The 55,920-nt window shown below is 68.7% G+C and carries 57 protein-coding genes and 2 tRNA genes (2 of these 59 cut by a window edge); 29 read left to right on the forward strand and 30 right to left on the reverse strand.

Translation table 11 applies throughout. The annotated features are described in order from the left end of the window. On the reverse strand, nt 1-449 hold the 5' portion of the coding sequence (locus tag AB0J16_RS04755) for a helix-turn-helix domain-containing protein (protein ID WP_358534637.1). The gene continues 265 nt to the left of window position 1, outside the view; the window shows 449 of its 714 coding nt (coding positions 1-449); its start codon is at nt 447-449; its stop codon lies off the left edge, out of view. A gap of 114 nt (nt 450-563) precedes the next feature. Between AB0J16_RS04755 and AB0J16_RS04760 the strand changes: the two genes are divergently transcribed. Together AB0J16_RS04760 and mptB are read left to right on the forward strand one after the other, a co-directional pair. Further along, on the forward strand, nt 564-1,445 hold the full coding sequence (locus AB0J16_RS04760; RefSeq protein ID WP_358534639.1) for an NmrA/HSCARG family protein: 882 nt from the start codon (nt 564-566) through the stop codon (nt 1,443-1,445). Between the two features lie 75 nt (nt 1,446-1,520). Continuing rightward, on the forward strand, nt 1,521-3,158 hold the full coding sequence (gene mptB / locus AB0J16_RS04765) for a polyprenol phosphomannose-dependent alpha 1,6 mannosyltransferase MptB (protein ID WP_358534641.1): 1,638 nt from the start codon (nt 1,521-1,523) through the stop codon (nt 3,156-3,158). Here the strand turns inward: mptB and AB0J16_RS04770 are convergent. Continuing rightward, nucleotides 3,076-5,688: a hypothetical protein gene (locus AB0J16_RS04770; protein WP_358534643.1), complete on the reverse strand. Its 2,613-nt coding sequence runs from the start codon at nt 5,686-5,688 to the stop codon at nt 3,076-3,078. The two genes, mptB and AB0J16_RS04770, sit on opposite strands and share 83 nt — an antisense overlap. Nucleotides 5,689-5,748: 60 nt before the next feature. On the opposite strand from AB0J16_RS04770, the gene AB0J16_RS04775 reads away from it, so the two are divergent. From AB0J16_RS04775 to serS, 4 genes are all read left to right on the forward strand, one after another. Next, nucleotides 5,749-6,969, forward strand: a complete 1,221-nt coding sequence (locus AB0J16_RS04775; protein ID WP_358534645.1) for a glycosyltransferase 87 family protein — start codon at nt 5,749-5,751, stop codon at nt 6,967-6,969. A 21-nt stretch (nt 6,970-6,990) separates the two neighbouring features. After that, on the forward strand, nt 6,991-7,407 hold the full coding sequence (locus AB0J16_RS04780) for a DUF4446 family protein (RefSeq protein ID WP_358534647.1): 417 nt from the start codon (nt 6,991-6,993) through the stop codon (nt 7,405-7,407). Nucleotides 7,408-7,484: 77 nt separating this feature from the next. Further along, nucleotides 7,485-8,405 carry a prephenate dehydratase gene (gene pheA, locus AB0J16_RS04785; RefSeq protein WP_358437242.1) on the forward strand — a complete coding sequence of 307 codons (921 nt, stop codon included), beginning with the start codon at nt 7,485-7,487 and terminating at the stop codon, nt 8,403-8,405. A gap of 41 nt (nt 8,406-8,446) precedes the next feature. Continuing rightward, entirely contained in the window at nt 8,447-9,709 is a 1,263-nt protein-coding gene (gene serS, locus AB0J16_RS04790) for a serine--tRNA ligase (RefSeq protein WP_358534649.1), read from the forward strand. A 79-nt stretch (nt 9,710-9,788) separates the two neighbouring features. Here the strand turns inward: serS and AB0J16_RS04795 are convergent, their stop codons facing one another. Together AB0J16_RS04795 and AB0J16_RS04800 are read right to left on the reverse strand one after the other, a co-directional pair. Then, on the reverse strand, nt 9,789-10,820 hold the full coding sequence (locus tag AB0J16_RS04795) for a hypothetical protein (protein WP_358534651.1): 1,032 nt from the start codon (nt 10,818-10,820) through the stop codon (nt 9,789-9,791). 345 nt (nt 10,821-11,165) lie between these two features. Beyond that, a complete protein-coding gene (locus AB0J16_RS04800) occupies nt 11,166-11,369 on the reverse strand; it encodes a cold-shock protein (protein ID WP_043619750.1) in 204 nt (67 codons plus the stop codon). 223 nt (nt 11,370-11,592) lie between these two features. On the opposite strand from AB0J16_RS04800, the gene AB0J16_RS04805 reads away from it, so the two are divergent. Then, on the forward strand, nt 11,593-12,399 hold the full coding sequence (locus AB0J16_RS04805) for an HAD family hydrolase (protein ID WP_358534653.1): 807 nt from the start codon (nt 11,593-11,595) through the stop codon (nt 12,397-12,399). Nucleotides 12,400-12,402: 3 nt separating this feature from the next. On the opposite strand, the gene AB0J16_RS04810 is transcribed toward AB0J16_RS04805, so the two are convergent. Further along, nucleotides 12,403-12,918 (reverse strand): bacterial proteasome activator family protein, encoded by a 516-nt coding sequence (locus AB0J16_RS04810; protein ID WP_225301362.1) that lies wholly within the window; start codon nt 12,916-12,918, stop codon nt 12,403-12,405. 5 nt (nt 12,919-12,923) lie between these two features. Then, on the reverse strand, nt 12,924-13,880 hold the full coding sequence (locus tag AB0J16_RS04815; protein ID WP_358534655.1) for an NAD(P)H-quinone oxidoreductase: 957 nt from the start codon (nt 13,878-13,880) through the stop codon (nt 12,924-12,926). 114 nt (nt 13,881-13,994) lie between these two features. Between AB0J16_RS04815 and AB0J16_RS04820 the strand changes: the two genes are divergently transcribed. Then, on the forward strand, nt 13,995-16,265 hold the full coding sequence (locus tag AB0J16_RS04820; protein WP_358534657.1) for an AAA family ATPase: 2,271 nt from the start codon (nt 13,995-13,997) through the stop codon (nt 16,263-16,265). Between the two features lie 215 nt (nt 16,266-16,480). Here AB0J16_RS04820 and AB0J16_RS04825 read toward each other — a convergent pair whose 3' ends face one another. Continuing rightward, nucleotides 16,481-16,681, reverse strand: coding sequence for a hypothetical protein (locus AB0J16_RS04825; protein ID WP_358534659.1), 201 nt, complete (start codon nt 16,679-16,681; stop codon nt 16,481-16,483). A gap of 262 nt (nt 16,682-16,943) precedes the next feature. Here AB0J16_RS04825 and AB0J16_RS04830 point away from each other — a divergent pair, with 262 nt between their 5' ends. After that, the gene (locus AB0J16_RS04830) at nt 16,944-17,762 is read left to right on the forward strand and encodes a hypothetical protein (RefSeq protein WP_358534661.1); all 819 of its coding nucleotides are present in this window, start codon (nt 16,944-16,946) and stop codon (nt 17,760-17,762) included. Between the two features lie 111 nt (nt 17,763-17,873). Here AB0J16_RS04830 and AB0J16_RS04835 read toward each other — a convergent pair whose 3' ends face one another. After that, nucleotides 17,874-18,065: a hypothetical protein gene (locus AB0J16_RS04835; protein WP_358534663.1), complete on the reverse strand. Its 192-nt coding sequence runs from the start codon at nt 18,063-18,065 to the stop codon at nt 17,874-17,876. A 42-nt stretch (nt 18,066-18,107) separates the two neighbouring features. Between AB0J16_RS04835 and AB0J16_RS04840 the strand changes: the two genes are divergently transcribed. After that, nucleotides 18,108-18,311, forward strand: coding sequence for a hypothetical protein (locus tag AB0J16_RS04840; protein WP_358534665.1), 204 nt, complete (start codon nt 18,108-18,110; stop codon nt 18,309-18,311). A gap of 99 nt (nt 18,312-18,410) precedes the next feature. Here AB0J16_RS04840 and AB0J16_RS04845 read toward each other — a convergent pair. After that, nucleotides 18,411-18,500: transfer RNA gene (locus AB0J16_RS04845), tRNA-Ser, on the reverse strand. 51 nt (nt 18,501-18,551) lie between these two features. Here AB0J16_RS04845 and AB0J16_RS04850 point away from each other — a divergent pair. Continuing rightward, nucleotides 18,552-18,881, forward strand: a complete 330-nt coding sequence (locus tag AB0J16_RS04850) for an STAS domain-containing protein (protein ID WP_358534667.1) — start codon at nt 18,552-18,554, stop codon at nt 18,879-18,881. On the opposite strand, the gene AB0J16_RS04855 is transcribed toward AB0J16_RS04850, so the two are convergent. From AB0J16_RS04855 to AB0J16_RS04880, 6 genes are read right to left on the reverse strand one after another with little or no spacing between them, the layout of a single operon-like run. After that, nucleotides 18,878-19,723, reverse strand: a complete 846-nt coding sequence (locus tag AB0J16_RS04855) for an NUDIX domain-containing protein (protein WP_358534669.1) — start codon at nt 19,721-19,723, stop codon at nt 18,878-18,880. The genes AB0J16_RS04850 and AB0J16_RS04855 overlap by 4 nt on opposite strands. A 26-nt stretch (nt 19,724-19,749) precedes the next feature. Next, on the reverse strand, nt 19,750-20,508 hold the full coding sequence (locus AB0J16_RS04860) for a M15 family metallopeptidase (RefSeq protein WP_358534671.1): 759 nt from the start codon (nt 20,506-20,508) through the stop codon (nt 19,750-19,752). Nucleotides 20,509-20,552: 44 nt separating this feature from the next. Further along, a complete protein-coding gene (locus tag AB0J16_RS04865) occupies nt 20,553-21,038 on the reverse strand; it encodes a universal stress protein (RefSeq protein ID WP_358534673.1) in 486 nt (161 codons plus the stop codon). Between the two features lie 15 nt (nt 21,039-21,053). Continuing rightward, a complete protein-coding gene (locus tag AB0J16_RS04870; protein ID WP_358534675.1) occupies nt 21,054-21,293 on the reverse strand; it encodes a hypothetical protein in 240 nt (79 codons plus the stop codon). Then, nucleotides 21,290-21,715, reverse strand: coding sequence for a hypothetical protein (locus tag AB0J16_RS04875; RefSeq protein ID WP_358534677.1), 426 nt, complete (start codon nt 21,713-21,715; stop codon nt 21,290-21,292). Before AB0J16_RS04875 ends, AB0J16_RS04870 begins: the two co-directional genes overlap by 4 nt. After that, nucleotides 21,712-23,517, reverse strand: coding sequence for an MDR family MFS transporter (locus tag AB0J16_RS04880; RefSeq protein WP_358534679.1), 1,806 nt, complete (start codon nt 23,515-23,517; stop codon nt 21,712-21,714). Before AB0J16_RS04880 ends, AB0J16_RS04875 begins: the two co-directional genes overlap by 4 nt. Before the next feature lie 95 nt (nt 23,518-23,612). On the opposite strand from AB0J16_RS04880, the gene AB0J16_RS04885 reads away from it, so the two are divergent. From AB0J16_RS04885 to AB0J16_RS04905, 5 genes are all read left to right on the forward strand, one after another. Beyond that, complete coding sequence (locus tag AB0J16_RS04885) at nt 23,613-24,185, forward strand: TetR family transcriptional regulator (RefSeq protein WP_358534681.1); 573 nt, start codon at nt 23,613-23,615, stop codon at nt 24,183-24,185. A gap of 44 nt (nt 24,186-24,229) precedes the next feature. Next, entirely contained in the window at nt 24,230-25,015 is a 786-nt protein-coding gene (locus AB0J16_RS04890) for an SDR family oxidoreductase (protein WP_358534683.1), read from the forward strand. A gap of 53 nt (nt 25,016-25,068) precedes the next feature. Then, complete coding sequence (locus tag AB0J16_RS04895) at nt 25,069-26,022, forward strand: DUF3800 domain-containing protein (RefSeq protein WP_358534685.1); 954 nt, start codon at nt 25,069-25,071, stop codon at nt 26,020-26,022. A 186-nt stretch (nt 26,023-26,208) separates the two neighbouring features. Further along, nucleotides 26,209-27,852, forward strand: coding sequence for a hypothetical protein (locus AB0J16_RS04900; RefSeq protein WP_358534687.1), 1,644 nt, complete (start codon nt 26,209-26,211; stop codon nt 27,850-27,852). Continuing rightward, nucleotides 27,849-28,889: a hypothetical protein gene (locus AB0J16_RS04905; protein WP_358534689.1), complete on the forward strand. Its 1,041-nt coding sequence runs from the start codon at nt 27,849-27,851 to the stop codon at nt 28,887-28,889. Before AB0J16_RS04900 ends, AB0J16_RS04905 begins: the two co-directional genes overlap by 4 nt. Here the strand turns inward: AB0J16_RS04905 and AB0J16_RS04910 are convergent. From AB0J16_RS04910 to AB0J16_RS04925, 4 genes are read right to left on the reverse strand one after another with little or no spacing between them, the layout of a single operon-like run. Next, nucleotides 28,874-29,473, reverse strand: a complete 600-nt coding sequence (locus tag AB0J16_RS04910) for an ATP/GTP-binding protein (protein WP_358534691.1) — start codon at nt 29,471-29,473, stop codon at nt 28,874-28,876. The two genes, AB0J16_RS04905 and AB0J16_RS04910, sit on opposite strands and share 16 nt — an antisense overlap. After that, the gene (locus AB0J16_RS04915; RefSeq protein ID WP_358534693.1) at nt 29,454-29,855 is read right to left on the reverse strand and encodes a DUF742 domain-containing protein; all 402 of its coding nucleotides are present in this window, start codon (nt 29,853-29,855) and stop codon (nt 29,454-29,456) included. The genes AB0J16_RS04910 and AB0J16_RS04915 overlap by 20 nt, the downstream gene beginning before the upstream one ends. Next, entirely contained in the window at nt 29,852-30,283 is a 432-nt protein-coding gene (locus AB0J16_RS04920) for a roadblock/LC7 domain-containing protein (protein WP_357962292.1), read from the reverse strand. The genes AB0J16_RS04915 and AB0J16_RS04920 overlap by 4 nt, the downstream gene beginning before the upstream one ends. Then, nucleotides 30,280-32,670 (reverse strand): nitrate- and nitrite sensing domain-containing protein, encoded by a 2,391-nt coding sequence (locus AB0J16_RS04925; RefSeq protein ID WP_358534695.1) that lies wholly within the window; start codon nt 32,668-32,670, stop codon nt 30,280-30,282. The genes AB0J16_RS04920 and AB0J16_RS04925 overlap by 4 nt, the downstream gene beginning before the upstream one ends. Nucleotides 32,671-33,056: 386 nt before the next feature. Here AB0J16_RS04925 and AB0J16_RS04930 point away from each other — a divergent pair, with 386 nt between their 5' ends. Further along, entirely contained in the window at nt 33,057-33,641 is a 585-nt protein-coding gene (locus tag AB0J16_RS04930; RefSeq protein ID WP_358534697.1) for a hypothetical protein, read from the forward strand. A 110-nt stretch (nt 33,642-33,751) separates the two neighbouring features. After that, nucleotides 33,752-34,234: a Pycsar system effector family protein gene (locus AB0J16_RS04935; protein WP_358534699.1), complete on the forward strand. Its 483-nt coding sequence runs from the start codon at nt 33,752-33,754 to the stop codon at nt 34,232-34,234. Between the two features lie 91 nt (nt 34,235-34,325). On the opposite strand, the gene AB0J16_RS04940 is transcribed toward AB0J16_RS04935, so the two are convergent. Beyond that, a complete protein-coding gene (locus tag AB0J16_RS04940) occupies nt 34,326-34,670 on the reverse strand; it encodes a hypothetical protein (RefSeq protein WP_358534701.1) in 345 nt (114 codons plus the stop codon). A 170-nt stretch (nt 34,671-34,840) separates the two neighbouring features. Between AB0J16_RS04940 and AB0J16_RS04945 the strand changes: the two genes are divergently transcribed. Further along, the gene (locus tag AB0J16_RS04945; protein ID WP_358534703.1) at nt 34,841-35,095 is read left to right on the forward strand and encodes a hypothetical protein; all 255 of its coding nucleotides are present in this window, start codon (nt 34,841-34,843) and stop codon (nt 35,093-35,095) included. Between the two features lie 262 nt (nt 35,096-35,357). Here the strand turns inward: AB0J16_RS04945 and AB0J16_RS04950 are convergent, their stop codons facing one another. Beyond that, complete coding sequence (locus AB0J16_RS04950; RefSeq protein WP_358534705.1) at nt 35,358-35,831, reverse strand: hypothetical protein; 474 nt, start codon at nt 35,829-35,831, stop codon at nt 35,358-35,360. A 289-nt stretch (nt 35,832-36,120) separates the two neighbouring features. Between AB0J16_RS04950 and AB0J16_RS04955 the strand changes: the two genes are divergently transcribed. From AB0J16_RS04955 to AB0J16_RS04970, 4 genes are all read left to right on the forward strand, one after another. Further along, nucleotides 36,121-37,488 carry a hypothetical protein gene (locus AB0J16_RS04955; RefSeq protein ID WP_358534707.1) on the forward strand — a complete coding sequence of 456 codons (1,368 nt, stop codon included), beginning with the start codon at nt 36,121-36,123 and terminating at the stop codon, nt 37,486-37,488. Next, on the forward strand, nt 37,485-38,078 hold the full coding sequence (locus AB0J16_RS04960; protein WP_358534709.1) for a TetR family transcriptional regulator: 594 nt from the start codon (nt 37,485-37,487) through the stop codon (nt 38,076-38,078). Before AB0J16_RS04955 ends, AB0J16_RS04960 begins: the two co-directional genes overlap by 4 nt. Before the next feature lie 143 nt (nt 38,079-38,221). Next, a complete protein-coding gene (locus tag AB0J16_RS04965; RefSeq protein ID WP_358534711.1) occupies nt 38,222-38,524 on the forward strand; it encodes an antibiotic biosynthesis monooxygenase in 303 nt (100 codons plus the stop codon). Nucleotides 38,525-38,560: 36 nt separating this feature from the next. After that, the gene (locus tag AB0J16_RS04970; RefSeq protein ID WP_358534713.1) at nt 38,561-39,313 is read left to right on the forward strand and encodes an AraC family transcriptional regulator; all 753 of its coding nucleotides are present in this window, start codon (nt 38,561-38,563) and stop codon (nt 39,311-39,313) included. 334 nt (nt 39,314-39,647) lie between these two features. Here AB0J16_RS04970 and AB0J16_RS04975 read toward each other — a convergent pair whose 3' ends face one another. Both AB0J16_RS04975 and AB0J16_RS04980 read right to left on the reverse strand, forming a co-directional pair. Beyond that, a complete protein-coding gene (locus AB0J16_RS04975) occupies nt 39,648-41,147 on the reverse strand; it encodes a fatty acid--CoA ligase family protein (protein ID WP_358534715.1) in 1,500 nt (499 codons plus the stop codon). Continuing rightward, the gene (locus AB0J16_RS04980) at nt 41,131-42,684 is read right to left on the reverse strand and encodes an NAD(P)-binding domain-containing protein (protein ID WP_358534717.1); all 1,554 of its coding nucleotides are present in this window, start codon (nt 42,682-42,684) and stop codon (nt 41,131-41,133) included. The genes AB0J16_RS04975 and AB0J16_RS04980 overlap by 17 nt, the downstream gene beginning before the upstream one ends. A gap of 62 nt (nt 42,685-42,746) precedes the next feature. Here AB0J16_RS04980 and AB0J16_RS04985 point away from each other — a divergent pair, with 62 nt between their 5' ends. Continuing rightward, on the forward strand, nt 42,747-44,237 hold the full coding sequence (locus AB0J16_RS04985) for an aromatic amino acid ammonia-lyase (RefSeq protein WP_358534719.1): 1,491 nt from the start codon (nt 42,747-42,749) through the stop codon (nt 44,235-44,237). Between the two features lie 334 nt (nt 44,238-44,571). Here AB0J16_RS04985 and AB0J16_RS04990 read toward each other — a convergent pair whose 3' ends face one another. The 5 genes from AB0J16_RS04990 to AB0J16_RS05010 all read right to left on the reverse strand — a co-directional run bounded on the left by AB0J16_RS04990 (nt 44,572) and on the right by AB0J16_RS05010 (nt 49,746). Beyond that, entirely contained in the window at nt 44,572-46,392 is a 1,821-nt protein-coding gene (locus AB0J16_RS04990) for a glycoside hydrolase family 15 protein (RefSeq protein WP_358534721.1), read from the reverse strand. A 7-nt stretch (nt 46,393-46,399) separates the two neighbouring features. Further along, nucleotides 46,400-46,948, reverse strand: coding sequence for a hypothetical protein (locus AB0J16_RS04995; protein WP_358534723.1), 549 nt, complete (start codon nt 46,946-46,948; stop codon nt 46,400-46,402). Between the two features lie 8 nt (nt 46,949-46,956). Then, nucleotides 46,957-48,261, reverse strand: coding sequence for a molybdopterin-dependent oxidoreductase (locus AB0J16_RS05000; protein ID WP_358534725.1), 1,305 nt, complete (start codon nt 48,259-48,261; stop codon nt 46,957-46,959). Between the two features lie 524 nt (nt 48,262-48,785). Continuing rightward, nucleotides 48,786-48,874: transfer RNA gene (locus AB0J16_RS05005), tRNA-Ser, on the reverse strand. Between the two features lie 308 nt (nt 48,875-49,182). Continuing rightward, on the reverse strand, nt 49,183-49,746 hold the full coding sequence (locus AB0J16_RS05010; protein ID WP_358534727.1) for a YceI family protein: 564 nt from the start codon (nt 49,744-49,746) through the stop codon (nt 49,183-49,185). A gap of 96 nt (nt 49,747-49,842) precedes the next feature. On the opposite strand from AB0J16_RS05010, the gene AB0J16_RS05015 reads away from it, so the two are divergent. Next, nucleotides 49,843-50,337, forward strand: a complete 495-nt coding sequence (locus tag AB0J16_RS05015) for a MarR family transcriptional regulator (RefSeq protein ID WP_357957670.1) — start codon at nt 49,843-49,845, stop codon at nt 50,335-50,337. On the opposite strand, the gene AB0J16_RS05020 is transcribed toward AB0J16_RS05015, so the two are convergent. Then, on the reverse strand, nt 50,294-50,800 hold the full coding sequence (locus tag AB0J16_RS05020) for a SigE family RNA polymerase sigma factor (RefSeq protein WP_358534729.1): 507 nt from the start codon (nt 50,798-50,800) through the stop codon (nt 50,294-50,296). The genes AB0J16_RS05015 and AB0J16_RS05020 overlap by 44 nt on opposite strands. A gap of 217 nt (nt 50,801-51,017) precedes the next feature. Between AB0J16_RS05020 and AB0J16_RS05025 the strand changes: the two genes are divergently transcribed. Both AB0J16_RS05025 and AB0J16_RS05030 read left to right on the forward strand, forming a co-directional pair. Then, the gene (locus AB0J16_RS05025; protein WP_358534731.1) at nt 51,018-51,959 is read left to right on the forward strand and encodes a hypothetical protein; all 942 of its coding nucleotides are present in this window, start codon (nt 51,018-51,020) and stop codon (nt 51,957-51,959) included. Between the two features lie 5 nt (nt 51,960-51,964). Continuing rightward, nucleotides 51,965-52,756 carry a MauE/DoxX family redox-associated membrane protein gene (locus AB0J16_RS05030; RefSeq protein ID WP_358534733.1) on the forward strand — a complete coding sequence of 264 codons (792 nt, stop codon included), beginning with the start codon at nt 51,965-51,967 and terminating at the stop codon, nt 52,754-52,756. A gap of 99 nt (nt 52,757-52,855) precedes the next feature. Here AB0J16_RS05030 and AB0J16_RS05035 read toward each other — a convergent pair whose 3' ends face one another. Then, entirely contained in the window at nt 52,856-54,037 is a 1,182-nt protein-coding gene (locus tag AB0J16_RS05035) for an ATP-binding protein (RefSeq protein ID WP_358534735.1), read from the reverse strand. Between the two features lie 218 nt (nt 54,038-54,255). Here AB0J16_RS05035 and AB0J16_RS05040 point away from each other — a divergent pair, with 218 nt between their 5' ends. Both AB0J16_RS05040 and AB0J16_RS05045 read left to right on the forward strand, forming a co-directional pair. After that, the gene (locus AB0J16_RS05040) at nt 54,256-54,741 is read left to right on the forward strand and encodes a SigE family RNA polymerase sigma factor (RefSeq protein ID WP_358534737.1); all 486 of its coding nucleotides are present in this window, start codon (nt 54,256-54,258) and stop codon (nt 54,739-54,741) included. Next, nucleotides 54,738-55,920: the 5' portion of a hypothetical protein gene (locus tag AB0J16_RS05045; RefSeq protein WP_358534739.1), read on the forward strand. It continues 56 nt past the right edge of the window; 1,183 of the gene's 1,239 nt are visible here — the first part of the coding sequence; its start codon is at nt 54,738-54,740; the stop codon falls past the right edge of the window. Before AB0J16_RS05040 ends, AB0J16_RS05045 begins: the two co-directional genes overlap by 4 nt.

Consider the following 55,920-nt stretch of genomic DNA (forward strand, 5'->3'; position numbering starts at 1 on the left):
CCGTACTCGGTGAGCAGATTGAGGTAGTCACTCGCCATGGTGCCGTGCCGCTCGTCGCGGGCGGTATCGGGCGAGCTGGTCAGCTTGCCGAGCAGGTGCGGATCGGCCAGGAGGAACCCGCGCAGCAGCGGGCGGCTGGTGATGGCCAGGAAGTAGGCGCGCGCGAAGTTGTGCAGCAGGCATGCCTTCGCGTCCTGCCGCAGCGCCTGCCGTAGCTCGTCCATGGCGTAGAGCACCTCGCGGGCGAAGACCACGCTGAACAGCTGCTCGCGGGTCTTCCAGTGCAGATAGACCGTGCCCTTGCCGATGCCGGCTCCCTCGGCCACGTCGTCGATGGTCACCCGCCGGTAGCCGTGGCGCAGCAGCAGGTCGGCTGCCACGTCGAGGATGCGGGTGGCCCGTTCGGCGCGCTGCTGCGGGTCTCGGAGTCGTTCGGCGTTGGCGCTCACGTAGGAACCGTATGACCCCATACGAGATCTGGTCAACTCATATTTGTCGATTGACTAACTTTCAAATCTCGTCATACAGTCACCTCGACACAGCGGCAACACCTGGAGCGAGCCATGCACAGCACCCTCGACAAGACCGTCCTCGTCACCGGCGCCACCGGGAACCAGGGCGGCGCCACCGCCCGCCACCTGCTCGCCGACGGCTGGCGGGTCCGCGCCCTCGTCCGGGACGAGAGCGCCCCCGCGGCCGTCGCGCTCGCCGCCGCCGGCGCCGAGCTCGTCCGCGGCGACCTGGACGACCGCGCCTCCATCGACGCGGCGGCCCACGGCGTGTACGGCATTTACAGCGTCCAGTCCGCCAACGACAACGAGATCGCCCAGGGCAAGAACGTCGCGGACGCCGCCAAGGCCGCGGACGTGCGGCATCTCGTGTACTCCTCGGTCGGCGGCGTCGAGAGCCAGAACAGCTTCTACGTGGAGCACGGCTGGGGCGCCATCGACAAGTGGCAGATCGAGGAGCGCATCCGCGAGCTGGGCGTGCCCGCGACGATCCTGCGGCCCGCCGGGTTCATGGAGGACTTCACCAGCCCGGCGCGGTTCTTCCAGAACGGCTCGCTCAACGTGCCCTGGCACGACGACCTGGTCATGCAGCTCATCGCCATCTACGACACCGGCGCCTTCGCCGCGCTGGCCTTCGCGGACCCGGACGCCTACCTGGGGCAGGCGATGGAGATCACCGGCGACCGGCTGACCGCCCCGCAGATCGCCGCCGCGCTCGGCAAGGCGGCCGGGCGCCAGATTCCGCACACCCGGATTCCGCTGGACGTCCTCTGGGAGCACGACCCCGAGGTCGCGAAGGTCTTCACCTGGGCGAACGAGACCTACTACGACACCGACCTCGAGCCGCTGCACAAGGCCAACCCCGCCCTCACGGACTTCAGCACCTGGCTGGACCGCTCGGGCAAGGCTCGGCTCCTGGCGCAACTCGCCAGGTGAACCGAGGATCCGTCGACGAAGGCGGCCTGGCGGGCTCGGGCCTGAGCGTTCCGGTGAGTGTGCTGGAATTTGCGGGTGACTTCGGAGACGCGGCGCGGAAAGGCGCCAGGCCGGCTCGCCCAGTCGGCCACGGCGGCGATCGGCGCCTCGGTCCTGCTGACGATCGCCATCAGCCTCCTCGGCCCGTCCGTCATGGTCCCTGCCCTGAGCGGCCCCGCCTGGCAGCCGCCATACTCCCTGAACGTGCGTCCCGACCCCCACCTCGTGGTGGGGCTCGGCGCGGCGGCGATCGTGCTCGGCGCGCTCGGCTCGCTGGGCCTGCTGCTCGCCCTCTCCCGCGCGTCCGCGCTGCCCGCCGACTCCTCGCCCGCCACCCCCTCGCCCGCCACCCCCTCGCCCGCCGCCCCGCTATCCGCCAGCGGCAGATTCGCGTCGTTCGGCGGTAGTCAGTGGTCGTTCGACGGCGGTCAGTGGTTGCCGGATCCTCGGCTGCTGGTGCGCCTCGGCTGTCTGGCCGCCGCGCTGCTGGCGTTCCTGCCTCCGTCCGGCTCCGGCGATCACCTCAACTACGCCGCCTACGGACGCATGGTGACGTTGGGCGTCAATCCGTACACCCACGGAGCCGTCGACCTGCCCACCGACCCCATCGCCCGCGCGGTGGAAGCCCCCTGGCGTGAGGAACCGAGCGTCTACGGCCCGGTGGCGACGGCCGTGCAAACCCTGGCGAGCTGGATCGGCGGTGACTCGCTCCGGTTGACCATCTTCGTCCTGGCGCTGGCCAACGCGGCGGCGTTCATCGCGACGGGCCTGCTGATCGACCGTTTCACCCGGGACGATCCCGCCCGACGGTTGCGGGCGGCCCTGCTCTGGACCGCCAACCCGCTGCTGCTCTACCAGTTGGTCGCCGGTATGCACGTCGACACCCTGGCCATCGCCTGCATGGTCGCCGCCCTCCTGGCGCGGAGCCGCCCGGTCGGCTCAGGGTTCCTGCTCGGCCTCGGCGTGGCGGTGAAGATCAACTCGGGCCTCGTGGCGCTCGGCCCCGCCTGGGAGCTGCGCCGCCGCCCCGCCCGCCTGGCCCTGATGGCGGGCACCGCGCTGGCCGTGGTGGTCGTCGGCTACGTGATCGTCGGTTCCGAGGCGATCGGCCCGATGACCCGCACCAGCAAGTCGATCTCGCTGGCCTCGTTCTGGAAACTCGTCCAGGGCTGGCTGCAGTCGATCGTCGGCGCGGGCAGCGCCTACCGGGGCGAGATCCAGATCGGTTCGCTGCTGGTGCTCGCTCTGGTGGCATGGTCACTGTTCCGCCTGGTGTCCAGGTCCGACGGCTACCAGGGCTATGCGAACGCCCACGGGTCGGAGGGGCTGAGCGCCCCCGTCGTCTCCGCCGTGATCGTCATCGCCTATCTGTTCGCGACTCCGTACATCCTGCCCTGGTACGACGGCCTGGCGTTCGGGATGCTCGCCCTGATCGGAGCGTCGGCGCTCGACGGGTTGCTGTTCACGCACCTGCTCGTGCTGTCCCTGGCCTACCTGCCCGCCCGCGTCCTCGACAAGGTCATGCCGCAGGACCTCGACTGGCTCCTTACGGTGGTCAGGTCGCGGATCGCTCCGTGGGCCCTGTTCGCGCTTACGGCGGCTCTGGTGTGGTGGTCGTGGCGAGCCGCAGCGCGCGTACGGACGCCGCGAGCGTCAACGGCACCGCCACCGTGAGCGCCATGGCCGGGATGGCGATGCCCGAGTCGTTGATCAGAAATCCGATGAACGCGCACGTCAGCGCCCCGAACAGGCCCGCCCGGAGGGTCGGCGCGAGCGCGTACGCCTGACCGAGCGCCGGAGCACCCCAGCGGGACGGCCGGTTGAGCACCCGGAAGAGGAACACGAGCGCGACCAGCGTGAGCAGCGTGAGGGACCAGTTCCCGACGGTGACGCCGATCATCGCGCTGAACTTGCGCCCGATCACCGTCCACGCCTGACCGTCGATGATCTGCTGGACGAAATTCCCCAAATGGGTGCGCTGCGCCGCCGGCCGCAGCCAGTCGAACAGCGAGATGCCCCCGATGAGCACCCCTCCGGCCACCCCGACGAGCAGCAGCTTCACGATCGAGACCCGCCGCCCGGCGAGCAGGATCAGGAAGACGGCCAGCCCGATCACGAAGGCCGGGACCCCGCCGAAGTCCGCCCCCCACGACGGCCACCCATCGGCGAACACCGCCAACGCCCCATACGCCCCGCACACCACCACCGTCACGAACCTCGACACCCCCCTCCTGAGCAGCCACTGAGCGACACCGGCCAGCGCGAGCACGGTCCCCGTCGCGTACACGGCGAAGGCGATGTTGGAGAACCCGTAGAACCGCCCCCCGGTGACAGGCTCATAGCCGGTCACCGCGTTGACCTGCAGCTTCGAACCGGTCATCACGTCGATGAGCAGGGCGACGGAGGTGATGCCCGCGACCACGGTCAGGGGCCCGAGCACGTGCGCCCGCCACGGCCCGGCGAAGGCCAGTCCGGTGATCAGCGCGGCGAAGGCGAGGATGGTCACGATGACGCCGAGCATCGGCAGGGGCAGGGCCCACCACGGCACCAGCTGCGCGAGGAACGTCGAGACGGCGATAGACCCGCTCACCACGGCCACTACCTGGACGACGGCCAGCAGCCGAGAAGCACTCGCCGCCTCGTACCCCGGCAGAGCCCCCGCCGACCCCGCCGACGGCCCTCCGGTGTCACCGTGAGTCCCCACGGAGGTGGGGTCCGCGCCCCCGGCCTCAGCGGACGCGGCTACACCGGACCCGGCATCAGCGGATGCGGCGACACCGGACCCGCTCTCAGCGGGCCGGGCCTCAGCGGACTTGGCCACATCGGACTCGCTCTCAGCGGGCGTCGCCTCACCGGACGCGACTCCCGCAGGCGTGGCATCGGTGGTCGTTTCCCCGGCGGAGCGGCGACGGCGGCGCAGGGCCAAGGCGGCGAAGGCGTAGAAGAGCAGCTGTAGCGTCACGAACACCGCGAAGAACGGCCCCCGGACCTCCCGAAGCACCTGGCTGGCCAGGTCACTGTCCGACAGCTCGTTGACCGTGTCGACGGGTGTGGCCGCGCTCGCCGTACCGTCGGTCTGCCAGGCGCGCCCGACCACCTCGCGAGGCGCCTCCAGACCCAGCAGTTGGATCGCGGTGGCCGTCAGGTCGGTGATCGTGACCAGGGCGTCCTGGCGGGTGGAGGTCGCCGTCAGATAGCCGTGCTGGTACGGCCGCCCGCTCGGGGAGGGGCCGATGGCGATGGCGACGTGGAGGTGGGGGTTCGTGGTGATGTCGGAGAGGCCCGCCACCAGGACGGCCGTGTCGCCCGGCAGTATGCCGAGCAGGTCGCCGACGCGAAGGTCCGCCTGCGCGGCGGCGGCCTGCCGCGTAGCGGTGGGGAGAGGGGTCGGTACGCCGTACTCGTCGAGCGGCTGGCGGGCCCAGGCGTCGGCCAGGTCGGCGACTTCCATGACGATCAGGTTGTAGGGAGTCGGGTCGCCGAGAGCTTCCGGTGTGTCGACATATGTGGCGACTTTTCCGGTCGCGTCGGCGGCGGCCACCGCGGCGCCTGGCCCGATGGCGGCGACATGGCCGCCCGAGGACGTCACGAGCTGGCCCAGGGTGCCGAGCCGCGCGTCGTACCCGGTCTCGGCCTGGTACGCGGCCAACTCCGACCAGCCCGGGACCGTGGCGCCCCCGCCGCTGACCTGGGGCGTCGGGACAGCGGGGCACCCACGCCCGGGCGTCCCGGCCCGCTGGCCCGCCGACACGGTCAGCCATCCGGCTATCGGGCAGGTGATGCCGCGGTCGGGCGGTGGCACGGCACGCGTGGACAGCGACGCGGAGCCGCCGTGGGCCACCAGCTTCCACAGGTTGGGGGTACGGGTCTCGTCCAGGTCGCTCCACTGCAGCCCCGGCACCCCGATGAGCGCCACACGGCCGCGCGCGGACGATGCCGAGACGGGACCCGTACCGGAAGTGGAGACGGGACCCGTACCGGATGCGGAGGCTGCGGCGGCCGGGCCGGCGCCGAAGAGGGGTGCCAGAACGGTGGCGAGGAGCAGCGCGACAAGGACCAGGACGGCCAGACGATGGCCGCGACGTCCGAGGGCTTCTTGAGGCAGCCGGGCGGGGGCTTCTTGAGGCAGTCGTCCGGGCGAGTCTTGCGGCATGGGAGGGCGGTCCGAGGTGGGGGAGGCCGCGCTGAAGGTGGCGTGCGGCATGTGCGGGACCCCCAGTATCGAAGCGCTCGATCAACAACAGCCACGGTAACGTGCCACACCGTGACAGGTGGCAGGGCGACGACGATCCGGCGGCAGTGGTGGGCGTGGGCGATTGCCGCCCTGGTCATCGCGGTGGCCGTCGCACCGCTGGTACAGCAGTGGCTGACCAATCCCGACGACCAGCGGCTGGTCGATCTGGACGTGTACCGGACCGGCGGGCAGATGATCCTCGACGGCCGGGCCGTCTACGAGTTCGCCACGCCCGCGCCTCAGCTGCTCCCGTTCACCTACCCGCCGGTCGCGGCGATGCTGGCCGTCCTGCTGGCCAAGATGCCCTGGGAGACCGCCCAGTGGGTGTGGACCGCCGGGGTCTTCGTGTCGCTGGCCGTCGTGGTGGCGTACTCCTTCAGAGGGGTGCTGGCGGCGCGCCAGGAGGGGCAGGCGGCACACCGGGACGGGTTGGCGCGGTACGCGCCGTGGCTCTTCGCCTTCCTCATGGTGGCCTGCACGTACTTGATGCCGATCCGCGACCAGGTCCGGTTCGGGCAGGTGGACATTCTGCTGGTCGCGTTGTGCCTGGCCGACTGTGTGGCCAGGAGGCCGTGGTGGCCTCGGGGGTTCCTGATCGGGCTGGCCACGGCGGTGAAGCTCACGCCGGGCGTCTTCCTGATCTATCTGCTGGTGACGCGGCAGTGGCGGACGTTCTTCATGGCGGCGTTCGCCGCAGCGCTGCTCACGTTGCTGCCGTTCGTGGTGATTCCGCAGGACGCGGCCGATTTCTGGTTCTCCGCGCTGTTCGACCCCAACCGGCTCGGCGCGAACGCCGCCACCACCAACCAGTCGATCCGCGGCATGCTGATCCGCCTGTACCTGCCCGACGCGGTGACGTCCGTGATCTGGATCGCCCTGGTGGCGGTCGTGGGCTGGTACGGCTTCCGCGGGGCGCGGGCCGCCTACCAGGCGAAGGACCCGATCACCGCCGTCGCGCTGGTCGGGCTCATGGCCGTGCTGCTGTCCCCGGTCGCCTGGATCCACCATCTCGCCTGGGTGGTCGTGGTGCTCGGGGCGATCGTGGGTGACGGGCGCGATCCGGTCAGGGTGCGGGTGGCCGTGGGGGTGTGGCTGTACTACGTGCTGCCCATCCCTTGGTGGGGCGTGGCGTTGAAGGTGGCGGGGGTGCCGGTGCTCGACAAGATCGTGCAGGACGGCTACGGACTGGGCGCGCTGGGTCTGGTCTGGTTGTTGGCCTCCTGGTTGCCGAAACGGCGCGACGTGGGGTGACAAGCGATTACCCTCTGTTACGTGCTGATTACCGTATGGGTCATGGTGGGGCTCGTTGCCGGGGTGAGCGGCGTGGCCATTGGCTACAGAGCGCTCAAGCAGGCCAGGGCCGCTCTCGACGAATGCCGGGAGACGCTGGTCTCGCAGACGAGCGAGGGCAAGGGCGATCTCAAGGCCATCCGGGACGTCGCCGTGTGCCGTTACGACGCGCTGCAGGAGATGACCGGGCGGTTGTCGTTCTCGATCGCGATGATCAACGGGCTGGGTGACGGCATCGTACTGACCTCGATCAACGGACGAACCGAGACCCGCACCTATGTACGCCCGGTGGTGAGCGGCAAGGGAGAGGAGCCGCTGTCTCCGGAGGAGGAGCAGGCGGTGCGAGCCGCCCGGCTGGGTCACGGGCCGCTGATCGACGCGCAGGCGGGCCGATGGTAAACGGCGGACGTTAAGGAGAGGACGTTAAGGAGAGGAAAGGTCCGCACTACCCCGCTACCTGCGGATACTCTGTAAGCGTGCCCAGACTCGCCTATCTCGGACCGGAAGGCACCTTCACCGAAGAGGCCCTGCGGCTCCTCGCGCCCGAAGCCGAGCGTCTGCCCCGCGCCAACGTCAGCGCCGCCCTGGCCGCCGCCCGTAACGGGGAGGCCGACGGCGCGGTCGTCCCGCTGGAGAACTCGATCGAGGGCGCGATCACCACGACGCTCGACGAGTTCGCCTGGGGCGAGCCGCTGCTGATCACGGCGGAGCTGCTGCTGCCGGTGCGCTTCTCGCTGCTGGCCCGGCCCGACACCGAGATCGTGCACATCAAGCGGGTCTACACGCATCCCGCGGCCATCACGCAGTGCCGCGCGTTCTGCGCCCGGGAGTTGCCCGACGCGGTCGTGGTGGCGGCGCCTTCGACGGCCGCCGCGGCTCAGGAGGTCGCGCTGCCCGGCTCGCCGTACGACGCGGCCATCGCCGCGCGCATCGCGGGCGAGCACTACGGGCTGGTGGAGCTCGCCGACGACATCGGCGACCGCAACGACACCGTGACGAGGTTCGTACGGGTGAGCCGTGGGGGAGAGCTGCCCGCGCCGACCGGTTACGACCGCACCACGCTTGTGGTGTTCCTGGCCGACGACCACCCGGGCGCGCTGCTGGAGATGCTGACGGAGTTCTCCGTACGCGGGGTCAACCTGACCCGCATCGAGTCGCGGCCCACCGGCGGCGGCATCGGCCGTTACTTCTTCCACTTCGACTTCGAGGGACACGTCGCCGACGCGCGCGTGGGCGAGGCGATCTCGGGCCTGCACCGCATCTGCGGCGACGTGCGCTTCCTGGGCAGCTACCCGCGTGCCGACGGCGTCGCGCCGCAGATCAAGAAGGGCACGGCCGACCCGGAGTTCGCCGAGGCGGGCGAGTGGCTGGCGCGAATCCGCGCCGGACGCGTCTAATCCTGAGGCGGATGGTAGCCGGGCGCCGGTAGCCTTTATCCGTGATTGACCTGCGTACCCTTCGTGAGCATCCCGACCGGCTACGGGCATCGCAGCGTGCCCGCGGCGAGGACGACTCGATCGTCGACACGCTGCTCGACCTCGATGAGCGCCGCCGCGCCGCGCTGACCTCGTTCGAGTCTCTGCGCGCCGAGCAGAAGAGTCTGGGCAAGTCGGTCTCCAAGGCGCAGGGCGATGACAAGGCCGCGCTGCTTCAGCGGGCCAAGGAGCTGGCCGGCCAGGTCAAGGCCGCCGAGGCGGAGGCCGAGACGCTGGGCGCCGAGCTCGACGAGCTCGTGCAGTCGGTGCCCAACATCGTCGACGAGGACGCGCCCCACGGCGGCGAGGACGACTATGTCGTGCTCGAGACCCATGGCGAGCCCCGCGTGTTCGACTTCGAGCCGAAGGACCACCTGGAGCTGGGCGAGCTGCTCGGCGCCATCGACATGGAGCGCGGCGCCAAGGTGTCCGGCTCGCGGTTCTTCTTCCTCAAGGGCGTCGGCGCGCGCCTGCAGCTCGGCCTGCTCAACATGGCCATGCAGCAGGCGATCGCCAACGGGTTCACCCCGATGATCACTCCGGTGCTGGTCAAGCCGGAGACCATGCAGGGCACCGGCTTCCACGTGGCCCACGACAAGGAGATCTACCGCCTCCCCGAGGACGACCTCTACCTGGTCGGCACCTCGGAGGTGGCGCTGGCGGGCTACCACGCCCAGGAGATCCTGGGCGGCGACGAGCTGCCGCTCCGCTACGCGGGCTGGTCGTCGTGCTTCCGCCGGGAGGCCGGCTCCTATGGCAAGGACACCCGCGGGATCATCCGCGTCCACCAGTTCGACAAGGTGGAGATGTTCTCCTACGTACGTCCTGAGGACGCGCGCGAGGAGCACCAGCGGCTGCTCGCCTGGGAGCGGGACATGCTCGCCAAGATCGAGGTGCCTTACCGCGTCATCGACACGGCGGCCGGAGACCTGGGGATGTCGGCGGCGCGCAAGTTCGACTGCGAGGCGTGGATCCCCACTCAGGGGCGCTACCGGGAGCTGACCTCCACGTCCAACTGCACCGAGTTCCAGGCCCGTCGGCTGGGCGTGCGTTACCGCGACAAGGACGGCAAGCCGCAGCACCTGGCCACGCTCAACGGCACGCTGGCGACCACCCGCTGGATGGTCGCGATCCTGGAGAACCACCAGCAGGCGGACGGCTCGGTCGTGGTGCCCGAGGCACTGCGTCCGTATGTCGGCCTCGACGTCCTGGAGCCACCCAAGTAGACGCCTGTACCGGCTCAGGCGGTCCGCGTCTGAGCCGGTCCACCCCTGAGTTCAAGGGGCCTGAGTCGGCTTGAGCCGCTCAGTAGGTGGCCGTGCGGCGATGGAGGTCGCGCCTGATGAGCGCGCCGCTCGCCGCCACCACTCCCGCCGTCATGACGGCAGCGGCCCCCACCGCCAGGGCGTACGAGCCCGGCATCCCGTGGGCCCAGCCGTAAAAGGGCATGTACACGGCCGCGTACACCAGCGGCGCCGCGCCGAACCCGACGGCCACCGCCACACCCCTGGCCTGCCCGGCGATGGCGACGAGGAAGCAGACCATGGCCCCGAGCACCGTCACGCCGGCCGCCGGATCGCGGTCCGCGCCGAGCATGGCGTACAGCCCCACGCACACCACCAACGCGGACCCGGCGTAGACGCCGCCGAGCCGCCGCATCCCCGTCCCGACGGCGCCGAGCAGCATCAGGGCGGCGAGGACCAGCGCCACGCGCTGTTCGGGGTCCAGGTTCGCCGTCTCGTCCCCGGGGGACGAGAGCGGCTCCGGCCATCCCACCGGCCGCCACGTTCCTTCTACGTCCCGTACGAGCACGCCGTCGAGCCCGTTGGCGACGACCACGACATGACCTCCGGGCCGAGCCTGTACGGCCAATGCCAGGGATCTGGGCCCGCCCGTGGAGTACCGCCTGGCCAACCGGTCGTACTGATCGTCCGACAGGCTCCAGGAGGGCCGCCACGTCTTGCCCCCGTCGTCGGACTCGGCGACCGCCGGCCGTCCGGGAAGCACCCGGTAGCACCGCTGCGCCTGTCCGGGCACGCAGGCGGCGGTCTGCGGCGGCCGCACCCGTACCTGCCTGCCGTAGTACTCGGACCAGGTGACCCCGCCGTCCACGGAGGAGATCCCGGTGGCAGCGCCTTGATCGCGGTCGGCGATCAGCACGATGATCTGATCGCCGTCCACCTGTACGGAGTCGACCACGGAAGGCGGCTCAGCGGCCGCCGCCATGGCGAACAGGGCCACCGGCACGATCGCCGCCGCCCGCCACCGCTCCGGGGGCCTCTTCAGCCGTGCGGGGAACCCCCTCAGACGCTCCGGAAGTCCAGCCAGACGCTCCAAGAGCCCCAGAAGCCACCAGTGATCCGCCCGACGCTCCAGCGGCGCTGTCAGGCCCTCTGAGGGCCCTGCTGGTCGATGTGGGAGGAGAGGCCACCAGGCCGGCGGCGGCCAGAGGCGTTTTAACAGATGGTCGTTGAGTAGCAGCACGAACACGGCGACCAAGGTCGCTGGGTGACATAGCCACGCGTACCTCATATATGGGCCGATGGCGGTGAAGCATCAGTGGTTCGACCGCTGTGTGAGTTGAGTCACACCTGTGACCGGGCTGTCACCACAGCAGGGCCCAGGAATGCGAAAGACCGAGGCCCGCTGGAAGCGAACCCCGGTCTGTCTCGCTGCTACAGGTCAGATGGCACGGACCTGCGAGGCCTGGGGCCCCTTCTGTCCCTGCGTGATCTCGAACTCGACCCGCTGGCCGTCTTCAAGGCTGCGGTAGCCGTTGCCGACGATCTCGGAGAAGTGCACGAACACGTCCGGCGCACCGCCGTCCGGGGCGATGAAGCCGAAGCCCTTCTCGGCGTTGAACCACTTGACGGTTCCCTGAGCCATAAAAGCTCTCCCTCAGGATGTGAATCTATGGGACCCGCACCTCGCGAGTCCCGGTGTGTCGTACAGCAAGCACCCGGGGTGGCTCAGACAAAGTCATGCTGGTTTTCACAACGGGATCAGCTAATACAACGCCATCACATCTAACACCATTCTGGCGCGTTGGTGTTCCCGTCCCTAGGAAGATTTCTGGCCGGCGGCATGACCGGGCAAACTGGAACCTGTTATGCGAAGCCTTGCAACGCCGCGTCTTGTGGCCACCGACCTCGACGGAACCGCTCTGCGGACCGACGGAACCGTCTCTCCCCGTACGGCAGCGGCGTTCGCGAGAGTCGAAGAAACTGGTGCCGTCCTCGTGTTCGTCACGGGTCGCCCGCCTAGATGGATGAGCAGCGTGGCGGGTGCGGTGCGTCACCGAGGGTTGGCAATCTGTGCAAACGGTGCGTTGATCTACGATCTGCATACCGAACAGATAGTGGAATCTCACCTCATCACGGTCGAGGTACTGGAGCAAGTCGTCGCTCAGCTAAGAGCGAACGTGCCCGAACTCGCATTTTCGGTCGAGTATGAAGGTGGTTTTGCGCATGAGTCCGATTTCCCACTCGGTGGTTGGGACAGCAAGGCCATCGGCGGCCTGCGCGTCGGCGCGGCGACGCTGACCGCACGACCCTGCGCCAAACTGCTGGCCCTGCACCCGGACATGGCTCCCGACCCGCTGCACGAGGCCGTGTGCGAGCTCGTGGGACACCTGGTGACCCCCACGCACTCCAGCGGCCGAGGGCTGATCGAGATGAGCGCCCACGGTGTGACAAAGGCCACCGCCCTGGCCGCGCTCGCCGAAAGCCACGCGATCAAACCATCACAGGTGGTGGCGTTCGGTGACATGCCGAACGACCTGCCCATGCTGGGCTGGGCCGGTACGTCCTACGCGGTCGCCAACGCGCACCCTGACGTACTGGCCGCCGTGGACCATGTGACGGCGGCCAACAACGACGACGGTGTCGCGCTCGTACTCGAAGAGCTTTACAGATGAGCCTTACAGGTAGGGGCCCGAGCCGCCGTGCGGTCGCTGCGAGTCGTCACCGTGGGGCACGCCGGGCAGCGCCCTGCGCATCTGCTCCAACTGGGCGCGCGCCGCCATCTGCTGCGCGAACAGCGTCGTCTGGATGCCGTGGAACAAGCCTTCGAGCCAGCCCACGAGCTGGGCGTGCGCGATGCGCAGCTCGGCCTCGCTGGGCGGCGTGCCGTTCTCGTCGGTGAAAGGCAGCGACAGCCGTTCGAGCTCGTCGACCAGCTCGGGGGCCAGGCCGTCCTCGAGCTCCTTGATGGACGACTCGTGGATCTCCTTCAACCGCTTACGGCTGGCCTCGTCGAGAGGAGCCGCCCGGACCTCTTCGAGAAGCTGGCGGATCATGCTGCCGATGCGCATCACCTTGGCGGGCTGCTCGACGAGGTTCGTCACCGAGCGCTCATCCTCGCCGTTATCACCCTGACCCTGGAAGTCCGGGCCCACCACCACGATGTGGGGGGTGTTGTTGTCCTCAGCATTCATAACACTCACCGTACTAGCAGGATTTTGCCGATGTGCTCTCCCGATTCCATCATTCGGTGCGCCTCCGCCGCCTCCGCCATGGGCACCTCCGCGTACACCACAGGGCGTACCGCTCCCGCGCTGATCAGCGGCCATACGTTGTCGACGACGCCGCGTACGACGACGCCCTTCTCGTCGGCCGGGCGGGCGCGCAGCGTGGACCCGTGGATGGTCGCCCGCTTGGCCATCAGGGCGCCCAGATCGATCTCGGCCTTGGCGCCGCCCTGCAGCCCGATGATCACCAACCGGCCGCCCGTACGGAGTGCCCGGATATTTCTGGACAGGTATTTGGCGCCGATGATGTCGAGGATCACATCGGCCGCCACCCGCTCGGCGAAGTCCTCCTCGTGGTAGTCGACCGTCTCGTCGGCGCCCAGCTCCTTGAGGCGCTCCAGCTTCGCCGCCGACCCGGCCGTCGCGGCCACCCGCGACCCGAACGCCTTGGCCAGCTGGATCGCGAACGTCCCGATCCCGCTCGCCCCGCCGTGCACCAGCAGCGTCTCGCTGCGCCGCAGCCGGGCGGTCATGAACACGTTGGACCAGACCGTGCACGCCACCTCGGGCAGCCCGGCCACCTCGACCAGCCGTACGCCCTCGGGCGCGGGCATCACCTGCTGCCACGGGACGGCCACCCGCTCGGCGTAGCCACCGCCGGCCAGTAGTGCGCACACCTCGTCGCCCGGTGTGACATGTTCCACGTCCTCGCCGATCTCGGCCACCACGCCGGAGACCTCCAGCCCCGGGTACGGAGGCGCGCCGGGCGGCGGATCGTAAAATCCTTGGCGTTGAAGGAGGTCGGCCCGGTTGACCCCGGCGGCCACCACGTCGATGAGGACTTCGCCCTCGTCAGGACGTGGATCCGGCACCTCGCGCCACTCCAGAACCTCTGGTGGTCCGGGCCTGGTGATCTCGATGGCTCGCATGCAATCACCGTAGCCGGGCAAGGAAGTTATAGGTTGGCGACCACTGCCGCGAGTCATGGCGTTAACCTGCAATGTATTTGCTGCCCCTTTACACCCACCAGGGGGAGAAACACGGTGGCAAGACACGATCGAGAGGAATCTCTCGAGGAACAGCTGGCCTGGCTGGACGCGATCAAGGAGACGGAAGAGGCTCCGATCTCGGTCAGCGCCTCTGCCTCGGAGGACTCCGTCGCTTCGCCGTACCCCCAGGACCCTTGGCTCTCGGTGCCGACTCAACACGAGACGCCGACGCCGCTGTTCAGGGCCGCGGTCGACTCCGTGTACGGCACGCCGCCCGCGGAGGACCTCGCCGACGGGGGGAGCTCGCCGTCCGGCACGAGGGACCTTGGCAAAAAGGACATCGGCCCGAAGGACGACGTCCAGCCCGTCTCGCGACCGGTGAGTCTGGGCAAGGCCGACGACGGGTTCCTGGCGCCGCTCAAGCCGCTGCCCCGGCCCGACGACACCGACTCCTACTCGCTGCTGTCGTTCCCGGAGCCGGCGAAGAAGCCGGTGGTCGAGGAGGCGGAGGAGGAGACGAAGTCCGCCTGGCCCGTGCCGCCGGACTGGTCGCGCCCGACGGAGACCTTCGACGAGCCGCGCCCGGCCGATAAGACCGACAAGGTCGAGGAGCCCTCTTCGGGCACCGTCGAGCCGCCGCCCGCGGAGGACGCCACGGAGCCACGGCTGGAGGTCCCGCTGACCTTCGACAAGCCGCTGAGCTTCGACAAGGCGATGAGCTTCGACACGCCGCCCGCGTTCGACCCGCCCGCCTTCGACAAGCCCGCGGCCGAAAAGCCGCTCTTCAACAAGCCGGGCTTGGACAAGCCGCTGAGCTTCGATCTGCCGCTGAGCTTCGACAAGCCACCGGCCGCCGAGAAGCCCCCGGCCGTCGACCAGCCGTCCGCCTTCGACAAGCCGTCGGCCCTGGACAAGCCGTCCGCTCTGGACAAGCCGTCGGCCCTGGACAAGCCGTCCGCTCTGGACAAGCCGTCGGCCCTCGACCAGCCGTCGCCGCCGCGCGCTTTCGATGAGCCCCGCGCTTTCGAGGAGTCGCGGACCCTCGACGAGCCGCCGCCCGCCCGCGCCTTCGACAAGCCGAAGCCACCGTCCAGGCTGTTCGACGAGCCGAAGCCGTACGAGCGGGACCGCGCCTACGAGCAGGACCGCTCCCATGAGCCTGAGCGTTCCTTCCAGCAGGACCGTTCCCACGAGCAGGACCGCTCATGGGACCAGCCACGCTCCTACGACCAGGACCGCTCCTACGACCAGGACCGCGCCTACGAGCAGCCGCGCCCCTTCGAAGAGCCGCAGCCGCGCGCCTTCGAAGAGCCAGAGCCTCCCGCTCCGCGCCGCCGCCCCGCCCCCGTACCGGTCTTCAACGCCCCGCCCCGCCCCCCGATCACCGGCAGGCCCACGGCCGACAGCCTCGACCCCGAGTCGCTGCTGCGCGGTCGCCGCAACGCCCCCTCCAAGGGCTGGCGCCGGCTGATCTACAAGGCGTCGGGCGGCTGGATCAAGCCGGGCGAGCCGCCAGAGGTCCGCCGCCGCCGTGAGCTGCTGACCAGGGCCCGCACCCCGGTCGCCACCGGTCACCACCGCGTGGCCGTACTGAGCCTCAAGGGCGGTGTGGGCAAGACCACGACCACGGTCGGCCTGGGCGCCACCCTCGCCGCGATGCGCGGCGACCGGGTGATCGCGGTCGACGCGAACCCCGACCGCGGGACGCTGTCCGACAAGCTCACGTTGGAGACCTCGGCGACCGTACGTGACCTGCTCAACGAGAGCGACCAGGTCAAGAGGTACGTGGACATCAGGGCGTTCACCTCGCAGGCGCCTTCGCGGCTGGAGGTGCTCGCGTCGGACCGTGACCCGTCGGTGTCCGAGGCGTTCAGCGGCGCCGATTACCAGGCCGTCTCACAGGTGCTGGAGAACTTTTACTCGATCTGCATCACCGACTGCGGCACCGGCCTGCTCCACTCGGCCATGGGCGGCGTGCTCGGCCTCGCCGACCAGATCGTGCTGGTCAGCTCGCCGTCCGTGGATGGTGCCAGGGCCGCGTCGGCGACGCTCGACTGGCTGGAGGCGCACCACTACGGCAACCTGGTCAGGGAAGCGACCGTGGTGCTCTGCAGCGTCCGGCCGCGCTCGAAGTCGGCGGTCGACATCTCCAAGCTGGAGGCCCACTTCGCCGCGCGGTGCCGCGCGGTGATCCGCGTGCCGTACGACCCACATCTGGAGGAAGGCGCCGAGATCGACCTCGAACGCCTCCAGGAACCGACCAGGGAGGCCTACCTACAGCTGGCCGCCTCCGTCGGCGACGGATTCGCCGCACAGGGGGAGTAAACGCGGGGGATCTTGCCGCGCATCGCTACTTTCAGCACTCCCGACACCGCAGAAACGGCACCTTCTCCCGGGAAGGTGCCGTTGTCGTATTGGCTAGCGCTGTGAGCGGTCGAGGCGCGGCGGTCAGCGGATCGGAGTACGCAAGTCCCAGAGCCGCCCAGATCGCCCACCGCATGTCGGCTCTCGCTTCAAGGCCCGATGGGCGTCGAGGGGACTTAATACTGCGGCGGGTAAGGGCCCTGCTGCTGATAATGCTGCACCGGGACAGTGCGCTTCACCCGCCACCCGATGAACGTGACGGGGATCGCGACCAGCAGCCAGAAACCGATCGTGAAGAACGTCAACCAGGAGTGCACGAAGATCCACAGGCACAGGTGGACGCCGAACGTGACCGGGTTGAAGCCGCGCTCCTTCACGATTCTGGTCTGTACCGGCCCGTACTGAGGGCCGGACGCTGGCCCGTACTGAGGCTGGCTGTGTGGCTGAGCCTGATACGGCTGACCGCCGTACGGGCCTTGCGGCTGCGGGGGGTAGCCCATGGCACGACTCCAGGTAGACGACGGGAACAGTGTTTGACGCCTTGAGCATGCGCTCGGTTGACCACCACGCATGTCCGGATGCGGACAAGGCAGAGGCTCAGTCGAGTCGGGTCCGCCCATGTCTTGTGACGCGTACGTTGTGCGCCTGCACGAGGCGCTCCCACACCTGGCGCGCTTTGGCGTACCGGCCGCGGCCCGTCTCCTCGTAGCCGGTGGCGTTGTACCGGAGGATCAGGAACTCGCCACCCTGGCAGTCGCAGGTCGGTTCGCCTTTGAGACCCGAGACGACGAGGCCTCAAGGGCGTTGTATGCCGCGGCGACCGACGCGGCCAGTGGTCTCGGCGCACCGTGGCGCCGCGCAATCGTCCACATGAGTCACGCGCTCGTCACGCTGTACTCGATGCCCGACCTTGAGCTAGTGAAGGCACTCGTCGACGCGGCAGTTCGTCATGCCCGAGCCGGCGAGAGTGTGACGGTCCGAGCTCGCGCGCACGCCCTCCAGGCAGAGATCGCAGCCCGAGCCGGCAAGCAGAAATACGCGCAGACAGCGCTAGCGCTCGCGTGGTATGACATCGACAGCGACCGCCATGGAGACCCGTCGACGAGCTCGTTCTCGCCTGCCCACCTACGCGGGTTCGAGGGCGTCACGTCGCTGTTCATCGGAGACCCGTCCGAGGCGCACGACTACTTCGCTCGCTCGGCCGAGTCGCTCGTCGCCCCGCGCGAGCGGGTGCAGCGGGCCATCGTGTCGACCGATCAGGCCCTCGCCCGCATCCGCCTCGACGATCCGCGTTCGGCCGCCGCATTGCTGCATGAGTGCATCGATGCCGCCTCCGAAACGGGAGGTCGAGTCGCCGCGATCCGCCTGCGCCATGCGCGGCGCGAGCTGGGCCGATGGCGGCGCGAGGATTTCGTCGCTGACCTCGACGATCACTTTTTCGAGTCGCTGGGCGGGTAGGCGAGCTCTGAACGCCGTGTTCCCCCAAAGGTCGCGAAGCGTGTTAGACCTCCGGCCGTTGTGGCACTTCAGAAGCCGGGTGTTCGTCTCGGACTGTAGCGTTCCCATGACCTATTCGGCGGTGATGCCCACCAGGTCGGTCAGCGTGGTGATACGCCAGTCGGCTGCGGCGGCGACTGACTCGTCAGCTCCGTCACCAGGGTTGACCCCCGCGTCATCGCCGACGCCCCGCCTGGCGCCACGCTCGCCATAGCCGCTCTCACCGGGCTGCACCTGGAGACCGAGGAAGAGGGCGGGACCCACCGGGTATGGGTGGTCAACCCGGAGCGCGGTGATGAACGGGCGATGACGCTGTGGGAGCAGGGGCCTAAGACGTTTCCCGTCTTCCATATCGGCACCCGGCCAGTGTGGGACGAGGTGGTCGCCGCCTACTTCCGATGGGTGGACTGGGGAGAGCCGCGCCGCGACCGGTTCGGGCTGACGGTCACGGCGGAGGGGCAGCGGTTCTGGCTGGACAATCCGGGCTCCGCGCTGCGTGTGCCGAGCTGAACAAGACCTCATGCGAACGGTCCTGCCTGGTGCACCTGTACGTCTGGGCTGCCACAGCCGTACTCGGCGCTGCCCGCAAAGGGCAGAAGTCCTGAAACGTGGCGGAGGGTGTGGGATTCGAACCCACGAGGCCATCGCTGACCTGGCCGCTTTCAAGGCGGCTGCACTCGTCCACTATGCGAACCCTCCAGTGCGCACACCACCATAGCGGCTGCGGTGACACCGGTGTACGTTCGGGAGGTGGCGGATCTCAGCGTTGAGGTGGACCGGGCCGAGGGCAGCGCGCGCGTGCGCCTCGACGGTGATCTCGACAAGCTCACCGCCCCCCGGCTCAGGAAGGTCCTCACCGAGCTGATCGCGGCCGGTCATGTCTCGATCGTCATCGACACGAGCGCGCTGGCGTTCTGCGATTCCAGCGGCTTGTGGGTGCTGGTCGAGCACCAGCGCAAGGTCGGCGAGTGCGGGGGCTCGCTCGGGCTCACGGGCGTGCAGGGGGTGCTGCGCCGGGTGCTCGATGTGACCGGTCTGAAAGCCGCCTTCGACAGCGTCCACCCATCGGCGGCGTCCTAGTCGTCCAGCTGTGACAGCAGCCATTTGGGCCCCACCGTCCTGGCTCCCAGCCCGCTGACGCGCTCCTTGAGCCCCCTGTCCGCCGTCACCACGACCACCCTCTCCCACGGCCGCGCCCGCCGTACGACGTCCACGATCGCGTCGTCTCCGCTGTCCGTCGCCGCCACCACCTCGATGCCGGGCACGTCCGGCGCCGTCTTCGCGGCGCCCTCCACGACCGCCACGATCCGTGGGTACCACTGCGCGAGCACCGGATGCCGCAGCCGCAGCGTCGCCACCTCGGCCAGCAGTCGCGTGGCCGCGCCGAGCCGGTCCTTCCACCAGCCGTGCTCGGCTCGGGCGCCGACGATGTTCGCGACGTCGAGCACCAGCGTCTCGGGGGTGAGCTCCGGCTGGATCTTGTCCCACGTCTCGGCGAAGCCGGGGTGCAGCTTCCTGGCCTTGATCTCGGGCAGCGGTACCCAGCGCAGCTCGGTGCTCTCGTTGTTGGCGGGCGCCGCGGCCAGCAGCGCGGCCGACTCGGCGATCACGGTCTCGAACGTCCACCCGCCGTGATCGTCGAGGTAGACACCCTGCACGCGCAGCTCGTCGCCGGGTATGGACGCCTCTTCGTGCGCCTCGCGCAGCGCGCTCGTCACGGCGTCCTCGTGGCTGTCCCGCGCGCCTCCCGGCAGTCCCCAGGTGCCGCCGTGGTGGCTCCACCAGACCCGCTCCTGCATGAGCACGTACGGGACGCCGTGCTCGTCATGGTGTACGGCCAGGAGCCCCGAGGCCCCGTGCAGCCCCCAGTGCCGGTGCCCGCGGGCGCACTGGGTCCAACCGTCGCCGTCCTTAGCCGCCATGACTTGATTCTGTCAGGCCGATGCCCTCATCTGCCGTTACGGCTGAAGTGCTGGTAGTCCCTGGTGCCCGACCACTCGCCGCCCCAGCCCCAGCCCACCGAGGCGAAAGCCTTGACAACCCGGTCGCCCGAGTTGATCACACCTTCGCCCTTCGCGGGGCGCTTGGCGAACTTCTTGGCGTTCGGGTGGGCGGTGCTGCCGCTCGCGGTGACGTACGGGTTCTCGCGCGGGTTGATGTCGATCGCCTCGCCGAAGGCGTGGTTGGACCAGTTGCTGGACCCGGTGGCCGCGCGGCAGTTGAAGGCCGAGGTGTTGTCGGCGTCGATGGAGTCGTAGTCGTCGCCCTTGTAGACGTCGACGAGTCGCATCTGCTTGATCGGGTAGCGCATGGCGTACAGCTTCCCGAAGACCTTGACGACGTCGCCGGTGACCGTCTTGCGCACGACCAGCTCGCCGGTGTGCGCCTTGTCGTCGAAGCCCCAGTAGGTCATCGTGATCAGGCGCAGGTCCTGGTAGGAGACCGGGCAGCCGGGTTTCCACGAGTAGGGGAGCCGGGCGCGGGAGACCTTGGCGACCTTGGCGCTGAACCTGGGCGGCTCCGCGGGCTTGGGCGAGGCGGTCTTCGCCGTCGGGGTGGGCGTCGCGGGCACGGGCGGCTGGGTCTGAGCCCCGGCGGCCTGAGCGTCGGCCGGCGGCTGCTGGGGTCCCTCTTGTGAGGCGACCGGCGCCTGCCCACCGCACGAAACTGACGCGAACACCACAAAGGCAGCGGCAGTACGTTTCATGCGGCCACCTTACGCGACGCCCTAACAAGCGACGTCGTACGAGGTCAGGGCACGATCAGCACGGTACGCCGAGCCCGCTTGGCCAGCCCCACGGCCACCGAGCCGCCGAAGGTGTGCCACGTGGATCGGGACCGGCCCACCACGATGGCGTCGGCCATGCAGGAGGCGGCGAGCGTCTCCAGCTCCCGCGCGGTGTCACCGCGTACCGAGACGAACCGCCACGGAACCCCGACCCCGCTCAGCTCCGTCCGCAGATCCTCGGTCAGGTCTCCGGCCGAGTCGGGGATGATCGGCGCGCCCGCGAAGAACCACAGCGTGGCGCTGGTGAGGGTCTCCACGAACGCGATGAGCAGCGCGGCGTTGTCCCGCCGGGCGAGCCCGGCCGCGTACGCGAGCGCGTTGCGGCTCGGGCCCGATCCGTCGAAGCCGACCACCAGCAGCCCGGTGCCGTCCTTGCCGATCTCGAACTGCCCGCTGGGGAGCTTGCCTACCAGGGGCTCCCACCGGTCGTCTGTGCTCTCGCCGAACACGGCATGCCTCGCACGTCAGCCGTCGGCGACGTGCTTGCCGCGGCCGGCGAGCTCGCGCAGCGCGTCGGCCGCGTAGATCACGAGGGCGACGAACGAGAGGCCGGCCAGCCCGCCGCCGACCCACAGGTCGTTGACCGTCGCGTCGGCGTAGGCCGCGCCCCTGGGCTGGTAGCCCACCGCGAACGGTGCCGCGATCAGCCACACGCCGGCCAGGAACAGCAGGATGAGGGCGGAGACGCCCATTTTCGCCTTCATCGGTTGTCCTCCACTCCCACCAGGGCGGCCTTGCCGTTCTGGCGGTGTTCGCCGCCGCCGCGTCCGGCGGTGTTCAGGTCCTCACGCAGTGCCTCGACGAGTGGGGCGAGCAGGCTCGCCAGCTCCGCGGACGACGCCTGCGGCGCGGCCGCCACCGGCTCGGGCTCCGGCTCGGCCTGCTTCTGCCGTACGGCCACCAGGCCCCGCACGACGAGCTCCTCGTGAATGGCCGCGGCGAAGGCGGTCACGCCGATGAGCCCGACGACGGCGACGCCCAGGCCGGTGAAGAACTCGGATGTGGTCGGGTCGGTCCAGTCGGCGTTCTCCGGCTGGGTGCCGAGGGCGAACGGGGCGATCATCAGCCAGAGCCCGGCCATGAGGGCCAGGGCGGCCGCGACGGCGCCCACGAACTTGCGAATCATGCGGAAACTCCTCCTGTGACGAGGTCTTTCTGCGGCGGCGCGGCCTGCGCGATCAGAGCGCGTGAGGTGGGACGCAGCACGCTCTGCACGACCGATCTGGCGCGCTCCCGTTCTGTACGGTCATCGGGCGGCGCCATCCTGGCGACCGCGGACAGCAGGGCGGACGGCTGGTCGGTGGCTCGCTCGATCCGCTGGGCGATGAGCTCCAGCAGCAGCCCGGCCAGGACCAGGTCGTCCTTGCTGAGCGGCTTGGGCTCCGGCGCGGGGGCCGCGCCGCCTCTGAGCGGCAGCTCCTTGAGGAAGAGCGTCGCCACGAAGCCGAGCAGCGCGATCGGCACGCCGACGATGAAGACGGTCTCCAGGCCCCGGGTGAAGGCCTCGAGCACGATGTGCTTGATCGGTCCGGGCAGCGCCTGGATGGAGCTGGGGCTGCCCAGCTTGGGCGAGGAGCCGCCAGGCAGCGCGATGTGCGCGGCCCGCAGCATGTCGGCCATCTCGTTCTTGAGGCGGTTGGTGAGGATCGCGCCGAACGCGGCCACGCCCACGGCGCCGCCGAGTGAGCGGAAGAACGAGACACCCGCCGTGGTGGAGGCCATGTCACGCAGCTCGGAACCGTTCTGCGCGGCCAGGATGAGCATCTGCATCGACAGGCCGAGCCCGATACCCAGGACGCCCACGTCGAACCCGATGAGCCACTGGCTCGACTCCACATGCAGCCGCGACAGCAGGAACAGTCCCGCGGCCACGATCAGCAGGCCCGCCACCGGGAAGATCTTCCACCGGCCGGTCTGAGTGACGATCTTCCCGGAGATCACACCGGCCAGGAACAACGCCACCACCATGGGCAGCGTCATCAGCCCCGACTCGGTGGGGCTCAGCCCCTTGACGATCTGCAGATACTGCGGCAGGTAGATCATCGCGCCGAACATCGCCATGCCGACGAACAGCGAGGCGATGCTGGTGAGCACGAACGTCGGGTTCCTGAACAGCCTGGGCGGCAGGATCGGGTTGCGGGCCGTGCGCTCGGACAGCACCGCCAGGGCCAGCATGAGCAGGCTGAAAGCCCCCAAGGCGTAGGTCCAGAAGGAGTTCCACTCGAACTCCGTGCCGCCCAGCGTCAGCAGCAGCATCAACCCGCTCGCGCTGGCCGTGATGGTGGTGGCGCCCCAGATGTCGATGGAGGTGTTGCGCCGTACCTTGGGCAGCTTCAGCACCCGCTGGATCACCGCGAACGCGATCACCGCGAACGGGACGACCACGTAGAAGCACCACCGCCAGCCGAGCCAGTCGGTGTCCACGATGAACCCGCCGAGCAGCGGCCCGGCGACCGTGGAGATGCCGAAGACGGCCCCCATGTACCCCGAGTAGCGGCCGCGCTCCCTCGGCGACACGATGTCGCCGAGGATCACCTGAGCGAGGGCCGACAGACCGCCCACACCCAGACCTTGTATGGCGCGCGCCGCGATGAGCTGCCCGATGTTCTGCGACAGACCGGCCACGAGCGACGCCGCGACGAACAGTCCCAAGGCGCTCTGGAACAGCAGCTTCCGGCCCCAGAGGTCGGACAGCTTGCCCCACAACGGCGTGGAGACCGTCATCGTCAGCATGGTCGCCGACGCCACCCACGAATACTGGTCCTGGCCGCCGAGTTCTCCCACGATCGTCGGCAGTGCCGTGCCAACCACCGACGTCGAGATCATCGAGGTGAGCATGGCGAGCATGAGCCCGGACATGACCTCGAGAATTTCGCGGTGGGTGTAATGCCGCCTCGCGGGGGCCGCGGCCTGTGTCTGGGCTACCAAGACACCACATCCCCTTCTTACCGTTTTCTCCTCGGCGAGTATACGCCCGTTTACTAGCCGCGCGGCAAGTGGGGTCCGCTGAGTAGAGTTCGGGCATGGAAGCGCAGGTGACTGACGTCCGGCCGCGAGATCGCGCGGCCACCCGCCAGCGGCTGCTGGAGGCGGCGCGCATGCTGTTCGGCGAATACGGCTATGAGCAGGTGACGGTCCGCATGATCGCCTCGGCGGCGGACGCCAACATCGCCCTGGTGGGGCGCTATTTCGGCTCCAAGTCGGGCCTGTTCGGCGAGGTGCTGGCGGGCGAGCCGACGGTCCGCGCCGTGGTCGAGGGCGACCGGGCGGGCCTGCCCAGGCGACTGGCCGAGTACGCCGCCCAACGCATGAGCCACGACCCGGAGACCCCGATCCTGCGCTCGCTCGAACGATCGGCGGGCGACCCCGAGATCCAGGCCCTCGTGCGCGAGCGCCTGCACACCGTCGTTCTGGAGCCCATCGCGGCGCTCCTGGGCGGCCCGGACGCGCACGCGCGGGCCCGGATGGCGACGGCGGTTTTCCTGGGCATCGGCTCGGTCCGCCGCCTCATCGGTCCCGAGACGCCGTCACCCGCCGACGTCGACCGGCTCACAGCGGTGTTCGAACTCTGCCTGGGCCTGGAGACCCGTCCCTAGCGCTGGTATTGAAACAGGTTTCACTTTGATCATAGGGTCATGACATGATCCTGGACCGCTTCCGCGTCACCGGCCACGCCGCGATCGTCACCGGCGCCGGCCGGGGCATCGGCGCGGCGACCGCCATCGCACTCGCCCAGGCGGGCGCGGATGTCGCGATCTCCGCCCGTACGGAGGAGCAACTGCGCGCCGTCGCAGCTCAGATCGAGGAGGTGGGCAGACGGGCACTGATCGTGCCCGCCGACCTGAGCGTGCCGGGCGCCATGGAGGGGCTCGCGGAGCAGGCCGCCGACGCCTTCGGTCGGCTGGACGCGATCGTCAACAACGTGGGCGGGGCGATGCCCCGCGCCTTCCTCGACACCACCCGGAAACATCTTGAGAACGCGTTCCAGTTCAACGTCGGGCTCGCGCACGAGCTGACGCGGGCGGCCGTACCGCACCTGCTGAAGAACGGCGGCTCGGTGGTGAACATCTCCTCGGCCGTCGGCCGGACGGCGGGCCGGGGCTATCTGGCGTACGGCAGCGCCAAGGCGGCGCTCACGCACTACACGCGGCTGGCCGCGCGCGACCTGGCGCCCAAGGTGCGGGTCAACGCGGTCGCTGTCGGCGCGGTCGCCACCTCCGCCCTCGACATCGTCATGACCGACGAGAACCTGCGTACCCAGATGGAGCGGGCCACCCCGTTGAAGCGGATCGGCGAACCGGAGGACGTGGCGGCCACGGTGCTCTACCTGGTGTCCCCGGCCGGGCGCTACCTGACCGGAAAGGTGCTGGAGGTCGACGGAGGCATCGACCAGCCCAACCTCGACCTCGGGCTACCCGACCTCTGAAGCTGGTCCGAAATCCCGTTGAAGGCGCAATGGGCGATTTGAGAGACTTGACCGTGGCACAACCCTTCGAAATCGCCTGTGACGAGTCCGGCTCAGAAGGGGAGAAGCTCATTGGGGGAAATACCGCTGTATTCGCCCACGCGAGCGTACGACTGGATGTCGAATCGGCGGCGGACTGCATCCATGAAGTACGAAGCAGAGCCCCCTCTCCGACCACGGAATACAAGTCGGGCATCATCCGCCGTAAGAAACACCTGAACGCCCTCAAGTGGCTGCTCGGCCCATCAGCGCCGCTGCTCGGCAACGCTCACGTCTACCTGATCGACAAGACCTTCTTCGCGATTGGCAGGCTCGTCGACCTGCTCGCCGTACAGGATCGCGAAGCCATGGCCGACACCCTTTACCGAGAGGGCGGGCAGACGTTCGGCCCTGACAGGTGGAACGCCTTTCTGTACTCCTTCAACGACCTGATGCGCGCCAATAACGGCCGGGGCCCGAGAGCCTCCGTCGAAGCGGTATTCGCCATGGTCGACACCTTTCGCCGCGCCACCCCACGAAGCCGGGCCGGCGAAATAATGGACCTGCTCTGGGAGTCCCGATCCCAGGTGGACGCCTTCCGGGAGCGATCGCCCACGCTGAACCCGCTGTTCCCGGCCATCAGCCAGGCCATCGTCTACTGGAGCGAAACCGGAAGACCCGTCTCGGTCGTGCACGACCGGCAGACCCTCCTCACGCAGGCACGCATCGACGAGCTGGAGGAGGCGCATTCCGCGCAAGGCCGGCTGGCCGGCCTGCGGCTCGTCGACTCGCGCACGGACCCGCGGGTCCAGGTGGCCGACCTCCTCGCCGGAGCCGCGCGGAAGATCGCGGAAGACGAGCTCACCGGCGAAGGCGACGCGGAGGTCACGGCGTTGCTGCGACCGTACGTGGACGCGTTCTCCATCTGGGGAGACGACCGAAGCCGGGCTCTGCTCGCGCCGAGCGACCCGGTCCTGAGGCTCGGCTGACCGAGATCGCGGCGATCGACGACGTCGCCGCGCGGAACCATTTCGCGGCAAGGATCACGTGATCCAGGGGCAAAGGTCGCCCCGCACGGTTGTCAGGTCTGGCAGGGTCGACGCGGCCGTGCTGATCGGGCGACAGGTACGGGCACTCGTTCGGGTACGGGGTCGGGTTCTGGGGTCGGGGAGAGCATGAACCTTGTCGGGGATGGCGAGCAGTTCGATCGGCTGCTCATCGCTGCGCGGGCGTATTGGGGACATCGCCCTCCTCGGGATGACAGCGGGCCACTGGTCGTGGCAGAGGCCTTCCACGAGGACATCAGGGTCATCGTGCGCAACCTGCTGGTGGCGAACGCGCTCTGCGATCTGTTGTCGGCCCGGCTGCTCGTGCTCACCGGCACGGACCCGGACTGGCGCGAGACGCTTTGGCAGGAGTACGACATCCAGCGGGTCCGGCGGCTGGCCGAGGCGTTCGGCGCCACCGAGGTGCTCGACGTGCACGGCCTTGTGGATCGCCGGCTGGCCGACCGAGGCGACAGCCCGGCGGAGGGAAGCGACTCCGAGACACTGGCCGCCGTGGAGAAGGCGACGCTGATCCGGCTGGGCCGGGTGCCGCGACTGCCGGACAGCGAAGAGCCCTGGCATCAGTCGCGGCGCGCCCGTACCAGGGCCTTCTCCGCCGTCTACGACCAGCTGTTCGCGGAGCGGTCGCTCGCCGCGCTGGTCACCAGCCATGTCGACTACGACCAGTGGGGGCTGGCGGTCGACACGGCCATGCGCCGGGAGGTCCCGGTCGTGCACGTACAGAGCACCGGCGCCCTGAAGGCGTACGCGCTCTTCCCGGAGCGCCGCAGGGGGCTCGGCACCTTCCGGGAGGAGCTGACCGGCCAGCTCGGCGAGTTCTTCGAGGAGTACGTCTGGCCGCACCGGGACCTCATCAGGCCGAACGCCGAGCTCGTGGCCTGGCGGGCGAAGGTCAACCTGGGCCGGCCGAGCTGGTGGCGGGCCGGAAACGTGAGCGATTTCGAAGTACGTACCGAGACGGAACGCCGCCAGCTCCGCCAGCACGCCTGCGAACGCCTCGGGATCGACCCGGATCTGCCCGTCTTCACCGTCTTCCACCATGCCGTCTCCGACGCGGTCGGCGCCAACAGGGAGCTGTTCGACGATCTGGCGCGCTGGTTCGAGGAGACCGCGGATTTCGCCGCCAAGAACGACCGCGTGAGCTGGCTCTTCCTGGATCACCCGAGCCAGTTCCGGTATGACACCACCGGCCATTTCGCGGCCGTGGCGGCCCGCCATTCGGCGCACGAGCACATGGCCTTCATGCCCAGCCTGGCGCTGTCGAAGAACGCGCTGTGGAGCATGACCGAGGTGGGGGCGACCGTGCGCGGGAGCGTCTCCAACGAGCTGCCCGCCTTCGGCATCCCCGTCATCCAGGCCGGTTGGTCCGAGTGGAGCGAATGCGGGATGTCGCACGTCGCCCGCACGCGGGACGACTATTGGCGGCTGCTCGGCGAGGCCGTCGCCAAGCACGCAAAGGGGGAGTCCATCTTGGGGACCGAGCAGCGGGAGCGGGCCCGGCTGTGGCTGTGGCTCTACCGCAGCGGGGCCGACGTGCCCTCGCCGGTGGTGCCGCATTGGGAGGTGGGGCAGGGCAACGAGTACCTGCACACGCTCGTCGCGGGCCTGCGGCACGTGGAGCGCGACGGCGACCCGCTCCACTGCGCGGTACGCAGGATGTGGGAGCGGCGTGATCCGCTGCTGTGCCGGTTCGACTTCCGGGATCCCCACGCGCTGGGTACGGCTCTCACCGCTTCGAGGAGCGCGTCATGAGCGACTTGCTGACCGCCGGGACGGGCACCGACTTCGACCGGCTCGCCGTCCCCGCCGAGGCGCCGATCGGGATCATCAGCGGCCACGACGCGGCACTGCAGGTGGCCGACCAGGTGCATCGTGGCATACAGATCGTGGGCCGGTTCGAGCGCTCGGGACTGGCCGGATTCAAGGTGGCCGCCGCGGGCCGCCGGCTGCGGGTGACGGTCTCGCTGTCGGTGGACGCCGGGTCGGTACGCGGCTGGCACGAGGGGGAGCCGGAGCCGCCGGCGGAGGCTGTCAAGGGCCTGCCGCGGCTCATCCAGATCCGCTCCCAGGGACGGTTGCGCCAGTGCGTGCTGCTGAAGGGCGGCGGCCACCTCAAGAAGAGCGTGGCCGTCTTCGACCTGCTGCCCGAGGAGATGCCGGACGACGGCCTGATCTGCGTCGAGGCGCTGGACATCATGGAGGGGCGCGGCATTTCCGGCGTACTCCGCGAAACCGTGGCGGGATCCGTCATGCCTGACGGCGTGGCCGGGCTGCGCATCGACAGCGTGGACTTCATCGTCAGTCCGGCCGGGGAGCAGGCTACGGCCGCCGCCGAGCAGACGCGGGACGGCGTGCGCAGCGAGACCTCGTCCCTGATCAGCTGCGGCGGCTTCGCCGGCCGCCAGGGCACCCGTTCGCTCCGCTCCGGCCTGTTCATCGTCAACCCCGTACCACCGGGCGCCTTCGGCTCGGGAGGCGAGCTGACCATTCGCCTCAGCGGCCGGGCGGGCGGCACGGCCGGTCGGCGACTTCGCGCACTGATCCGGAAGGCCCGGCCCGGGGGCAACGGCTGGGCGCTCAAAGCGGCCGCGCCGACCGTACAGCGGATCGTGAGCTTTCAGGACGGCGACCTGCCGGCGCCGGCCCAGTCCACGAGCGGCGCCATCACCGAGCTCCGGCTCCCGGCGCCCACGAACGCACCGATCCTCGTGGTCGTAACCGCCCAGAACGGTGCCGTGCCCAGCCTGCTGTCCACGACATGGCGGCCGGGAGGTCAGGCCACGGGGTGAGCCGCGGCGCGGGACTGCGTGTCCATCAGGTGCTCGATGAGCGCCAGCAGGACATCGCGGCCCGCCGTGCGGTCGCGGGCGTCACAGAGCACCAGCGGCACCTGCGGATCGAGGTCGAGGGCCTTGCGGATCTCCTCCTGCGTCCGGTCCTTGACACCGTGGAAGCAGTTGACGCCGACGATGAAGGGGATCCGGCGGCTCTCGAAGAAGTCGATCGAGGCGAAGCTGACGTCCAGCCGGCGGGTGTCGACCAGGACGACGGCGCCCATCGCGCCGTTGACGAGGTCGTTCCACATGAACCAGAAGCGTTCCTGCCCCGGCGTGCCGAACAGGTAGAGGACGATTTCGCGATTGATGGTGATGCGCCCGAAGTCCAGGGCGACGGTGGTGGTGGTCTTGCCGCCCACCCCTTCCAGATCGTCGACGCCGACGCTGGCATGGGTCAGGTACTCCTCGGTACGCAGCGGAGCGACCTCGCTCACCGCGCCGACCAGGGTCGTCTTGCCCACGCCGAAACCACCGGCGATAAGGATCTTCACTGCCAGGGGAGCGGTGTCCTTCTGATCAGAGATTGCGTAGCCCATCCCGCACCGCCTCAAGGATTGTCATACCGGGAAGGCCACCCGCCTGCGCGAAGGCCAGCGGCGGCCGGGCCCGCAGCTGACCGGCCTCGATCAGGTCGCCGATGAGGATCTTGGTCACGGACACCGGGAGATTCAGCGCGGAGGCGACCTCGGCCACCGCCAAGGGCCGCGTGCACAGAGCGAGGATGGTGCGGTGCTCCGGCTGCATCCTCCGCATGCCGTGTCCGGACTCCGAAGAGGCCGCCTCGGACAGCGCCGTCACCAGGGTGATCAGCGTGAGGTCGTCCCGCTCGGGGGTGGTTCGTCCGCCGGTGATCGTATAGGGACGGACAAGGGGCTCATCGGCGGCATCGTCGTCGAAGCTCTCCGTCCAATGCCTCATCCGTGTCTCCCCGCGTCATCGGGTTCCGGGGCGCGCGTGTCGGTCCCCAGCTTCTGGCCGACCTGCTGGACCAGGGTGTGCATCGCCACGGCCATCAGCTCCGCGTCGACCTCCTGGGAGGCGACCACGGCCAGATGGGTGCCACGGCCCGCCGCTGTGACGAACAGCCACAGGTCGGCCATCTCGATGATGACCTGATGGACCGGGCCGCCGCTGAAGAGCTGTCCGACACCGCGAGCCAGGCTCTGCTGGCCGGTGGCGATCGCGGCGAGGCGTTCGGCGTCCGAGCGCTCGATGGTCCGGGAGCGGCTGACCACCAGGCCGTCGTCGGACAGCACGATGGCGTGCCGCGTGCCCGCGACCTGATTGACCAGGCCGTCCAGGAGCCAGTCCAGGTCTGCGTCGGTGGCGGTGGTGCGCTGCGTCATCTTCGGTCTTCCGTCGTAGGGGAGCCGGGCTCGGGGGATCCGTCCGGCCGGGGCTGGAAGGCGTCGTCACCGGTCCGGCGCCGGCGGGACTGCCTCTGGAACGCACCGATCGTGGCACTGGATCGGCTGGGCTGCTCGCGTACTGCCCAGGTTTCCTGGTCGGTATCTTCATCCCTGTCGGCCGGGGCCTTCAACTCGGTGACCAGATTGGCCTGGCGCACCCGCTGGGGCAGCGGCGGACGCTCGGCGGACGGGGGCGCGTCGTCTCGATCCGGTGCTGTATCCGGTGCTGTTACGTAGGCCATCGCGCGTCCCCTGGAGCGGGTCGGCAACGGTGCGTCGTCCTCGTGGGGCGGGACTTCCTGGGGACGGGGTCGCGGCGCGGGGGGAGCCTCCTTGGGGACCGCGGTCGGTCCGGGTACCGGGCGGGGGCGGTCCACCACGAGCGGTTCCGGGAGCAGCACGATGACCCGGGTGCCGCCGAAGGCGGACGGCCGCAGCTCCACCTGGAGCCCGAGGCTCATGGCGAGCCGGGCGACCACGTACAGGCCGAGACGCACATCATCGGCGTGGGTCATCACGTCGAGCTGCGGCGGCGACTTCAGCAGGGCGTTGGCGGCGGCGTACTGCGCGGGTTCCATGCCCAGGCCGCGATCCTCGATCTCCACGGCGAGGCCCCGGCTGACCAGCGCGGCCCGTACTTCGACGGGGGTCATCGGCTTGGAGAAGGCGGTGGCGTTCTCCATCAGCTCCGCCAGGACGTGGACCAGCGGTCCGACCGCCCGTTCGGCCACCCAGGGGTCGCCCTCGACCTCGATCGAGATCCGCCGGTAGTCCTGGACCTCACCCTGGGCGGCGCGCAGGACGTCGAGCAGGCGTACCGGCTTGCGCCAGCGGCGCTGCGGCTGGCCGCCGCCGAGGATCACCAGGTTCTCCTCGTAGCGGCGCAGCCGGGCGGTGAGGTGGTCGAGGTCGAACAGGCCCTCCAGCACCTCGGGGTCCTCGTGCTTGCGTTCCAGCTCGTCCAGCTTCTTCAGCTGAAGTCCGATGAGGATCTGGGTACGGCGGGCGATGCGCTGGAGCATGCGCTGGAAGCCACGGTGCTGCTCGGCCTGCCGTACGGCGGTGTAGACCGCGCTGCGGCTGGCCAGGTTGAGGGCGTGCCCGAGCTCGCCGAGCTCGTCGGGGGTGGGCTCGACCATGTGTACTTCGGCGTCCACGTCGACGTCCTCGCCACGCTCCAGCCGGGCGACCACGTCGGGCAGCCGCTCCTGGAGCTCCTGGGCCTCCTCGCGCAGGTGGAGGATGCGCCGGCGCAGGATGCTGGTGAGGCGCCAGCTGGTGAAGATGACCAGGCCCAAGGCGAGCACGCCCACGCCGCTGACGCTGAGGAAGATGATGAAGAGGGTGCCGGCGTGGGTGTAGCCGATCGTGGCGACGTTCACCAGCCGGACGCGCAGGAGTTCCACCAGCTGCGGGGTGATCGTGTCCACCGAGGAGCGCCACGACGCGCTGACCTCGCGGAGCGCCACCTGGCCGCTCTCGCCGGTCCCGGCGGTGACCAGCCGCTCCTCCAGGGCGATCATGGTCTGCCACGGCTTGCTGGCCGTCAGCTTCTCGTACTGGCTCTCGTTCTCCAGGAGGTTGGGAGCCACCCGGGCCTGCAGGAGGTGCTCCTTGGTGCCGATGGCGTCGGCGACCAGGTCGTGCTCCTCCGCCGTCAGGCGCCCCTTCTCCCAGCCACGGGCCAGAATGGCGTCCTCGCGGCCGAGCATGTCGAGCACCCAGAAGAGGTCGACCAGCGTCTGCGCCTTGGTGTTCACCTCGCCGTGCTCGGTATGGCTGAGGACGGTCAGCAGCCTGAGGTCTGACTCAAGGACGCCGGTGTAGTAGTCGAACGCCTTCTGATCGCTGGACCACCCGGCGTCCACCGCCCGGCGCTGCTGGTCGAGAAGGTCGAGGCCCCGTTCGACGCGGGCGACAGCCGCGGGGATCCCCTCCTGTCCCTTGCTGGTGTCCAGGGTCGCCAGCGGACGGAAGGCGGTCACCGCCTGGTCGGTCAGCACGCGCTGCTTGGCCAGCTTGTCGCGGGCGCCGCCCCGTGGGTTGGCCTGCACCTCCGCGGTGAGCAGCCGTTCCTGCCCAAAGCTGAAGAACAGGTTGGCCGCGGGTCTGCCGGCGGTGGTGGTGGCCAGATCCATCTGGGCCTTCTCCGACTGCCACTGGGTGAACAGCTGGAACATTCCCGAAGCCAGCACCGGGGCAAAGGTGATGCTCGGTACGAAGACCAAAATGATCAGGACGGTACGCAGGGGGAGTCGGCGGGCACCGGCCAGTCGCCGCGGCTGGCCGCCGGTCGACTCCGGTGCCCCGTTCTCTTCGTCCACGGTTCCCGTACGTCGCCGCCCGACTCTGCCCAAACCAGCCACGTGCGGGCACTCTCCTTGCCGATCAGCGCGTCCATCGCAAAAATCGCCAAAGTAGGCGATTAGTGGCCTGATAGTAGCGATAGGGCAGTTGGCGTCGAAAGCCCCCGCTTTGCAGGCTGTGCCGCAGTGGAAGGCCATCGGCCGACCTGTACGTCAGGCACTTCCTGACGGCTGTCATGGTTGGGGCTGCCGGGTCCGCAGTTCGTCCGTGGAGGGCTCTGCGCAGGGCTGCCAGCCTGCTTGGCATCCTGACCAGTGCAATAGCGGCGAAGATCACATCGTCTACGGATGGCCGGAATAAACCCGATGCTGTAATGGCAGGGCTCCCCGTACCGTGTGCGATCATGTCAGGTTTTGGGTGGTTTGAGGCGGGCCGATCGCTGCAAGGCGAGCATTTGGTCTTTGCCGAGACGCTCCGCGCCCGAGCAGCGCGCTGGACGGAGCGTCATGACACCTGGCTTGCGCCATGGGATAGCGACGATCGGCTGGTTGCCGGGCTTCATATCGACGACGACTGCGCGAACCAGACTCTGCTCTGTGTAGGCGTCCACCTGCTCGGCAACACACTGCAGGCCGATGAGCTGCACAATCAGCTCAGCACCCTGCCTGAGATACCAACGAGCCTCGCCATGACGACGACGGGGCCGATCAAGGTCATGGCCAACCGGGCCGCCGACTGGTTCGAATCAGTCCTTCAACGTCCTGTCGACCGCTGGGAGTGGACTAATCGCGGGCAGGTCTACGCCTACGCGTACGTTTTCGCCGACACCACCGAAGGACTCTCCCAGATGTTCAACAAAGAGCTGGCTCCTTGGAGTCTGAAGTGGCGGCTTGCGCGACGGGGGTATGTCTCACCGAAGGGATGGGTTGAGGTTCGAGGAATCGGAGAACCGGACCGGGTCATCCATATTCGCGGCATTCGCTCTTAGTCGGCCCCATAGGCCCACGATCCCGACGGAAAGGACCGCCCACCATGAACCACGAATCAGCTACCTCTGGCGGCCACTCCGGAGAGGACAGCGGTGCGCAGCATGCGTCCATGTCCCCGTTCCTCAGGGATCGGCTCGACGCCGCCACCACCGCGGCCCGCGCCGAGCTGATCAGCGCCAGTGAGAAGAGGGCCGGCCTCCTGCTGTCCTGGGCGGGCGTCGCGTACGGCGTGATGGTCACCCTCATCCTCACCGGTCCGGCCCAATTCCCGGGAGTCGGGCGCTTCGGCGTCATCCTGGCGCTGATCCTGCTGTCCGCGGCGGTCCTGCTGATCCTGATCACCATCCGCCCACCGTCGCCCCAACAGGGCGGGCAGAGAATTCTCGTCTACGCCGAGGAGCCCACGCCCGAAGCCCTGATCGAGCGGATGAACACCGAGACCAGGGACTACGAGCTGTTCCTGGCCACCGACGCCCTGCGGATCGCGCGGATCGCGCGCACCAAACACCGCAATCTGCGCTGGTCCGTCAACCTGATCGTCACCGGCATCATGGTCATGACGATCATGGTCTTCCTGGAACGCCTGCTCTGACACGGCCCGGGATCGGTTGAACGCCGGCTGCAACGCGTTCATGAAGCCTCCAGCCCGGCGGCGCTCATGACCCGACATCGCCTCCGATGTCTCACGTCTTCTTTCTGCTGGTTCCTCTGGCTGTGGTGGTGGCGGCCCTTGCCGGCTTCGAGTCACCGGCCTTGCTGTTGACGGTGTACTGCTCCAGGACCTTCATGATCTCGGGAGTCAGCGCTTCGGCCAGCGCGGGCGCCAGAGAGTCGGCCAGAGCGGAGGCCAGAACCTGCGCGAGCAGGAGCCGTTCGATTGTCGATGCCTTCGGCATCGCGTGCGTCCCCGATGTGAGGGCTGTTTCGATCAGGGCGGCCATCGAGTCCCCGCCGCGGGCAAGAACCTTGGTGGACTGGCTGGCCTCATTGAGGATGTCGCGAATGACGTCGTCGATCAGCGAATCCACCGGGTCATGCTCGGTCGGTTCGGCGGCTTCCTCTGACGCCATGAGTTGCTCCTCTGCGGTCGATGTGTGCTGTCCCTAGCTGTCGATTCACGCCGGCTGAGGAACTCCTTTTCTGCCTGCGATCGGGAGTCGTACCACTACCGGTTGGCGAGCGCGGCGAGTAGGAGCGGGTGTTCGATTCCGCTCTCCTCTTCTTCTCCGCGGCGAGCCGCAAGCGCGGCAAGCAGCAGCGCTTCCAGGGAACGCCCTTCACCTCGCGCTCGGAGGTCTCGGTACGCTCGGCCTCTGCGATGGCGGTCATGGGATGTCCTTTCAAGTGCCGGGATAAGCACGCCAGGTTCGTGATGGAGATACATCATCCCGATACCCGAGCCTTCGATCTGATTCATAAAGAAACGCCCGAGAAAAACTGGTCGAATATCTAAATAGACCCGTTTTGAGCTGCTCTTTGGTTGTCGGCGAGCATGGTCGACACCGCCTCCGGCGATTTCCCAATGATCAACGGGGCCAGGGGCGTCGGCGGACAGCGCCTGGACGGCCCGGCCGGAGTAGGTCGCCGAAGACGCCTACTCGAACCGTGGCGTGCTGGGCAGCCTCGCGAAGCGGGGAGTCGGTCCTGGAAAGCCGCGGCGGTACGTTAGTCGGGACGGCCTCCGGCATCGCGCCGTATTGCGCGGACGCTCCGATCTAAGTGGCGAACACGCTGGCGAAGAACCCGATCACCGCGAATACCACTGCGATGACGATCGCCCAAATCAAGGTGATGCCCATCAGGGACAGTACGTAGGTATGCATTCCCGCGACAGCTGCGTTGATGAGGACAACGATAAAGTCGGAGATTATCAGCTCTTCCCAGGACTTGAAGACCAGAAAGCTGGAGATCAGGCCAGTGATTATGGTCAGAGCCACCACTCCGGCCGCACCCCAAAAGCCAGAAGAAGAAGAGTCGGCCTCGGCGGATTCCTGGCTGACGGCCTTTGGCGAGTATTCCGTGACCGTGACCACCGGAGTGGCCCCTTGGCCGCCATCGGCGACTTCCTTGTCATGCTCGAACGCGAAAACGGCGATGACCACGCCGACGATCGCCACGACAAGGGCCAGAACGGCGGCGACTTCAGCGTAGACAGTGAGCCGTCGTGGCTTGGCAGGTTCGTCCGCCATGCTTGTCCTCGCATCGGGGGAGAGCGATCCAGAGCTAACACTCTAACGAGGCGCCGGGTGGAGATGCCCCTGTTGGCAGGCGACGCAGGGTCGGCGGCACTTGGGCGTTCGTCGCGTACGACCGCCGTGGTGATCGCCCTGACGCCCATCGTTCTCGCGCCCGCGTACGGCTGACTGACCGCACTGCGCCCGCCGGGCAACTCGGCCCGACCTGCCTCGCTGTGGCCATCTGGACGGTAAAACATGTCACACCACTAACTTTTGACAGTCATATGACAGAATGTTCGGCATGAAGGAGAGCGTTCCACGGCTGCTGCAAGACGCACGCCGCACCAGAAGGCGCCACGAGTGGGCGACAGTCCAGCGTCGGCGGCTCGCCGAGATCGTCGAGCACGCCCGTACCCACTCGCCCTACTACCGGGATCTCTACAGCGGCCTGCCTCCCCGCGTCGACGACCCCGCATCGCTGCCGGTCACCGATAAGAAGGCGCTGATGGCGCACTACGACCATTGGGCCACCGACCGCGAAGTAACGCTGGCGCGGGCACGCGCCTTCGCCGCAGACCCGCAACTGGTAGGCGGACGGTTCCTCGACCGATACCTGGTGGTCACTACCTCGGGCACCACAGGAAACCCCGCGATCTTCGTCAAGGACGATCGGGACATCGCCGTCAACTACGCCCTCAGCATGCGGATGATGAGCTCCTGGCTGGACCTCACCGACGTCACCCGGATCGTGGCGGGCGGCGGACGGATGGCCATCGTGGCCGCGACGAACGGCCATTTCCTGGTCTCGGCCGGCGCCGCCCGCATGCGCGCACACCGGCTACAGCGCAAGACCATCCGCCTCTTCTCCGTGCACACCCCGCTCGATGCCCTGGTCGAGGCGCTCAACGAGTTCCGCCCCGCCCTCCTGCTCGGGTACGGCAGCGTCCTCAACATGCTCGCCGCCGAGCAAGAGTCTGGACGGCTGCACATCGCGCCGGTGGTGGTCGAACCCGCCGGCGAGACGCTGACCAGCGGTGACTACGCGCGAATGGCCGGCGCCTTCAAAGCCAAGGTGCGCGACACGTACGGCGCCAGCGAGTGTCCCTTCCTCACCGAGGGCTGCGCGTACGGCTGGTATCACGTCAACAGCGACTGGGCCCTGGTCGAACCGGTCGAAGCCGACCATTCTCCGACCCCACCGGGCAGGCGATCCCACACCGTTCTGGTGACCAATCTGGCCAACCGCGTACAACCGATCCTGCGCTACGACCTCGGCGACAGCGTCCTGCAACGGCCTGACCCGTGCCCCTGCGGCAACCCCCTGCCGGCCATACAGGTGCAGGGACGCGTGGCCAACGTGCTCACGTTCGCCACCGGGCGGGGCGAGGTCGTCATCGCGCCGCTGATGCTCAACACGCTCGTGGATCGTACGCCTGGCGTACAGCTGTACCAGATCGTCCAAACCAGCCCGGCGAGCCTGCGCATACGGCTGCGGCCCTCACCTGGTGCGGACCCGGAAACGGTATGGCGGGCGGTGCGTGACGGGATCGGCGGTCTGCTCGCCGACCACAAGCTGGACCATGTCATCCTGGAACGCGCTGAGGAGCCGCCGCAGCAATCCCCCGGCGGAAAGTATCGGGCGGTCATCCCGCTGAAGGATTTCGCATGATGTCAGATTCCGAGCAGCCCGGACTGCGGGAGCGCAAGAAGGCCGGCACCCGCGCCGCCATTCAGCGGCACGCGCTGCGCCTGTTCCGTGAGCAGGGTTACGACGCCACCAGCGTCGAGCAGATCGCCCAGGCGGCCGACGTCTCGCACCGGACGGTGTTCCGCTACTTCCCGACCAAGGAAGCGCTGGTCACCCTCGATGACTACGACACCCTCATCGCCGAGGCGTACACGGCCCAGCCGCCGGAACTCGGCCCGGTGCCGGCGCTGCGCAACGCCTTCCGTACTGTGTTCACCGACCTGACCGACGCGGACGTGACCGCGAAGCGGGAGCGCCAGGCGCTGGTGCTCAGCGTCCCCACGCTGTGGGCGGCCAGCCTCGCCAACATCACCAACACCAAGCAGACGCTCACCGAACTGGTCGCAACCAGGCTCGACCGTCCGCAACACGACGACCGAGTACGGGCCGTAGCAGGCGCGGTGTTCGGCATCCTGCTGTCGGTCTGGCTGGACTGGGCCAAGAACCCGGAGCTGGACGCCCCGGCGGCGTTGGACAGCGCGCTCGCCCATCTAGAGCTCTCGGACTCCTGACAATCGGTGAGATCAGGGCCTGGATAGGGCGTGTCCGTTGGAAGCGTGAACGCGTCCGACTCGCGGAAGCCGACCAGGCCGGCTCGATGTGAGGATCGAGACATCCGCTCGCGGCAGTCGCCGCCCCCAATCAGGAGGTCCTCGTGATCATTGCCATTGTCGACTTCGACACCGCCGCCGCTGACCGCGCGACAGCCCTGGCCCAGCTCGACAGCGAACGCGAAGAGGTACGCGCGATGCCGGGTAACGTTGCCTATCGGGTGTACGCCTCCCGGGAGGACGAGACCCGGGTGACCATCATCCACGAGTGGGAGGACGCGGAGTCTTTCGCCGGCTACCAGAAGTCGGACTCCTTCGCACGCTCTGGCAAGATGATTCGCCCGATGATGACCGGGTCGCCGGTGAGCCGGCGCTTCCACGCGGAGTTGGTGGAGACCGTCGCCTGACCGGCGTCCCTACGATTGGTTCATGCGAGGCTGTGGATGACCCGGAAGGCGTACAGCTTCGTCCGTACGTTCCCACGGGAGCCCGCCCGCGAGCTCAAGGTGGACCGCCACTACCTGCTCTGCGCCTCGACCGGTGCCCTCCGGCTCGAGGCGCAGGGCCAGTCGTGGCTCCTACCGCCGGCCCGGGCCGCCCTGATCGAGGCGGGTCACGCGATACAGGTGAGCATCCCGCAGCCGGTCACGACCGCGTCGGTACTGTTCGACACCACATTCACCGCGATCCCGCCGGCACCGTTGACCGTATTCGACCTCAGCCCTCTGGCACGCGCATTGGTGACCGAGTGCGGCACCTGGGGTGAGAGCGACGAACCTCTCACGGCGTACGCGGAGACGCTTTTCACCGCCCTCGCCGCAGTGACCTGGCGGCTCGCCGAGCAGCCGAGCCCCGTCGTCGTACCGGTGGGACGCTCACCGGAACTACGCCGAGCCCTGCGGCTGACCGAGCAGCGGCTCGGCAGCGAGATCCGCTTCGAGGACGTGGCAGACGAGGTGGGCCTGGCACCACGATCGCTGGCCCGGCGCTTCGAGGACGAGACGGGCATGACGTGGCGGGCAGTCCTGCGCCGGATGCGGGTGCTGCGCGCGATCGAAGAGCTGGCTGCGGGGGACACTCCGATCACCGAGATCGCGTTCATGGTCGGCTACACGTCATTGTCGGCGTTCAACGCCGCGTTCCGACAGCTGACCGCCCGCACACCCACGGAGTACCGAGCCAGCTTCCGGCCCTGACCGGGCGGGCTCGCGCTCGTAGCGAGCCGGACCGCCCCGGATCTGCACCGCTCTGGCCGGCGCCGGATCCGTTCGGTCTGAGGCTGCGGCGCGGGGGATAACGCTTCGTGCTCGGCGAACAAGATCGCCCAGCCCGGTGGCCAGGGCCACGCTGATCGCGGCGTTACGGAGGATCTCGCTCGCGTTCACCTCGGAGAAGCCAAGCCGCTGGAGGAACGCCAGCCGAGAGCCGCGCCCAGGTTCTGCTCGACGGCGAGCTCGGACGGCGTCTCGACGATGGTGGCGCCGTATTTGCGCATGACGGTCTGGGTCTCCTCATCGCGACCCTGCTTGGTCAGTACCCTTCGGGCGGTTTCCGGCAGGGCTCGGTCCGGGGGATCGCGGTCGTCAGGAGGCGCTTGTCCGGTTTGCCGTTCGGCGCCGTCGGCGCCTCGTCGATGACGGTGATGGTCGCCGGTACGCATGCGTCACCGAGTCGCTCGCTGACCAGCGTCCGCAACGAGGCGAGGTCGAGGGCCCGACCCGCCACTGGTACCACGAATGCGTGCACCGCCTCGCCGGTGTCCTCGTCCGGGGCGCCGATCACGTACGCCTCCGCGATGTCAGGGGAAGCGGCCAGGACCCGCTCGATCGGACCGGCGTAGTAGAGGTTCGCGTTGACGATGATGACGTCCCGCGTCCGCCCGACCAGGTAAAGTCGCCCGTCCTGGTCGAAGTGGCCCAGGTCCCGGGTGCGCACCCACCCATCGATGAACACCTCCGCGGTCTGCGTCGGTTCGGCCCAGTACCCGATGGCCTGGGAGGGTGTGCGGACGTACAGCTCGCCGTCGACACCGGGCGGGACGGGCCTGCCGTCCGCGTCCCGGATCACGACGTCGATGACGTCGGGCGGGAACCCGACCGACGGGGCGGCATCTGACGGCCTGGCCATGGAGATCGTGCCGGTCTCGCTCTGCCCGTAGCCTTGGAACACGATCGGGCCGAGCACATCGAGTGCTTCGCGGAGCCGGGACGCCTCCAGCGGCGACCCGGACACCATGAGCGCCCGCAGGCTGCTCAGGTCGGCCGGGGCGCTACGCTGCGCGGCGACGAGTTTGTACAGGCGGGGCACGGTGATGACGCTGGCGGACGCCCGATGTCTGGTGATCGCGTCGGGAAACGTGGGCGGGTCGGCGACGACCATCGTCCCGCCCGCGGCAAGGGTGAGGACGCCGTACTCCATCATCACTTGGCTGCTCAGCGACCCGAACACGAGGTAGCGCCGCAGGCGGGACGCCAGTTCCCGGATCGCCGGCGGCCACGCCGCCGGGCGGGCCGTCCACGCCGCGTTCAGCGCGGCGTAGGTCTGTGCGCATGCCTTTGGTGTGCCGGTGCTGCCGCTGGTGTAGACGAGCCGGGCGACGTCGTGCGGGTGGCCGGACAGGTGCAGCGGACCATCGTCGTCAGGTACGGCCAGCAGCTCGGAGACGGTCAGGGTGCGCGGAGCGTGCTCCGGCCCGATGGTCGCGTCGGTCACGACCGCGGCGACGTCCTGGCGGAGCACGTGGCGCAGTTGGCCGCCGGACAGCCCGGGCCGCACACCGACGACCCGAGCCCCCACGACGTAGCCGGCGATCATCGCGGCGAACGCTTCGGAAGTGACGCCCAGCAGCATGGCGAGGCCATCCCCTGGCCCGATGCCCGCCGCGCGCAGTCCGGTGGCCATCCGCCGGACGAGGTCGAGCATCTGCGCGCCGGTGACGGTACGGGCACCGTGCTCGAAGACGGATCGATCCCCAGCCGCGCCAAGGAGGTCCAGAATGGAACGCGGGTAGGGTTCAGCCGCCGTCGGCAAGGCACTCCTTGACGAAGACGGCCAGGGGCTGCTGGTGCACCGCTGGCAGGTTCCACTGGTTTTCCAGGTTCTCCGCGAGGTGGTGGACGCCGGTCGGCGTCCCCTCTCGGTAGTGCCGCACCACCGGATGCAGGTAGTTCGCGTCGTGAGCGTTGGCGACGTCGTTCTCGACGACCCTCCGGATCGAGATGTCGAACGGGTCGACGGCGTCGTGATCCTTTCCGTACTCCAGGGTGACGACGAACCTGTGCCGGGCACGGCCGAGGCCGCCGTCGGCGGCGTACGCCACCGGGACCTCCTCCTGGTACAGCGCGGTGTCGCCATCCACGGTGACGACGTCGCCGAGCACGCCGAACTGCTGCCACAGCGCGGAAGAGCGGTTGACCCGGGCGATGATCGCGTCGCTGATCGCGTCCGGGGCCGGCTCGCCCTTCCTGGCAGGCCAGGTCTCACCGTGGTAGCGGGTGGCCAGGATCCGGTGGAGCGCACGCACCCCATAGCGGAAGCCGTGGATGAACCCGCTCGTGGACTTCTTGAAATCGCGCTGCTGGGTGAGCGTGCCGGCGAAGTACAGACCGGGCACGGTGGTCGATTCGTACGCCGACGTCTGCTCGGGGAAACGGTCGTTGATGACCAGCGCCGGCCGGCAACTGCCGTCGAACGCCGAGGCGTCGAACCGGAAACCGGTGCACACGATCACCCGGTCGTAGAACAGCTCGCGCAGTGCTTCCACGGTACGGGCGTAGCGGAACATCACCCGATAGCGACCGTCATCACGGCGTTCGATACTTTCCACCGTGCCGTCGAGGACCGTGTTCTGGGACTTCAGCTGGTAGCTGTCGAGGAAGTTGTTGTTGACCGCGCGTAGGTGCCCGACGAAGTGCGACTGCCAGGCCATCTTGATGGAGTGCGGCCCGGCGACGTGGATGACCGCGGCCTTGTCCATGAGTGCCTCGGCGGTCTCGAACGCCGAGTTGCCCTTGCCGATCACCAGGACCCGCTGGTCGACGAAGGACGCCGGATCGGTCTCGAACGTGTCGTAGCGTTCTGTGGCCTCGATGCCGGGGATCGGCGGAATGTACGGCTGGGAGACGCCGGTGGCCACGACCAGCCGCCGGCCCCGCCACGAACGTCCACCGAGGTCGACGGCGGTGAACCCATCGTCGTCCCGGCTGATCCGGGAGACGTGGGTGTCGTAGCGTACTCGGACGCCGGTCGCGGACGCGAAGTCGGACAGGTAGCGCACGAGATCGTCGGCCTGCGGGAAGTACAGCTCGCTGTACCGGGTGAACAGCAGCTCCGGATCGTCGCTGAGCAACGAGTTCCAGTCCATCCGCAGCCGCAACTCCGGGTCCTCGTACCCGGTGTGCACCTTGTTGATGGAGATCAGCTGGCGATGCCGTGGGAACCGGGTGAAGAAGGTACCCGGCCCGGCTCCGCGTTCCAGGACGACATAGTCGTGACCGCCCAGTTCCAGCAGTGCGGCGAGCTGCAGCCCAGCCGGCCCAGCCCCGATGATCAGGTAGTCATGCACCATGATCCGGAAGCTACGGACGGATTCTCAGAGGATTCTGAGAATTCACCGCCTATGGTCCAGGCATGCCCGCCGTCGAAGGCTCCATCAACCTCAGCGCCCCGCTGCGCTCCGCCGACCTGCGCCGCGCCGCGACACCGGTGTCCGTCGTGGTCGACGAGGCCGTCCGCGGCCGCGTCGAGCGCGGCCGTGACCACCTGCGCGGCGTGCTGAGGGAGGAGGAGCGCCCGGTCTACGGCGCGACCACCGGCTTCGGCGCCCTGGTCGGGTTCGCCGGCCGGGACGAGGAGACGGACCAGTGCGACAACACCCTGGCCCACCTCGGTGCCGGGCAGGGGCCGGATCTCGCCCATGACGTGAGCCGCGCCGCGATTCTCGTGCGTGTGTGGTCTCTCGCCCAGGGACTGTCCGGGGTGTCGGCTCACGTGGTCGACGGGCTGGCCGCGATGTTCGCCACGACGTTCGTTCCGGTGATTCCACGCTACGGTTCGGTCGGCGCGAGCGGAGACCTGATCCCGCTCGCCTATGCCGCCCAGGCATTACGTGGCCGGGGACAGGCGTCTGTCAACGGCCGGCGGATGCCCGCGGCCGAGGCGCTGCGCCATGCTGGGCTGACCCCGTTGACGCTCGACGGCCGAGATGCCCTCGCGCTCGTCAACGGCACCTCCCTCACCACCGCCGCGACCGCCCTGGCCCTGGACAGCATCCGGTCCTCCCATCGCGCGATACAGGCGCTCACCTGTCTGCTGGTCGATCTGCTCGGCTGCGACCCGGGCTTCCTCAACCCGCGTCTGCTCGACGCCTATGGCCATCCCGGCGCGGTCGACGTCGCCGACGGCATGCGCAAGACCCTTTCCGGGATCAGCCCGACCCACACACGTGCGCTGCAGGAGCCGTACAGCATCCGCTGCTCCCCACAACTGCTGGGTGCCGCCGAGGACGCCCTGCGGTACGTCAACGGTGTCGTCGAGGCCGACCTGTCCAGCGTCAGCGACAACCCGCTGTTCTTCCCCGACGACGACCTGGTGGTGCACGGCGGTAACTTCTTCGGGCAGCCGGCCGCGTTCGCCGCCGATGTCCTGGCGATGGTCACCGCTCAGCTCGGCAACCTCGCCGAGCGGCAGCTCGACCTCCTCGTCGATCCGGCCCGAAATGGCGGGCTACCCCCGATGCTCGCCGCCGGACCCGGCCGCCAACACGGGATGCAGGGCGTACAGCTCGCCACGACCGCGTTCGTCGCCGAGATCCGCCGCGCTGCTGTTCCGGCCGGCATGCAGAGCCTGCCGACCAACCTGCACAACCAGGATGTCGTGCCGTTCGGTACCCAGGCCGCCCTTCGCGCCTATGACATGGCTGCCCTGCTGCACCTGCTCTGCGGCTCGCTGGCGGTAGGACTGCGGCAGGCAGCGTACGTTGGCGCCCGCCGCCCCACGGCGCCAGGCTGCGCGGCACTCCTCGACGCCCTGGTCGAGGCGATCCCTCCCGTCGATCCCGACCGCCCGCTGGACGCCGATGTCCGCAAGGCCGGTGGGTTGCTCACCGCGATACTCCCCTGAAGTCCCGCCATCACCACCACGCCCACCACGACAGGCTGAACCCCGAGCCGCTCGGCCAGCCGACCCGAGCCGAGAAACCAGCTGGTCGGCCGCCGGCGCGAGCACCGCCAAGCCGACCAGGCTGAGCAGCGTGAGAATCAGCAGCGGCTCAACGAATCCCTTGCGCCATCGGGGTGATCGTTGGGGGTTCTCCCTTGGAGAAGCCTCCGCTGCAAGTCCATCGGTGCGCGCCCATCACACGCGGCGTCTGGTGGATGGTGCCGGGCCACTGGATAACCGCAGGAAGCCGCAGTGGCGCTGGACGAGTTCACCGGGAACTTGCTGTGGAGCGTGGTCACCCCGTCGGCGGTTGGGTTGTGTCGCGGATGGCGCGGGCGGCGTTGATCAGGCCGATGTGGCTGAAGGCTTGCGGGAAGTTCCCGATGGGTTCGCCTGTGGCGGAGTCGACCTCCTCGGCCAGCAGGCCGACGTCGTTGGCGTATGAGGTCGCGGTCTGGAACGCCTGCTTGGCCGGGTTGCTCTTGCCTGCGAGCGCCAGGGCGTGGGCGAGCCAGAAGGTGCACAGCAGAAACGTGCCCTCTTCTCCCGGGAGTCCGTCGGCGGCGTGGTATCGGTTTACCAGGCCGCGGGCGTCGGTCAGGTGCGTGGCCACGGCGTCTACGGTGGCCCGGACGCGTGGGTCGTCGCCGGGCAGGAATCCGACCATGGGCATCATCAGCACAGACGCGTCCAGATCGGCGGCGCCGAACGTCTGGGTGAAGGCGCCCACCTGCGGGTTCCATCCGTGGGTCAGGATCGCGTCGCGGATCTGCTCGCGGTCGCGGGTCCAGCCGGGGACGCGGCTGGTGGCGTCCAGCAGGGGTGCCAGGGTGATCGCCCGGTCCAGGCCCACCCAGCACATGAGCTTTGAGTGCAGGAAGTGCCGGCTGGGGGCTCGTATCTCCCAGATGCCCTGGTCCGGCTCGCGCCAGTGGTGGGCGGCCGCGTCGGCCACGCCGGTCAGGAAGGAGCGGGTGAGTGTGTCGATCGGGCCCGCCTCCTGGTAGATCTGGTGGGCCGCGTCGAGCAGTTCCCCGTAGATGTCGATCTGGCGCTGCTGCCAGGCGTCGTTGCCGACGCGTACCGGGGCGCTGCCCCGCCAGCCGCTCAGGTGGGTCAGGGGCCGCTCGCTCAGGTCCCGCTCGCCGCCGACGCCGTACATGATCTGCAGGTCGGCGTCGTGGTCGAGCTGGGTGGCCGAGGCGCGGGCGAGGAAGGCGAAGAAGGCGGTCTCCTCCATCTCGCACGCCGCCGTGGCCAGTGCCTGCAGGGTGAAGCTGGTGTCGCGGATCCAGGTGTAGCGGTAGTCCCAGTTCCGCTCTCCGCCGACGCTCTCGGGCAGGGAGGTGGTGGCCGCGGCGACGATGGCCCCGGTTGGGGCGAACGTCAGCGCTCGCAGCACCCGGCCGCTCTGGCCGACCTGGTCTTGCCAGGGGCCTTGGTAGCGCGCGTGCAACCGGGACCAGGAGCGCCAGCCGGTGACGGTGTCCCTGAGGCGGCGGCGGATGTGCCGGGGGTTCAGAGGAGGTTGTTCGGGACCCCAGGCCCAGTCGGCCCGCAGGGCCAGCCCCAGGCGTTCTCCCGCTCGCAGGGTGTGGGTGGTGTCGGCGACCGCGCCGCTCACCCGCAGGTCGATGGGTGTCGACATGGTGAGGACGTGGGCGCCGCCGTGCGCGATCAGGCCGCCGCGGAGCGGCTCTATCAGTGGCTTGACCAGCCCGAACTCGGGCCTCGGCGCGTACACCACCTCTACCGGCACGCGTCCCTCGACGCAGGTCACCTGGCGCAGGAGAACGCCGGGTGAGGACGCGCCCATCGAGTGGCCGCGTTCTCCGTGGCCCAGTGCGAGGGCGTCCACGAGCACCACGGTTCCGTCCGGACCGCGGAAGGTGGTCTCCAGTACCAGGGTGTCGTCCAGATACCTGCGGGTGATCTCCGTGGGCCGGGTGGGCCGGATGGACCAGTGTCCGGCGTTCTCGTCGAGCAGCCGGGCGAAGATCGATGGGCTGTCGAAGCGCGGCATGCAGAGCCAGTCCACCGAGCCGTCGGAGGTGACCAGGGCCGCGGATCGGCAGTCCCCCAGCAGGGCGTGGTCGCTGATCGGCCTGGTGCTCAAGGGCGCCTCATCCGCTCGGCGAGGATCGCGGGGCTTGCGGTGCGCGAAGGCGGGGCCGTCGCGGCTCAGCCGCGGCCTTGTGCCGACGCAGCCGGACGGCGTAGGCGAGTGCGGATCCGGCGAAGAGCACGCCGGTGACCAGCAGCCAGCGGCCGAGGTACGGGCTCGTGTCCAGCGCCGTTGACCGATGGTAGTCGCCCTCGGCCAACCGGAGGATGAGGGGGAACCAAATGAGGAACAGCAGACCGGACAGCGCGACCGGTATGCGCAGGTAATTGATCGATGACGGCCAGGTGGGGGTGCCGGACGGTCGCCGGCGGCGACGCCACGGCCGTCGTTGCGCGGCGACGTCGGCGAGGGCGTACAGCGGGTACAGCAGGAGGTCGTGGACGATCGCGGCGCCGACGAACCACACCAGGAAGCCGATCCAGATGCCCGCGGCGACGACGCGACTCGCGGCGTATCCGGCCAGGGTGAAGCAGGCGAGCAGCGCCAGCAGGTGCAACGGGTCGGCCCCATAGCGGCCGGCCATCCTCCTGCGGATCCGGGAAGGCATGTCGTCGCTCATTTCGCTGTCGGATGGAAGCTGAGTTCGCGGACCCATTTCGTGTTGTGGACGCCTGGGGCGTTCGGGACGATGATCCTGGCGGGATAGCCGTGGTCGAGGGACAGATCGGCGCCGTTGACCCTCAAGGCGAGCAGGGAACGGGGGTCGGCCACCTGACCAGCGCTCAGCGACGCCCGGCTGAAGGAGCCGCCGCGTTGCAGGGATTCGACGAGCACTTCCGCCATGCCGGGCACTACCCCTGCCAGTCGGGCCAGATCGGCCAGCCGTACGCCCGTCCATGACTGTTCGGTGGACCATCCCTCCACGCACGCGATCGGCAGCGCGTAGGTGTGCAGCGGCATCGCCAGCAGTTCGGCGCGGCTCAGGCGCGCTGGATGCGGTCCGGCCAGCTCCAGCCTCCACGCCGGACTGGTGTCCGCCAGATGGACACCCATGGCGGTGGCGGACTTGTTCACCTGGAAGTCGTTGGGGCCGGGGCCGTAGACCCGTCCGTGCGGGGCCAGTAGCGCGGTGCGGCGCAGCGGTCCGTCTATTGTCTGGCCGACGGACAGGCCGAGAGTGAGCAGCGAGGCGCCGCCCACGAAGGCGAGCACGCCTCGCCGGGACATGGTGGGCTCCGCCGGAGACGGGGGAACCAGGCCATCGGGATCGGGTGGCTCCGGCCTGGTCTCTTCCAGCCTGGTCCGCAGCTCATGGAGAAGGCTCCGCGAGCGCAGCGATCGGATCATCTTCGGCAGCTTGACGGCGACGTGGACGACGAAGGCCGCGAGGAAGATCCACGCCCCGTACAGGTGGGCCGGGTAGAAGGAGAACGGGAAGACGTAGAAGAGCTGGATGTTCAGGATGCCCGTGACGAACTCGAACACCGCGCCGCCGACCAGGAGCAGCAGGCTGGCACGCTCCACGGCTTCGGCGGGGGAGCGCGCCGGTGGCCAGGTGAACAGCTTCGGTATCACCGACCACAGCTTGGCCAGAAGCACCGAGGTCAACGTCAGCCCGAGGACGACGTGCACTCCCTGCGTGACCCGGTACAGCCAGGCCGGGTGTGTTGGCCAGTCGAACAGGTAGAAGCCCAGCCATCCCTTTTCGGGGGTCGTGTCGTTGATCGGCAGTTGCGGATCGTAGGCGGCGTAGGACACCAGTCCGGTGATCGCGATGATCGGGATCCCGAACAGCAGGACGAAGCCGAAAACCGAGGTCAGCCACGGGCCGCGCAGCGGGCTGCGCCAGAACTCCGGCCGGAAGGGGCCAGGTGGGGGATGTTCTCGCAGCCAAGCGGTGACGTTTTTCCGATCTGACACCGAATCACCCCGAAACAAGTGTTCTGCCGGAAATACCCCTATTTGGGATCGCATAACTAGGCCGACCGACGTCGGTGGCCGCAGTCACCCGAGCCGTCGCGCGATCTCCGCGCCCCAGGGGGAGCCGCGGCGGAAGGCTCCCGCCGATGACGTCGCAGGCGCGGCAACGGGATCAGGTCCCGGACTGGCAGCCCCATCGAGCGCACAGAGGACTGGAAGCAGTGGAAGTCCATCCTCAAGCAAGCCGGCATACGAGACGCCCGGATCCACGACGCCCGTCACACCGCGGCGACCCTGCTGATCGAGCAAGGCGCACACATTCCGGGTGGTTCAGGAGATCCTCCGTCACACCCGAGTCACGACCACAGAGCGCTACGACTACGTAGCGACGATGCGGGTGAGAGACGCGAGCGACCGCATGGACGAGGCGCTCTGGGGCCCTGGCTGAGAGCCAACTGCAACCCTGAGCCCTGCAGAGATCAAAAAAGGCCCTTCCCTCTGAACGGGGAAGGGCCTTCTATCTGCGGAGGATCGGGGATTTGAACCCCGGATGGTGTTGCCACCAAACCGCATTAGCAGTGCGGCGCCATAGACCTGACTAGGCGAATCCTCCTGGTAGCCACGCGGCTCAGGACAGCGTACCGGCCTTCTGCCAAGGCAGCAAAGCGGTTCCCCCTCCCGGCCTGTCCAAAGGTTATCCACTGCCTGTGAATAACCTCCTGTGGACAACGGGTCAGACAGCAAGCCCGCCCCAAGGCGCGGCGGGGGCGGGCTCGGCGCACGGACCCGCCACGCGGGTCCGCCGGACAAAACGCGACGTCAAGCGACTCAGGTCGCGGGCCGAACGAGACTTGAAGCGGGTCAAAGCCGCTGGATAAATCCAGATGTCGGGCGGCTCGGGCCGCTGGGCAAAGCGCGACGTCAGGCAGCCGGGTTGGCTTCGCCCTCGATCTCGACCTTGATCTTCTTGCCCACCAGGACGCCGCCCGTCTCCAGGGCCTGGTTCCAGGTCAGCCCGAAGTCCTCGCGGTCGAACTCGCTGCTGATCGAGAAGCCCCACACCGCCTGGCCCCAGGGGTTCGTGCCGGCGCCGCCGTACTCGACCGTGAGCTCGATCTCCTTGGTGACGTCGCGGATGGTCAGGTCGCCGACGACGGTGAACTCGTCGCCCGAGTGGCTCACTACGCGGGTGCTCTTGAACGTGAGCGTCGGGAACTTCTCGACCGACAGGAAGTCGTCGCTGCGCAGGTGGCCGTCACGGTCGGCGACACCGGTGGTGAGGCTCTCGGTCTTGATCGTGAGCTCGGCCGACGACTCGAGGGGGTTGTCGGCGATCGTCACGGAGCCGGTGAAGTCGCCGAAGCTGCCGCGCACCTTGCTGACCATCATGTGCTTGACCACGAAGCCGATCGTGGTGTGGGCGGCGTCGAGGTTGTAGGTGCCGGAGGCGGGGACGGTCAGGCCTTCCCAGGTGCGAGTGGTCATGGGGTTCTCCTCAGAGGATGGTTGCTGTGCGGATGTTTGCGGCAACAAATGTCTACACGAGGAATATTCCTCTCGTCAACAATCGTCGGCTAAGCTATGAACGTGGTCAACATTGATGACCCCCGGTTGACGGCCATGGGCCTGCTGTCGGAGGTTCAAGCAGGTCTCGCGGCCAGGATGCAGCCGGTGTTCGGCGCTGCCGGGCTGTCCGAGATCGATTTTGAGACGCTGCTCCGGCTGGGGCGCTCGCCGCGGCAGAGCCTGCGGATGAGTGATCTGGCCGCGCAGACGGGCCTGTCCACCAGTGGTGTGACCAGGGTCGTCGACCGGCTCGAACGCGACGGTCTGGTGGCCAGGGTGGCCTGCGCCGTCGACCGCCGGGCCTCCTACGCCACGCTCACCGACGCGGGGCGGGAGAAGCTCGACATCGTGCTGCCGCAGCACCTCGAGGACATCGACAAGTCCCTGACCAGCCTGCTCAGCGCGGAGGAGCTGGAAACCTTCCTGGCCACGCTGCGCACGATCCGGGATGTCGTACGGCCCTGCGCTACGGCCGGAGCTGTTGAGGGGGAATGCCCAGCTCAACCCTGAGCTTGGCCATGGCACGTGACATCGTGCTCTTGACCGTGCCGAGGCTGATGCCCAGCGTTCTGGCGATCTCCGGTTCGGTCATGTCCTCGTAATAACGCAGCACGATCGCGGCCCGCATCCGGGTGGGCAGCCGGATCAGCGCCTGTTCCAGGAGATCGTGCAGGTCGCCGCTGGCTTCCGCCTCCGGGGCGACCTCCGGCAGGTCCTCCGACGGGTACTCCTCCAGCCGGCGCCGCCGCCACTGCGAGATGTTGATGTTGACCATCGCCCGCCGTACATATCCGTCGAGCGCGGCTCTGTCCTGGATGCGATCCCATGCCAGGTACGTCTTGGTCAGCGCGTTCTGCAGGAGATCCTCCGCGTCCAGCGGATGTCCCGTGAGCTGGTGGGCAGTGCGCAGCAGGGCAGCTCCGCGCGCAACGACGTACTCGCGGAACTCCTCTTCCCAGCTGGCGGTCTGCATCGTGGCCAGAATCGCAGCCAAAGGCCAAGATAGGGCGTAACCGGAATTCAGGATTCGGCCCGCCGACGATAAAGGTAGGTCAAGGTCGGTGGCGGTTTGTACGTCGCTGGGGGTCAACTTCTGCCCCGAGGGGTGCGTATTTTGCTCTCGAAGGCACGAGTACCGCGAAGCACCCCCGCAGCCGTGTGACCCTATTAGCGCGACAAGGGAGGGACTGATGGGGTATCCGAGCGTGGAACGCCGCCGGGTGCTCGCGGCCGCGGCGCTGGGCCGAGAGACCGGGATCCCGGGCTCCGGCGAGGGGGACCCCTTACGCGCGGTCATAGGGGACATCCTCGACATCAGCCCACATCTCATAACTATCGAGACCCCCGAGGGCACCGAGGAACGGCTCGTCATCGCTCCCTGGGCCACCGCCTGGCACGGTGGCGACCAGGCGCCGAGTGATCTGCCCGTGGGCTCGACGGTCATCATGCGTACCCTGCGCGACGGCCGGGTGGTCGAGCGCCTCTGGGCCGACATCACGCGGCTGACCGGGACCATCCTGTCCGTGGAGGGGCGCAAGGACCTGTCGGTCCAGCTCGACTGCGGGCCGCATCGGGGGCGCCGGACCATCGTCATCCCATACCGTGCGACAGGCCGCATCATGGTGCGACATGCGCGGTTCGAGCCTGGGTTCCTGTTCGACGCGATCGGCATCAGAAAGGGCGAGGCGAGTCTGGCCCTGCTGCCCGCGACCTCGCAGCCCGCCTATCCGGCGCGGGCCGTGCCGGCTCCGCCGCCCGCCTACGGAGGCCTGCAGTCACGTGTCTCCGGGACCGCCACCTGGTCCGACGTCTTCGACGAGGAGGATCGGGGGGCCGCGTACCCCATGGTCGAGCGCTCTGACGTGGATTGCCCGGACGCCGAGGTGTCCTGCACGGGCCTGCCGTACCTCGCCATCGGGTCGATGCTGCAGGTACGGAACATCTGCACCGATCGATCCGCTAACGTGCCGATCGTGGCGTGTGGCTGCGTGGCCGGGCGCTTCTGCGACCGCTGTGTCGAGTGCGACACCTCTCCTCGCGGGCGGATCGCCGAGCTGTCGCCGTTCTCGTACGTGGAGCTGGGCGGCGACCTGGTCAAAGGGTGCTTCAACGCACAGATCGGATTGGGGTGACGCTCGTGCTGGCATCGCAACTGCCCGCGCTGATCGTGCTGCTCGTCTTAGGGGCGGTGGCGAAGGTGTCCACTGTGCGTACGGGCGGGGAGATGGGCACGCTGGCCCGGTTGGGGCCGGCGACGCTGGTGCCCGCCCGCATCGAGGTGCCGATGCTGATCGTCTGCGCGGTCGGTGAGCTGGTGATCGCGACCGGGCTGCTGGTGAGCACGTCTCCGATCTTCAGGTGGATGGCGGTCGCCTTCTTCGCCATGTGCACCTATGTCCTACTGGAGGTACGTCGTCGGCGGCCCGACGCGGGATGCGGATGCTTCGGCGAGGTGAGCGCGGCACCCGTCGGGCTGCGTTCGATCGCCAGGACCATGGTGCTCACCGGGATGGCCGTGCTGTCGATATGGGGTGAAGAGCCCGGCTGGTTGGTCTTCTTGCACCCGTCGTGGTTCATGGCCGCCGGGGTGGTCATGCTCCTCGTACTGTCGCCCGAGCTTGAGGAGATGGTGGATCGGCTGCGTTATCGCGCGCCGTGCGAGCAGCGCCCCGGGCCGGCCACGGAGGTCACACTGGCCAGGCTCCGGTCGAGTGGCCCCTGGCGGCAGCATCGGGAGCAGCTCGCCGCGGTCGAGCCGTACGACAGCTGGCGTGAGTTGTGCTGGCGCTTCTTCGCCTTCGAGCGGCGGGATGGGGCTGATGTCGTGTTCGCGGTCTATCTCAGCGGGCGGCGTCCGGCTGTACGGGTGGCCGTGGTCGAGCACGAGGGCAGCGGCGCTCTGCCGGTTTATACGCCTGTATCGGCCTGACGCTAGACAGCGCTATAGAACCCTCGACAACAAGATATGACTCTATTGGGCTATCTAGCTTCCCCACTAGACAGCCCAATAGAGGACTAGGGGTGTCGCCTAGATCGGTTGGGCACGCAGGAACCTCCCGAAATGCGGCACGGTGAACGCGATCAGGCCGCGCTCAGCGCTGTAGATGAGCCCCTTCTTGATGAGGCTGTCGCGGGCGGGTGACAGGCTGGACGGCTTGCGCCCCAGCGCGTCGGCCACCTCCGCGGTGGCGACCGGCTCGTCGCCGATCTGCGCCATGGCGTGCATGTAGTCGCGCTCCGCCGGGGTGGCCCGCTCGTAGCGGCTGCCGAAGAAGCCCACCGCGAGCTCCTCCTCGGCCTCGGGCGCGGACACCTTGACGTCGTCGAGGGTGATCGGGCTGCGCGGCGCCAGATCCCAGGCGACCTTGCCGTAAGCCTGGACGAAGTAGGGGTAACCGTCGGCCGCCTCGTAGAGGGCGTCGAGGGCGTCCGGCGTGAACTCGACCTCTTCCTCCCGCGCCGGCAGCATCAGCGCGAGGTCGGCCGCCTCGCGATCGAGCTTGTCGATGCGGGCGTAGCGGAAGAGCCGCTCGGAGTAGCTCTTGCTGGCCGACAGCACGCTCGGCAGGTGCGGCAGGCCCGCGCCGACCACGATCAGCGGCCCACCGGACTGCGACAGCTCATGGCAGGCGGCGCACAGCGCCGAGACGTCGGCGGGCTGCACGTCCTGCATCTCGTCGATGAAGAGCGCGATGCCGACGCCCAGGTCGGTGGCCACACTCGCGGCGTCGACGAACAGCTCGGTGAGGTCGATCTCGAGGTCGCCGGAGTCGGCCCGGCCACGGCTGGCCGGCACCTCGATGCCGGGTGACCAGTGCGAGGTGCCCTTGGCGGCGGCCGGATCGCGCATCGCGAACGCCTTGAGCACGCCCAGGAACTCCTCGATGCGCTCCGGCGCGCGATGCCGGGGAGCCAGCTCGCGGATCGCCATGTGCAGCGCGGCCGAGACGGGACGGCGGATCGACTGGTCGGGCCGGGCCTCGATCTTGCCCGTGCCCCACAGCCGCTGCATCGCCATGGACTTGAACGTGTTGAGGAGCACGGTCTTGCCGACGCCGCGCAGACCGGTGACGACCATGCTGCGCTCGGGACGGCCACGGGCCACCCGCTCCAGCACGACCTCGAACTGCTGCAGCTCGCGGTCGCGCCCGGCGAGCTCCGGCGGGCGCTGTCCGGCTCCGGGGGCGTAAGGATTGCGCACAGGGTCCACGCTCTCGGACTTTATTGCGGGATATAGCGGCCGTCTTAGATTTGGGAAGAAAGCGCTACGGCGTGTCCGAGCAGGGGCCGTCGCCAGTATTGTCATCGGACGCACCCCCTCCCACCAGGCCGAACCCTTGTTCGAGTCGGTCCCTAGAACTGTAGCGCGCACTCGAACACGTGCGCGATGGTTTCGAGTAAAGATCTTTGCAACAGAGCGAGCGGTTCGTGCGTCCCGGTGATGTGGAGTTCGAGGATTTCGTCCGAGCCAGGGGCGCGGCGCTGGTCAGGTACGGCTATGTGCTCACCGGCAACGCCGAGGACGCCGCGGATCTCGCCCAGGAGGCGCTGCTCAAGCTGAGCGACAACTGGAGCCGGGTCCGCAACAAGGACAGCCCCGAGGCGTACGTACGCACGACCATGGCCCGCCAGCACATCAGCTGGTGGCGCCGGCGGCGCAGGGAGCAACCGACCGACGACGTCCCCGATGGCGTCCATTACGACACGCATTCGTTCGGCGAGCTCTGGAAGGAGCTCGCGACGCTGCCCAGGAAGCAGCGGACCGTGCTGGTCCTGCGCTACTACGAGGACCTGCCGGATGAGGAGATCGCCGCGATCCTCGGCATCTCACGTGGAACTGTGCGCAGCCAGGCGTTCCGGGCGCTCGCCACGCTCCGGGTCCGGCCCGCTGTGCTGGAGAGGGGACGGACATGAGGACAGAGGACCAAGTGAGCGGCGCGCTGCGCGATGCGGCGGACCGGGCTCCCGAACTCGACCTGCTGGCCGGGGTCGGCGAGCGCAGGCGGCGGCGGACCAGGCGGCGCGCGCAACTGCTCGCGGCGGCCGCGGTGGTCGGGGTGGTGAGCACGAGTACGGTCGTCGCCCAGGGCGTCTTCTCCAGCGGGGGCGGAGAAGAGGCGGCCGCCTCGCCGACCACGACCACGACCGTCACCAAGCCTCATCCCACGAGGACCGTGACCGTTAGGCCGACGACCCCGGCGAAGGGGATACCGGCCGACAAGCTCTGGCCACAGGCGGTCTTCCAGATGCCCGCGAAGAACGCCGACGGCTGGCGCTACCGCCCGATCACCGGCCTCAACGCCACCGAGGTGCTGCTCACCGCGGAGCCCTCGTCCGGGAAGGCCGGCAAGATCGAGGTATACGACGCCAAGGCCGGTAAGTCCCGGGTGGTAACAGAGATCCCTCGGACCCGGGGGTTGGAACAATACTTCCTGCAAACCGCCTCGACCGATGGTACGAACGTCGTCTGGTTCTCCAGCGGGTCGAAGGGCGGGAACGCGGTCACCGAGCTCTGGTGGGCCCCGCTGTCCGGCGGCAAGGCCAAGCTGGCCGTCACGTTGACCGGCGGTGGCGCGGCCGTCGAGGCCATCGGCGTGGACGGTGAGAACGTCGTCTGGTCGCCGCGGAAGGGCGGCGTCTACCGGAAGCCGTTCGGCAACGGTGCTCCCAACCGCGTGCCCAAGTCCGATGGGCTGCGGCTGATCAGCTGGCCATGGGCGGGCGACGCGAGCACTGACGACGAAGAGTTCGAGACGCCCGGCTACAACCAGTCCAAGGTCGTCAACCTGGCCGATGGGACCGAGACCAAGGTGGTGATCAAGGACGGTATGAAGGACCTGCGCTGCGGGCCGGTCTGGTGCCGTGGCCGCCAGGGCGCCACTTCTGTCGTCCAGCACGTCGACGGAACCGGCGTCAAGAAGCTCCCGAAGGGGTTCAGGATGTACGCCATCCTCGATCGCTTCCTGCGATCGGGCGATACCGTGTACGACCTGAACACCGGCACGTCGGCGCGCATTGAAACCCCCGGTGGCTGGAACAGCGACGGCGCCTCGTCGGAGCCCAGCTCGATCATCTACGGGGGCACCACGAAGG

The organism is Nonomuraea sp. NPDC049750 (genome assembly GCF_040659625.1).
GTDB lineage: Bacteria > Actinomycetota > Actinomycetes > Streptosporangiales > Streptosporangiaceae > Nonomuraea.

Coding starts and splice junctions, on each gene's coding strand:
- AB0J16_RS04760 (WP_358534639.1), top strand. CDS start 564: ATGCACAGCACCCTCGACAAGACCGTCCTCGTCACCGGCGCCACCGGG.
- AB0J16_RS04770 (WP_358534643.1), bottom strand. CDS start 5,688: ATGCCGCACGCCACCTTCAGCGCGGCCTCCCCCACCTCGGACCGCCCT.
- AB0J16_RS04800 (WP_043619750.1), bottom strand. CDS start 11,369: ATGGCTCAGGGAACCGTCAAGTGGTTCAACGCCGAGAAGGGCTTCGGC.
- AB0J16_RS04805 (WP_358534653.1), top strand. CDS start 11,593: ATGCGAAGCCTTGCAACGCCGCGTCTTGTGGCCACCGACCTCGACGGA.
- AB0J16_RS04810 (WP_225301362.1), bottom strand. CDS start 12,918: ATGAATGCTGAGGACAACAACACCCCCCACATCGTGGTGGTGGGCCCG.
- AB0J16_RS04815 (WP_358534655.1), bottom strand. CDS start 13,880: ATGCGAGCCATCGAGATCACCAGGCCCGGACCACCAGAGGTTCTGGAG.
- AB0J16_RS04840 (WP_358534665.1), top strand. CDS start 18,108: ATGACGCTGTGGGAGCAGGGGCCTAAGACGTTTCCCGTCTTCCATATC.
- AB0J16_RS04855 (WP_358534669.1), bottom strand. CDS start 19,723: ATGGCGGCTAAGGACGGCGACGGTTGGACCCAGTGCGCCCGCGGGCAC.
- AB0J16_RS04860 (WP_358534671.1), bottom strand. CDS start 20,508: ATGAAACGTACTGCCGCTGCCTTTGTGGTGTTCGCGTCAGTTTCGTGC.
- AB0J16_RS04870 (WP_358534675.1), bottom strand. CDS start 21,293: ATGAAGGCGAAAATGGGCGTCTCCGCCCTCATCCTGCTGTTCCTGGCC.
- AB0J16_RS04875 (WP_358534677.1), bottom strand. CDS start 21,715: ATGATTCGCAAGTTCGTGGGCGCCGTCGCGGCCGCCCTGGCCCTCATG.
- AB0J16_RS04885 (WP_358534681.1), top strand. CDS start 23,613: ATGGAAGCGCAGGTGACTGACGTCCGGCCGCGAGATCGCGCGGCCACC.
- AB0J16_RS04890 (WP_358534683.1), top strand. CDS start 24,230: ATGATCCTGGACCGCTTCCGCGTCACCGGCCACGCCGCGATCGTCACC.
- AB0J16_RS04900 (WP_358534687.1), top strand. CDS start 26,209: ATGAACCTTGTCGGGGATGGCGAGCAGTTCGATCGGCTGCTCATCGCT.
- AB0J16_RS04905 (WP_358534689.1), top strand. CDS start 27,849: ATGAGCGACTTGCTGACCGCCGGGACGGGCACCGACTTCGACCGGCTC.
- AB0J16_RS04910 (WP_358534691.1), bottom strand. CDS start 29,473: ATGGGCTACGCAATCTCTGATCAGAAGGACACCGCTCCCCTGGCAGTG.
- AB0J16_RS04915 (WP_358534693.1), bottom strand. CDS start 29,855: ATGAGGCATTGGACGGAGAGCTTCGACGACGATGCCGCCGATGAGCCC.
- AB0J16_RS04920 (WP_357962292.1), bottom strand. CDS start 30,283: ATGACGCAGCGCACCACCGCCACCGACGCAGACCTGGACTGGCTCCTG.
- AB0J16_RS04930 (WP_358534697.1), top strand. CDS start 33,057: ATGTCAGGTTTTGGGTGGTTTGAGGCGGGCCGATCGCTGCAAGGCGAG.
- AB0J16_RS04935 (WP_358534699.1), top strand. CDS start 33,752: ATGTCCCCGTTCCTCAGGGATCGGCTCGACGCCGCCACCACCGCGGCC.
- AB0J16_RS04950 (WP_358534705.1), bottom strand. CDS start 35,831: ATGGCGGACGAACCTGCCAAGCCACGACGGCTCACTGTCTACGCTGAA.
- AB0J16_RS04955 (WP_358534707.1), top strand. CDS start 36,121: ATGAAGGAGAGCGTTCCACGGCTGCTGCAAGACGCACGCCGCACCAGA.
- AB0J16_RS04960 (WP_358534709.1), top strand. CDS start 37,485: ATGATGTCAGATTCCGAGCAGCCCGGACTGCGGGAGCGCAAGAAGGCC.
- AB0J16_RS04970 (WP_358534713.1), top strand. CDS start 38,561: ATGACCCGGAAGGCGTACAGCTTCGTCCGTACGTTCCCACGGGAGCCC.
- AB0J16_RS04980 (WP_358534717.1), bottom strand. CDS start 42,684: ATGGTGCATGACTACCTGATCATCGGGGCTGGGCCGGCTGGGCTGCAG.
- AB0J16_RS04985 (WP_358534719.1), top strand. CDS start 42,747: ATGCCCGCCGTCGAAGGCTCCATCAACCTCAGCGCCCCGCTGCGCTCC.
- AB0J16_RS04995 (WP_358534723.1), bottom strand. CDS start 46,948: ATGCCTTCCCGGATCCGCAGGAGGATGGCCGGCCGCTATGGGGCCGAC.
- AB0J16_RS05010 (WP_358534727.1), bottom strand. CDS start 49,746: ATGACCACTCGCACCTGGGAAGGCCTGACCGTCCCCGCCTCCGGCACC.
- AB0J16_RS05015 (WP_357957670.1), top strand. CDS start 49,843: ATGAACGTGGTCAACATTGATGACCCCCGGTTGACGGCCATGGGCCTG.
- AB0J16_RS05020 (WP_358534729.1), bottom strand. CDS start 50,800: ATGCAGACCGCCAGCTGGGAAGAGGAGTTCCGCGAGTACGTCGTTGCG.
- AB0J16_RS05025 (WP_358534731.1), top strand. CDS start 51,018: ATGGGGTATCCGAGCGTGGAACGCCGCCGGGTGCTCGCGGCCGCGGCG.